The 55158-nt window shown below is 73.8% G+C and carries 54 protein-coding genes and 1 riboswitch (2 of these 55 cut by a window edge); of the genes, 30 read left to right on the top strand and 24 right to left on the bottom strand.

The window, feature by feature from the left end; all coding sequences use genetic code 11:
- The 3 genes from ACZ7EC_RS29860 to fabG all read right to left on the bottom strand — a co-directional run.
- Positions 1-187 carry the 5' portion of a hypothetical protein gene (locus tag ACZ7EC_RS29860; RefSeq protein ID WP_471067417.1) on the bottom strand. Its footprint begins 161 nt before the window's first position, so only the first 187 of its 348 coding nucleotides appear in the window; the start codon lies at positions 185-187; the stop codon falls past the left edge of the window.
- Positions 188-431: 244 nt separating this feature from the next.
- Positions 432-1199, bottom strand: coding sequence for an enoyl-ACP reductase FabI (gene fabI / locus ACZ7EC_RS29855; RefSeq protein WP_471067416.1), 768 nt, complete (start codon positions 1197-1199; stop codon positions 432-434).
- A 5-nt stretch (positions 1200-1204) separates the two neighbouring features.
- Positions 1205-1909, bottom strand: a complete 705-nt coding sequence (gene fabG / locus ACZ7EC_RS29850) for a 3-oxoacyl-[acyl-carrier-protein] reductase (RefSeq protein WP_471067414.1) — start codon at positions 1907-1909, stop codon at positions 1205-1207.
- A 251-nt stretch (positions 1910-2160) separates the two neighbouring features.
- Between fabG and ACZ7EC_RS29845 the strand changes: the two genes are divergently transcribed.
- Genes ACZ7EC_RS29845 through tyrS form a run of 3 tightly spaced genes read left to right on the top strand, consistent with a single transcriptional unit; the run spans position 2161 to position 6396 of the window.
- Positions 2161-3684, top strand: coding sequence for a TldD/PmbA family protein (locus ACZ7EC_RS29845; RefSeq protein ID WP_471067412.1), 1524 nt, complete (start codon positions 2161-2163; stop codon positions 3682-3684).
- Complete coding sequence (locus ACZ7EC_RS29840) at positions 3681-5072, top strand: metallopeptidase TldD-related protein (RefSeq protein ID WP_471067410.1); 1392 nt, start codon at positions 3681-3683, stop codon at positions 5070-5072. The genes ACZ7EC_RS29845 and ACZ7EC_RS29840 overlap by 4 nt, the downstream gene beginning before the upstream one ends.
- 55 nt (positions 5073-5127) lie before the next feature.
- Entirely contained in the window at positions 5128-6396 is a 1269-nt protein-coding gene (gene tyrS, locus ACZ7EC_RS29835) for a tyrosine--tRNA ligase (protein ID WP_471067409.1), read from the top strand.
- Positions 6397-6437: 41 nt separating this feature from the next.
- Here tyrS and ACZ7EC_RS29830 read toward each other — a convergent pair whose 3' ends face one another.
- The gene (locus ACZ7EC_RS29830; protein WP_471067407.1) at positions 6438-6719 is read right to left on the bottom strand and encodes a GlsB/YeaQ/YmgE family stress response membrane protein; all 282 of its coding nucleotides are present in this window, start codon (positions 6717-6719) and stop codon (positions 6438-6440) included.
- A gap of 167 nt (positions 6720-6886) precedes the next feature.
- On the opposite strand from ACZ7EC_RS29830, the gene ACZ7EC_RS29825 reads away from it, so the two are divergent.
- Positions 6887-7228, top strand: coding sequence for a DUF3099 domain-containing protein (locus ACZ7EC_RS29825; RefSeq protein WP_471067456.1), 342 nt, complete (start codon positions 6887-6889; stop codon positions 7226-7228).
- A gap of 207 nt (positions 7229-7435) precedes the next feature.
- On the top strand, positions 7436-7654 hold the full coding sequence (locus tag ACZ7EC_RS29820) for a hypothetical protein (RefSeq protein WP_471067406.1): 219 nt from the start codon (positions 7436-7438) through the stop codon (positions 7652-7654).
- Between the two features lie 41 nt (positions 7655-7695).
- Here the strand turns inward: ACZ7EC_RS29820 and moaA are convergent, their stop codons facing one another.
- The 3 genes from moaA to ACZ7EC_RS29805 all read right to left on the bottom strand — a co-directional run bounded on the left by moaA (position 7696) and on the right by ACZ7EC_RS29805 (position 10849).
- The gene (gene moaA, locus ACZ7EC_RS29815; RefSeq protein ID WP_471067405.1) at positions 7696-8685 is read right to left on the bottom strand and encodes a GTP 3',8-cyclase MoaA; all 990 of its coding nucleotides are present in this window, start codon (positions 8683-8685) and stop codon (positions 7696-7698) included.
- A gap of 161 nt (positions 8686-8846) precedes the next feature.
- The gene (locus ACZ7EC_RS29810) at positions 8847-10475 is read right to left on the bottom strand and encodes a solute symporter family protein (RefSeq protein ID WP_471067403.1); all 1629 of its coding nucleotides are present in this window, start codon (positions 10473-10475) and stop codon (positions 8847-8849) included.
- The gene (locus ACZ7EC_RS29805; RefSeq protein WP_471067401.1) at positions 10472-10849 is read right to left on the bottom strand and encodes a DUF485 domain-containing protein; all 378 of its coding nucleotides are present in this window, start codon (positions 10847-10849) and stop codon (positions 10472-10474) included. The genes ACZ7EC_RS29810 and ACZ7EC_RS29805 overlap by 4 nt, the downstream gene beginning before the upstream one ends.
- A gap of 272 nt (positions 10850-11121) precedes the next feature.
- Here ACZ7EC_RS29805 and ACZ7EC_RS29800 point away from each other — a divergent pair, with 272 nt between their 5' ends.
- Positions 11122-12681 (top strand): S8 family peptidase, encoded by a 1560-nt coding sequence (locus ACZ7EC_RS29800; protein WP_471067399.1) that lies wholly within the window; start codon positions 11122-11124, stop codon positions 12679-12681.
- A gap of 132 nt (positions 12682-12813) precedes the next feature.
- On the top strand, positions 12814-14205 hold the full coding sequence (locus ACZ7EC_RS29795) for a CoA transferase (RefSeq protein WP_471067398.1): 1392 nt from the start codon (positions 12814-12816) through the stop codon (positions 14203-14205).
- Between the two features lie 135 nt (positions 14206-14340).
- Here ACZ7EC_RS29795 and ACZ7EC_RS29790 read toward each other — a convergent pair whose 3' ends face one another.
- A complete protein-coding gene (locus tag ACZ7EC_RS29790; protein ID WP_471067396.1) occupies positions 14341-15051 on the bottom strand; it encodes a VIT1/CCC1 transporter family protein in 711 nt (236 codons plus the stop codon).
- 179 nt (positions 15052-15230) lie between these two features.
- On the opposite strand from ACZ7EC_RS29790, the gene ACZ7EC_RS29785 reads away from it, so the two are divergent.
- The 5 genes from ACZ7EC_RS29785 (at position 15231) to ACZ7EC_RS29765 (ending at position 20141) form a co-directional block, all read left to right on the top strand.
- Positions 15231-16214: a DEDDh family exonuclease gene (locus ACZ7EC_RS29785; RefSeq protein WP_471067395.1), complete on the top strand. Its 984-nt coding sequence runs from the start codon at positions 15231-15233 to the stop codon at positions 16212-16214.
- 160 nt (positions 16215-16374) lie between these two features.
- Positions 16375-16608, top strand: coding sequence for a hypothetical protein (locus ACZ7EC_RS29780; protein ID WP_020939201.1), 234 nt, complete (start codon positions 16375-16377; stop codon positions 16606-16608).
- A gap of 77 nt (positions 16609-16685) precedes the next feature.
- Positions 16686-17483 carry an SURF1 family cytochrome oxidase biogenesis protein gene (locus tag ACZ7EC_RS29775; protein ID WP_471067393.1) on the top strand — a complete coding sequence of 266 codons (798 nt, stop codon included), beginning with the start codon at positions 16686-16688 and terminating at the stop codon, positions 17481-17483.
- Positions 17484-17565: 82 nt separating this feature from the next.
- Positions 17566-19380 carry a glycoside hydrolase family 15 protein gene (locus ACZ7EC_RS29770; protein WP_471067391.1) on the top strand — a complete coding sequence of 605 codons (1815 nt, stop codon included), beginning with the start codon at positions 17566-17568 and terminating at the stop codon, positions 19378-19380.
- 5 nt (positions 19381-19385) lie between these two features.
- Positions 19386-20141: an SDR family oxidoreductase gene (locus tag ACZ7EC_RS29765; RefSeq protein WP_471067389.1), complete on the top strand. Its 756-nt coding sequence runs from the start codon at positions 19386-19388 to the stop codon at positions 20139-20141.
- Positions 20142-20181: 40 nt separating this feature from the next.
- Here ACZ7EC_RS29765 and amaP read toward each other — a convergent pair whose 3' ends face one another.
- The 5 genes from amaP to ACZ7EC_RS29740 form a co-directional block, all read right to left on the bottom strand.
- A complete protein-coding gene (gene amaP, locus ACZ7EC_RS29760; protein WP_471067387.1) occupies positions 20182-20772 on the bottom strand; it encodes an alkaline shock response membrane anchor protein AmaP in 591 nt (196 codons plus the stop codon).
- Positions 20769-21374, bottom strand: coding sequence for a DUF6286 domain-containing protein (locus ACZ7EC_RS29755; protein WP_471067385.1), 606 nt, complete (start codon positions 21372-21374; stop codon positions 20769-20771). The genes amaP and ACZ7EC_RS29755 overlap by 4 nt, the downstream gene beginning before the upstream one ends.
- On the bottom strand, positions 21371-21745 hold the full coding sequence (locus ACZ7EC_RS29750; protein WP_471067383.1) for an Asp23/Gls24 family envelope stress response protein: 375 nt from the start codon (positions 21743-21745) through the stop codon (positions 21371-21373). The genes ACZ7EC_RS29755 and ACZ7EC_RS29750 overlap by 4 nt, the downstream gene beginning before the upstream one ends.
- Complete coding sequence (locus ACZ7EC_RS29745; RefSeq protein WP_471067381.1) at positions 21742-21921, bottom strand: hypothetical protein; 180 nt, start codon at positions 21919-21921, stop codon at positions 21742-21744. Before ACZ7EC_RS29745 ends, ACZ7EC_RS29750 begins: the two co-directional genes overlap by 4 nt.
- A gap of 68 nt (positions 21922-21989) precedes the next feature.
- Positions 21990-22463 carry an Asp23/Gls24 family envelope stress response protein gene (locus tag ACZ7EC_RS29740; RefSeq protein WP_471067380.1) on the bottom strand — a complete coding sequence of 158 codons (474 nt, stop codon included), beginning with the start codon at positions 22461-22463 and terminating at the stop codon, positions 21990-21992.
- An 87-nt stretch (positions 22464-22550) separates the two neighbouring features.
- Here ACZ7EC_RS29740 and ACZ7EC_RS29735 point away from each other — a divergent pair, with 87 nt between their 5' ends.
- Positions 22551-23261 carry a nucleopolyhedrovirus P10 family protein gene (locus ACZ7EC_RS29735; protein ID WP_471067379.1) on the top strand — a complete coding sequence of 237 codons (711 nt, stop codon included), beginning with the start codon at positions 22551-22553 and terminating at the stop codon, positions 23259-23261.
- Positions 23262-23339: 78 nt separating this feature from the next.
- Here ACZ7EC_RS29735 and ACZ7EC_RS29730 read toward each other — a convergent pair whose 3' ends face one another.
- From ACZ7EC_RS29730 to ACZ7EC_RS29720, 3 genes are all read right to left on the bottom strand, one after another.
- A complete protein-coding gene (locus ACZ7EC_RS29730; RefSeq protein WP_471067377.1) occupies positions 23340-24143 on the bottom strand; it encodes an enoyl-CoA hydratase/isomerase family protein in 804 nt (267 codons plus the stop codon).
- A 117-nt stretch (positions 24144-24260) separates the two neighbouring features.
- Positions 24261-24482 carry a helix-turn-helix domain-containing protein gene (locus tag ACZ7EC_RS29725; protein WP_010355597.1) on the bottom strand — a complete coding sequence of 74 codons (222 nt, stop codon included), beginning with the start codon at positions 24480-24482 and terminating at the stop codon, positions 24261-24263.
- 335 nt (positions 24483-24817) lie between these two features.
- Positions 24818-26416 (bottom strand): ABC-F family ATP-binding cassette domain-containing protein, encoded by a 1599-nt coding sequence (locus ACZ7EC_RS29720; RefSeq protein ID WP_471067376.1) that lies wholly within the window; start codon positions 26414-26416, stop codon positions 24818-24820.
- 223 nt (positions 26417-26639) lie between these two features.
- On the opposite strand from ACZ7EC_RS29720, the gene ACZ7EC_RS29715 reads away from it, so the two are divergent.
- The gene (locus ACZ7EC_RS29715; RefSeq protein WP_471067374.1) at positions 26640-27053 is read left to right on the top strand and encodes a VOC family protein; all 414 of its coding nucleotides are present in this window, start codon (positions 26640-26642) and stop codon (positions 27051-27053) included.
- A gap of 22 nt (positions 27054-27075) precedes the next feature.
- Here the strand turns inward: ACZ7EC_RS29715 and ACZ7EC_RS29710 are convergent, their stop codons facing one another.
- The 3 genes from ACZ7EC_RS29710 to ACZ7EC_RS29700 all read right to left on the bottom strand — a co-directional run bounded on the left by ACZ7EC_RS29710 (position 27076) and on the right by ACZ7EC_RS29700 (position 30812).
- Complete coding sequence (locus ACZ7EC_RS29710; protein WP_471067372.1) at positions 27076-28521, bottom strand: hypothetical protein; 1446 nt, start codon at positions 28519-28521, stop codon at positions 27076-27078.
- A 329-nt stretch (positions 28522-28850) separates the two neighbouring features.
- Positions 28851-29978, bottom strand: coding sequence for an alpha/beta hydrolase (locus ACZ7EC_RS29705; protein ID WP_471067371.1), 1128 nt, complete (start codon positions 29976-29978; stop codon positions 28851-28853).
- A 153-nt stretch (positions 29979-30131) separates the two neighbouring features.
- Positions 30132-30812, bottom strand: a complete 681-nt coding sequence (locus ACZ7EC_RS29700; protein ID WP_471067369.1) for a class II aldolase/adducin family protein — start codon at positions 30810-30812, stop codon at positions 30132-30134.
- A 197-nt stretch (positions 30813-31009) separates the two neighbouring features.
- Here ACZ7EC_RS29700 and ACZ7EC_RS29695 point away from each other — a divergent pair, with 197 nt between their 5' ends.
- From ACZ7EC_RS29695 to cobI, 10 genes are all read left to right on the top strand, one after another.
- Positions 31010-31765: a lysozyme gene (locus tag ACZ7EC_RS29695; protein ID WP_471067368.1), complete on the top strand. Its 756-nt coding sequence runs from the start codon at positions 31010-31012 to the stop codon at positions 31763-31765.
- Positions 31766-31919: 154 nt separating this feature from the next.
- Complete coding sequence (locus ACZ7EC_RS29690; RefSeq protein WP_471067366.1) at positions 31920-33182, top strand: inorganic phosphate transporter; 1263 nt, start codon at positions 31920-31922, stop codon at positions 33180-33182.
- A 31-nt stretch (positions 33183-33213) separates the two neighbouring features.
- Positions 33214-33441, top strand: a complete 228-nt coding sequence (locus tag ACZ7EC_RS29685; protein ID WP_397986595.1) for a hypothetical protein — start codon at positions 33214-33216, stop codon at positions 33439-33441.
- 219 nt (positions 33442-33660) lie between these two features.
- Positions 33661-33734, top strand: a riboswitch (cobalamin riboswitch).
- Between the two features lie 121 nt (positions 33735-33855).
- Entirely contained in the window at positions 33856-34809 is a 954-nt protein-coding gene (locus ACZ7EC_RS29680) for a cobalamin biosynthesis protein (protein WP_471067364.1), read from the top strand.
- A complete protein-coding gene (locus ACZ7EC_RS29675) occupies positions 34806-36314 on the top strand; it encodes a cobyric acid synthase (RefSeq protein WP_471067363.1) in 1509 nt (502 codons plus the stop codon). The genes ACZ7EC_RS29680 and ACZ7EC_RS29675 overlap by 4 nt, the downstream gene beginning before the upstream one ends.
- Positions 36311-39967 (top strand): cobaltochelatase subunit CobN, encoded by a 3657-nt coding sequence (gene cobN, locus ACZ7EC_RS29670; RefSeq protein WP_471067361.1) that lies wholly within the window; start codon positions 36311-36313, stop codon positions 39965-39967. The genes ACZ7EC_RS29675 and cobN overlap by 4 nt, the downstream gene beginning before the upstream one ends.
- Positions 39964-41964: a putative cobaltochelatase gene (locus tag ACZ7EC_RS29665; RefSeq protein ID WP_471067359.1), complete on the top strand. Its 2001-nt coding sequence runs from the start codon at positions 39964-39966 to the stop codon at positions 41962-41964. The genes cobN and ACZ7EC_RS29665 overlap by 4 nt, the downstream gene beginning before the upstream one ends.
- Entirely contained in the window at positions 41964-42563 is a 600-nt protein-coding gene (cobO, locus tag ACZ7EC_RS29660; protein WP_471067357.1) for a cob(I)yrinic acid a,c-diamide adenosyltransferase, read from the top strand. The genes ACZ7EC_RS29665 and cobO overlap by 1 nt, the downstream gene beginning before the upstream one ends.
- Positions 42557-43939 carry a cobyrinate a,c-diamide synthase gene (locus ACZ7EC_RS29655; RefSeq protein WP_471067355.1) on the top strand — a complete coding sequence of 461 codons (1383 nt, stop codon included), beginning with the start codon at positions 42557-42559 and terminating at the stop codon, positions 43937-43939. The genes cobO and ACZ7EC_RS29655 overlap by 7 nt, the downstream gene beginning before the upstream one ends.
- Positions 43936-44667: a precorrin-2 C(20)-methyltransferase gene (cobI, locus tag ACZ7EC_RS29650; RefSeq protein WP_471067353.1), complete on the top strand. Its 732-nt coding sequence runs from the start codon at positions 43936-43938 to the stop codon at positions 44665-44667. Before ACZ7EC_RS29655 ends, cobI begins: the two co-directional genes overlap by 4 nt.
- 23 nt (positions 44668-44690) lie before the next feature.
- Here cobI and ACZ7EC_RS29645 read toward each other — a convergent pair whose 3' ends face one another.
- A complete protein-coding gene (locus tag ACZ7EC_RS29645; RefSeq protein ID WP_397986588.1) occupies positions 44691-45422 on the bottom strand; it encodes a ZIP family metal transporter in 732 nt (243 codons plus the stop codon).
- A gap of 167 nt (positions 45423-45589) precedes the next feature.
- Here ACZ7EC_RS29645 and cobM point away from each other — a divergent pair, with 167 nt between their 5' ends.
- From cobM to cobC, 6 genes are read left to right on the top strand one after another with little or no spacing between them, the layout of a single operon-like run.
- Positions 45590-46420: a precorrin-4 C(11)-methyltransferase gene (gene cobM / locus ACZ7EC_RS29640; RefSeq protein WP_471067455.1), complete on the top strand. Its 831-nt coding sequence runs from the start codon at positions 45590-45592 to the stop codon at positions 46418-46420.
- Positions 46417-47655: a precorrin-6y C5,15-methyltransferase (decarboxylating) subunit CbiE gene (cbiE, locus tag ACZ7EC_RS29635; protein WP_471067351.1), complete on the top strand. Its 1239-nt coding sequence runs from the start codon at positions 46417-46419 to the stop codon at positions 47653-47655. The genes cobM and cbiE overlap by 4 nt, the downstream gene beginning before the upstream one ends.
- Positions 47652-49355, top strand: coding sequence for a precorrin-3B C(17)-methyltransferase (gene cobJ, locus ACZ7EC_RS29630; protein WP_471067350.1), 1704 nt, complete (start codon positions 47652-47654; stop codon positions 49353-49355). Before cbiE ends, cobJ begins: the two co-directional genes overlap by 4 nt.
- A complete protein-coding gene (locus ACZ7EC_RS29625; protein WP_471067348.1) occupies positions 49352-49939 on the top strand; it encodes a precorrin-8X methylmutase in 588 nt (195 codons plus the stop codon). The genes cobJ and ACZ7EC_RS29625 overlap by 4 nt, the downstream gene beginning before the upstream one ends.
- Complete coding sequence (locus ACZ7EC_RS29620; RefSeq protein WP_471067346.1) at positions 49936-50844, top strand: sirohydrochlorin chelatase; 909 nt, start codon at positions 49936-49938, stop codon at positions 50842-50844. Before ACZ7EC_RS29625 ends, ACZ7EC_RS29620 begins: the two co-directional genes overlap by 4 nt.
- Positions 50834-51892 carry an Rv2231c family pyridoxal phosphate-dependent protein CobC gene (gene cobC, locus ACZ7EC_RS29615; RefSeq protein WP_471067345.1) on the top strand — a complete coding sequence of 353 codons (1059 nt, stop codon included), beginning with the start codon at positions 50834-50836 and terminating at the stop codon, positions 51890-51892. Before ACZ7EC_RS29620 ends, cobC begins: the two co-directional genes overlap by 11 nt.
- 151 nt (positions 51893-52043) lie before the next feature.
- Here the strand turns inward: cobC and ACZ7EC_RS29610 are convergent, their stop codons facing one another.
- From ACZ7EC_RS29610 to ACZ7EC_RS29595, 4 genes are all read right to left on the bottom strand, one after another.
- Entirely contained in the window at positions 52044-52982 is a 939-nt protein-coding gene (locus ACZ7EC_RS29610) for an SCO1860 family LAETG-anchored protein (protein WP_471067343.1), read from the bottom strand.
- A gap of 159 nt (positions 52983-53141) precedes the next feature.
- The gene (locus ACZ7EC_RS29605; protein ID WP_471067341.1) at positions 53142-54233 is read right to left on the bottom strand and encodes an amidohydrolase family protein; all 1092 of its coding nucleotides are present in this window, start codon (positions 54231-54233) and stop codon (positions 53142-53144) included.
- Positions 54234-54256: 23 nt separating this feature from the next.
- Complete coding sequence (locus ACZ7EC_RS29600; RefSeq protein ID WP_471067339.1) at positions 54257-55045, bottom strand: amino acid ABC transporter ATP-binding protein; 789 nt, start codon at positions 55043-55045, stop codon at positions 54257-54259.
- Positions 55042-55158, bottom strand: the final stretch of a protein-coding gene (locus ACZ7EC_RS29595; RefSeq protein ID WP_471067337.1) for an amino acid ABC transporter permease. It continues 717 nt past the right edge of the window; 117 of the gene's 834 nt are visible here — the last part of the coding sequence; its start codon lies off the right edge, out of view — the gene reads right to left on this strand; the stop codon is at positions 55042-55044. Before ACZ7EC_RS29595 ends, ACZ7EC_RS29600 begins: the two co-directional genes overlap by 4 nt.

Here is a 55158-nt window from a genome sequence, read left to right as displayed (position 1 = left end):
CGACATAGGGGTTGTGGCAGTACGCCACCACATGGGAGCCGTTCACCGCGGTCCGGCAGGCGGCCCCGAACAGGCTCGGCGCGGGCGTCCCCGCGCTCGCGCGCGCGTGAGGCGTGGCGTCGTAGGGCAGGGCGAGTACGAGGGCGGCGGCCAGGGTCAGCGGGGCCAGGCAGCGGGACAAGCGCACAAGGGGGACCTCCTCGGCCGGGCTGCGGAGGGATGCGCCGGATGAACGCGCGCGTCTTCAGGGTGCGCCGCGCGCGGGGTGGGCCGCCCGGCCGGTGAGCCGAACGGGTGAGGGCGCCGGGCGGCGCCGGAGCGCACGGAGGCCGGCACGGCAGACGGCCCGGTACGGCGAAGGCCCGCGCCCCCGTGCGGGGTGCGGGCCTTGCCGTGTGGCCGTGTGGCGGGTTTCAGCCGGGGGTGAGCGCTCAGGCGCCGATGGCGTGCAGACCGCCGTCCACGTGGATGATCTCGCCGGTGGTCTTCGGGAACCAGTCGCTGAGCAGGGCGACGATGCCCTTGCCGGCCGGCTCCGGGTCCTTCAGGTCCCACTCCAGCGGGGAGCGGCTGTCCCAGACGGCGGCCAGGTCGCTGAAGCCCGGAATGGACTTGGCGGCCATGGAGCCGATCGGGCCCGCGGAGATGAGGTTGCAGCGGATGTTCTGCTTGCCCAGGTCGCGCGCCATGTAGCGGTTGGTCGCCTCCAGGGCGGCCTTGGCCGGGCCCATCCAGTCGTACTGCGGCCAGGCGAACTGGGCGTCGAAGGTGAGGCCGACGACCGAGCCGCCGTTCTGCATCAGCGGCAGGCAGGCCATGGTGAGCGACTTCAGGGAGAACGCCGAGACGTGCATGGCGGTGGCCACGGACTCGAACGGCGTGTTCAGGAAGTTGCCGCCGAGCGCGTCCTGCGGGGCGAAGCCGATGGAGTGCACGACGCCGTCGAGGCCGCCCAGCTCCTCGCCGACCAGGTCGGCCAGGCGGGCGAGGTGCTCCTCGTTGGTCACGTCCAGCTCGATGACCTTCGCCGGCTTCGGCAGCTTCTTGGCGATGCGCTCGGTCAGCGTGGGCCGCGGGAAGGCGGTCAGGATGATCTCGGCACCCTGCTCCTGGGCCTGCTTCGCGGCGTGGAAGGCGATGGAGGACTCCATCAGCACACCGGTGATCAGGATGCGCTTGCCCTCGAGGATTCCACTCATGGTGATCAGTGACCCATTCCCAGTCCGCCGTCAACGGGGATGACGGCTCCAGTGATGTACGAGGCGTCGTCCGACGCGACGAACCGGACCGCCGCGGCGATCTCCTCCGGCTGCGCGTAACGGCCGAGCGGCACCTGCGACATGATGCCCTGGCGCTGCTCGTCGCTGAGCACCTTGGTCATGTCGGTGTCGACGAAACCCGGTGCGACGACGTTGAAGGTGATGTTGCGCGAGCCCAGCTCACGGGCGAGCGAGCGCGCGAAGCCCACCAGGGCGGCCTTGGAGGCGGCGTAGTTCGCCTGCCCCGCCGAGCCGAGCAGGCCGACCACGGAGGAGATCAGGACGACGCGGCCCTTCTTGGCGCGCAGCATGCCGCGGTTGGCGCGCTTGACGACGCGGAAGGTGCCGGTGAGGTTGGTGTCGATGACCGAGGTGAAGTCCTCCTCGGACATGCGCATCAGAAGCTGGTCCTTGGTGATGCCGGCGTTGGCGACCAGCACCTCGACGGGACCGTGCCGGTCCTCGATCTCCTTGTAGGCCTGCTCCACCTGCTCGGGGTCGGTGATGTCGCACTTGACGGCCAGGAAGCCGGCCGGCGGCTCACCCGAGCGGTACGTGATCGCGACCTTGTCGCCGGCGTCGGCGAAAACGCGGGCGATGGCGAGGCCGATGCCCCGGTTTCCTCCGGTGACGAGAACCGAGCGGCTCAACGGATCACCCTTTCGATAGCGGTCTGCTACAGGTCCGACAACCCGCCCGAACACCTGGATGACAGGCGGCTGCATCGAAAACCTATCGGTACGGCCGCGTCCGTGGGCATTCGGGCACCGACAGTGGCGGGGGACCGTCACTGTCGGGTCCCTACAGAACCGCGGGCCCCGCGTCCGGAAGCGGTGTGGTCCGCGGGGCCGCCCGCAGGCCATGATCGGAGCCCACAGGCCACGACAGCAGGGAGACCTCCGTGCCTCATTCCATCGACGAAGCCTTCACGGCGCTTCCGCTCAGGTCCCTCGCCGACGCCGCGCTCGCCCGCGCGCGGTCGCTCGGGGCGGAGCACGCGGACTTCCGGTTCGAGCGGGTGCGCGGCGCGGCGCTGCGGCTGCGCGACGCCCGGCCCGCGGGGTCCTCGGACACCACCGACCTCGGGTACGCGGTCCGGGTCGTGCACGGCGGCACGTGGGGCTTCGCCTCCGGGGTCGACCTGACGCTGGACGCGGCGGCGCGGGTGGCCTCGCAGGCGGTGGCGATGGCGAAGCTGTCGGCGCAGGTGATCAGGGCCGCGGGGTCCGACGAGCGGGTGGAGCTGGCGGACGAGCCGGTGCACGCCGACAGGACGTGGGTGTCGTCGTACGAGATCGACCCGTTCACCGTGCCGGCCGAGGAGAAGGCGGCGCTGCTCGCGGACTGGAGCGCGCGGCTGCTGGCGGCGGACGGGGTGAGCCATGTGGACGCCTCGCTGCTCACCGTGCACGAGAACAAGTTCTACGCCGATACGGCGGGGACCGTCACGACCCAGCAGCGGGTGCGGCTGCATCCCGAGCTGACCGCGGTGTCGGTGGACGAGTCCAGCGGCGAGTTCGACTCCATGCGGACGCTGGCGCCCCCGGCCGGGCGCGGCTGGGAGTACCTGACCGGGACCGGCTGGGACTGGGACGGCGAGCTGGCGCGGATCCCGGAGCTGCTGGCCGAGAAGATGCGGGCGCCGAGCGTGGAGCCCGGCCTGTACGACCTGGTGGTCGACCCGTCCAACCTGTGGCTGACCATCCACGAGTCCATCGGGCACGCCACCGAGCTGGACCGGGCGCTCGGCTACGAGGCCGCGTACGCCGGCACCTCCTTCGCCACCTTCGACCAGCTGGGCAAGCTCAGGTACGGCTCCGAGCTGATGAACGTCACCGGCGACCGCACCGCCGAGCACGGCCTGGCCACCATCGGGTACGACGACGAGGGCGTCGAGGCCCAGTCCTGGGACCTGGTGAAGGACGGCACCCTGGTCGGCTACCAGCTGGACCGCAGGATCGCCCGGCTGACCGGGTTCGAGCGCTCCAACGGGTGCGCGTACGCCGACTCCCCCGCCCATGTGCCGGTGCAGCGCATGGCCAACGTGTCGCTGCTGCCGGACCCCGCGGGGATGTCCACCGAGGATCTGATCGGGGGCGTGGAGCGGGGCATCTACGTGGTCGGGGACCGCTCGTGGTCGATCGACATGCAGCGCTACAACTTCCAGTTCACCGGGCAGCGCTTCTTCCGGATCGAGAACGGGCGGCTGGCCGGGCAGCTCAAGGACGTCGCCTACCAGGCCACGACGACCGACTTCTGGGGTTCGATGGCGGCGGTCGGCGGGCCGGGGACGTACGTCCTGGGCGGCGCGTTCAACTGCGGCAAGGCCCAGCCGGGGCAGGTGGCCGCGGTCTCGCACGGGTGCCCCTCCGCCCTCTTCCGGGGCGTGAACATTCTCAACACCACGCAGGAGGCGGGTCGATGAACGCGCGTACGAACAAGCCGCACGAGATCGTCGAGCAGGCGCTCGCGCTGTCCCGGACGGACGGGTGCGTCGTCATCGCCGACGAGACCTCCACCGCCAACCTGCGCTGGGCGGGCAACGCGCTCACCACGAACGGGGTGACGCGGGGCCGTAGCCTCACGGTGATCGCGACCGTGGACGGGCGGCAGGGCACCGCGTCCGGGGTGGTGTCCCGGTCGGCGGTGACGGCGGCCGAGCTGGAGCCGCTGGTGCGGGCCGCCGAGGAGGCCGCGCGCGGGGCGGGTCCGGCGGAGGACGCGCAGCCGCTGGTCGCGGGCGTGCCCGCGGCGCCCGACTTCACGGACGCGCCCGCCGAGACCTCCTCCGCGGTGTTCGCCGACTTCGCCCCGGCGCTCGGCGAGGCCTTCGCCCGCGCGCGGACCGGCGGCCGGGAGCTGTACGGCTTCGCCAACCACGAGATGGTCTCGACCTACCTGGGCAGCTCCACCGGGCTGCGGCTGCGGCACGACCAGCCGACGGGCACGCTGGAGCTGAACGCCAAGTCGCCGGACCGCACCCGCTCCGCATGGGCCGGGCGCGCCACGCGGGACTTCAAGGACGTCGACCCGGCCGCCCTGGACGCCGAGCTGGCCGTGCGCCTGGGCTGGGCGAAGCGGCGCGTGGAGCTGCCCGCGGGCCGCTACGAGACGCTGCTGCCGCCGACCGCGGTGGCGGACCTGCTCATCTACCAGCTGTGGTCGGCCTCGGGCCGGGACGCGGCGGAGGGCCGTACGGTCTTCTCCCGGCCCGGCGGCGGCACCCGGATCGGCGAGCGGCTCTCCGAGCTGCCGCTGACCCTGCGCAGCGACCCGGACGAGCCGGGCCTGGAGTGCGCGCCCTTCGTGATCGCCCACTCCTCGAACGGCGACCGGTCGGTGTTCGACAACGGTCTCGCGGCGCCGGCCACCGACTGGATCGAGCAGGGGACGCTGCGGAATCTGACGACGACCCGGCACAGCGCCGCCCTGACCGGGCTGCCGGTCACCCCGGCCGCGGACAACCTGATCCTGGACGGCGGCAACCGCTCCCTGGAGGAGATGGTCGCGGCCACCGGGCGCGGGCTGCTGCTGACCTGCCTGTGGTACATCCGCGAGGTCGATCCGGCGACGCTGCTGCTCACCGGTCTGACCCGCGACGGCGTCTACCTGGTGGAGGGCGGCGAGGTGACCGGGCAGGTGAACAACTTCCGGTTCAACGAGTCGCCGGTGGAGCTGCTGCGGCGCACCACCGAGGCGGGCCGCACGGAGAAGACGCTGCCGCGCGAATGGGGCGACTGGTTCACCAGGGCCGCGATGCCGCCGCTGCGGGTCCCCGATTTCAACATGAGTTCTGTCAGCCAGGGCGTATAACCTCGTAGTCGGCTGTCACCCGACCGCCGAGGATTTCCAAGGAGACACGAGAACCGTGACGGACATCGTCGACGAACTGAAGTGGCGCGGGCTCATCGCCCTCTCCACGGACGAGGACGCATTGCGCAAGGCGTTCGCGGACGGTCCCGTCACGTTCTATTGCGGCTTCGACCCGACCGCGCCCAGTCTGCACCTCGGCAACCTCGTGCAGATCCTGACGATGCGCCGCATCCAGCAGGCCGGCCACCGCCCGCTGGGCCTGGTCGGGGGCGCGACGGGTCTGATCGGCGACCCCAAGCCGACGGCCGAGCGCACGCTGAACGCGCCGGAGATCGTCGCCGAGTGGGTCGAGCGGCTGCGCGGCCAGATCGCACCGCTGCTGGACTTCGAGGGTCCGAACGCCGCGGTGATGGTAAACAACCTGGACTGGACCCAGGGCCTGTCGGCCATCGAGTTCCTACGGGACATCGGCAAGCACTTCCGGGTCAACAAGATGATCGCCAAGGAGGCCGTCTCCCGGCGGCTCAACTCCGACGCGGGCATCAGCTACACCGAGTTCAGCTACCAGATCCTCCAGGGCATGGACTTCCTGGAGCTGTACCGGCGGTACGGCTGCACGCTCCAGACCGGCGGCAGCGACCAGTGGGGCAACCTCACCTCGGGCACCGACCTGATCCACCGGGTCGAGCCGGACGCCGTGGTGCACGCGCTGGGCACCCCGCTGATCACCAAGGCGGACGGCACGAAGTTCGGCAAGACCGAGTCCGGCACGGTCTGGCTCGACCCCGAGATGACCACGCCGTACGCGTTCTACCAGTTCTGGATCAACGCGGACGACCGCGATGTCGCCAAGTTCCTGCGCATCTTCAGCTTCAAGTCCCGCGAGGAGATCGAGGAGCTGGAGCGGCTGACCGCGGAGCGTCCGCAGGCGCGGGCGGCGCAGCGGGCGCTGGCCGAGGAGCTGACCACGCTGGTGCACGGAGCCGAGCAGACGGCCGCCGTGATCGCCGCGTCGAAGGCGCTGTTCGGGCAGGGCGAGCTGGCGGAGCTGGACGGCCGGACGCTGGCGTCGGCGCTGTCCGAGGTGCCGCACATCCGGGTCGCCGAGCTGGGGTCCGTGGTGGATCTGTTCGCCGAGGTGGGGCTGGTCGCGAGCAAGTCCGCGGCGCGCAGGACCGTGAAGGAGGGGGGCGCCTACGTGAACAACGTCAAGGTGACCTCCGAGGACGCGGTGGCGTCGGCCGGTGATCTGCTGGACGGACGGTGGCTGGTGCTGCGCCGGGGCAAGCGGAATCTGGCGGCGGTGGAGGTTGTCGCCGGGTAGCGGCGTGGGGGCGCCCCTCGGGGCGCCCCCCGCAGCATTGCTCAGATCCGCTGGCGTTTTCTCTTGCCCAGTGTGGCCATGTAGAAGGAGTCGACCACGGCGACGATGAGGATCGCGGCCACCAGCTGGAAGATGTGGCGGCTCCAGTCGATGCCGCGGGTCTCGTGGACGTTCAGCGCGCGGGCGATGGCGTTGCCCGCGATGGCGCCCAGCATGCCGCAGATGGTGGTCAGCCAGAGGGGGCTGTGCTGCCTGCCGGGGATGACCGCCTTGGCGATCACGCCCAGCACGAACCCCACGATGATGGCCCACAACCAGCCCATGGCTGCCTCCTCGTCCGGATCGACGTGAGCTTTACGCCAGTGTCGGCCGGGGCCTCCCCTGGCGCATGTCGGGTTCCGCCGCGGGACCGGGGGCGTTGCCGCAGGCAGCGGGCGACCCGGTCTCGTCGGCCGCGCGGACGCGGCGTACCGTAAGACCCGTGAAGGCGATGCGGAAGCAGCACGGCGACGGCGGCCAGGTGTTCCGGATCACCGGCGCCCGGACCGGTCTCGCCGAGGACGTGCGCGGCCGGCAGCGGCGGTACGTCATCTCGATGGGGATCCGTACGGTGGCGGTGATCCTCGCGGCCACGTTGTGGAATGTCGAACGGCCCTTTGCCATCGTGGCGTTGGTGGCCGGGGCGATCCTGCCCTATATCGCGGTGGTGATCGCGAACGCGGGCCGTGAGCGGCCGCCCTCTCTGCCCTCGACGTTCGTCACCGCGCCCATGCGCCCGGTGATCGGGGCGCCGCGCGGCGAGGACGAGCAGCCCCCGCGTGATCAGGGCTGACGCGGAAGAAGGAACGCCGGTCACCCCGGAAGCTCAAGAAAAGCTCAGAATCAATGACGCAGTTCCGGTGCCGGGCGACGGGTCTGCCGTGACATACTGCGTAAGCGCTCCGCATCCCCCGTCGGAGCGACGGACCGACGCCGGGCAGCTCCCCCCGTGGCTGCTCGGCGTCGCCTCGTTCTGCACCCGATCTGGTGAGACGAATCAGTGAGTGACGAGACCCCCATCTGCTCCGCCAAGGGCTGCCGCACCGCCGCCGTGTGGGTGCTGGCCTGGAACAATCCGAAGCTCCACACGCCGGAGCGGCGCAAGACATGGCTCGCCTGCGAGGAGCACCGCGAGCATCTGTCGACGTTCCTGGGTGTACGGGGGTTCCTGAAGGACGTCGTGCGGCTCGACGAGTGGGAGCGGCAGAGCGGGAGTTGACGCCCGCGGACAGCCGGTGACCGCCCCGGCACCCGTCCCGCTCAGCCGCCGATCGCCGACATCGGGCGGTCCGGCTGGACGAAGGACGGGTCGTCCAGGCCCGCGCCCGCCTTCTTGCCCCACATCGCCACGCGCCACAGCCGGGCGATCTCCTCGTCGGGCGCGCCGGAGCGCAGGGCGCCGCGCAGGTCGGTCTCCTCGGTGGCGAACAGACAGGTGCGTATCTGACCGTCGGCGGTCAGCCGGGTGCGGTCGCAGGCCGCGCAGAACGGGCGGGTGACCGAGGCGATCACCCCGACCCGGTGCGGGCCGCCGTCCACCAGCCAGCGCTCCGCCGGTGCCGAGCCGCGCTCGCCGCTGTCCTCGGGAGCGAGGTCGAAGCGGGTGCGCAGGGAGGCGAGGATGTCGCCCGCGGTGACCATGCCCTCGCGCTTCCAGCCGTGCTGGGCGTCCAGGGGCATCTGCTCGATGAACCGCAGCTCGTAGTCGTGGGCGATGGCCCAGGCGAGCAGGTCGGGGGCCTCGTCCTCATTGAGCCCCGGCATCAGCACGGTGTTGACCTTGACGGGGGTGAGGCCGGCCGCGCGGGCGGCGCGGAGTCCTTCGAGGACGTCCTTGTGGCGGTCGCGGCGGGTGAGGGTCTTGAAGACATCGGGGCGCAGGGTGTCCAGGGAGACGTTGACCCGGTCAAGACCCGCCGCCTTCAGGGCGGCGGCGGTGCGGCCGAGGCCGATGCCGTTGGTGGTGAGGGACATCCGGGGGCGCGGGGCGAGGGCCGCGACACGCTCGACGATGCCGACCAGACCGGGGCGCAGCAGCGGTTCGCCGCCGGTGAAGCGGACCTCCTCGACACCGAGCAGGCGCACCGCGATGTCGACGAGGCGGACGATCTCGTCGTCACTGAGCAGGTCGGGCTTGGCCAGCCACTGCAGGCCCTCCTCGGGCATGCAGTACGTGCAGCGCAGATTGCACCGGTCGGTCAGCGAGACCCTCAGGTCGGTGGCCACGCGGCCGTACGTGTCGATGAGCACGTGGGCCCCCTCCCTCGATCATCGGTGATGTCTTCCCTGTCATCTGCGAGCCTACGTGACGCCACTGACAACGGCACCGGCCCCGATCGAACGAGGTGCCCGGCGGCCGCGTCGTAGGACCGTACAGGCCGCGGCCGCCGTACGACGGGTCGTACCGCGCGTCAGTGCGCGCCGGTCCCGGTCAGGGAGCGCACCTCCAGTTCCGCGTACTTGCCGGCGTCCGGCACCTCCTTCGACAGCAGGGTGCCCAGGGCGCCGAGCAGGAATCCCACGGGGATGGAGACGATGCCGGGGTTCTCCAGCGGGAACCAGTGGAAGTCGGTGCCGGGGAACATCGAGGCCGGGCTGCCGGAGACCACCGGGGAGAACAGCACGAGGCCGACGGCGGTGACCAGGCCGCCGTAGATCGACCACAGGGCGCCGGCGGTGGTGAAGCGCTTCCAGAAGAGGCTGTAGAGGATGGTCGGCAGGTTCGCGGAGGCGGCGACGGCGAAGGCGAGCGCCACCAGCCCCGCCACGTTGAGGTCGCGGGCCAGGGCGCCGAGGACGATGGAGACCGCGCCGATGCCGACGCTCGCCCAGCGGGCCGCGCCCAGTTCCTGCCGCTCGGTGGCGCGTCCCTTCTTGATGACGTTCGCGTAGATGTCGTGCGCGAAGGAGGAGGACGAGGCGAGGGTGAGGCCGGCGACGACGGCGAGGATGGTGGCGAAGGCGACGGCGGAGATGGTGGCGAGCAGGACGGCGCCCCAGGTGGAGTCGGTCCCGCCGAGGTGCAGGGCGAGGAGCGGGGCGGCGGTGTTGCCCGCCTTGTTGGAGGCTGTGATCTCGGCGGGTTTGATCAGCGCGGCGGCGCCGAAGCCGAGGGCGAGGGTCATCAGGTAGAAGACGCCGATCAGGCCGATGGCCCAGATCACCGACTGACGGGCGGCCTTCGCGGTGGGCACGGTGTAGAAGCGGATCAGGATGTGCGGCAGGCCCGCGGTGCCGAGGACCAGGGCGAGGCCGAGGGAGAGGAAGTCCAGCTTGGTGGTGCCGGTGGCGCCGTACTTCAGGCCGGGCCGCAGGAACGACGCCCCCTTGCCGCTGTTGTCGGCGGCCCGGCCGAGCAGGTCCGAGACGTCGAAGTGGAACTTCACGAGGACCAGGAAGGTCAGCAGGACGGCACCGGTCATCAGCAGCACCGCCTTGACCATCTGGACCCACGTGGTGCCCTTCATGCCGCCGATGGTGACGTACACGATCATCAGGACGCCGACCAGGGCGACGATGCCGATCTTGCCCAGGTCACTGGTGATGCCGAGAAGCAGGGAGACCAGGACGCCCGCGCCGGCCATCTGGGCGAGCAGGTAGAAGATCGACACCACGATGGTGGAGACGCCGGCGGCCGTGCGCACGGGGCGCTGGCGCATCCGGTAGGCGAGCACGTCGCCCATCGTGTAGCGGCCGGAGTTGCGCAGTGGTTCGGCGACCAGGAGCAGCGCGACGAGCCAGGCGACCAGGAAGCCGACGGAGTAGAGGAAGCCGTCGTAGCCGAACAGGGCGATGGCGCCGGCGATGCCGAGGAAGGACGCGGCGGACATGTAGTCGCCGGAGACGGCGAGGCCGTTCTGGAAGCCGGTGAACTGGCGCCCGCCCGCATAGAAGTCGGCGGCGTCCTTGGTCTGGCGGCCCGCCCATACGGTGATGCCGAGGGTGGCGGCGACGAAGACGGCGAACAGGGTGACGATCAGCGTCCGGTGCTCGCTCGCCTCGCCGGCGGCCAGCAGGGCGCGGTGGGTCGCGGGGCTCATTCGGCGGCCTCCGTACGGGCGTCGGCGCCCTCCATGCGGGACTTGATGGCCCGCGCCTTCGGGTCGAGCACGGCCGCGGCGTGCCGGGCGTACCACCAGGCGATGAGGAAGGTGGTGAGGAACTGGGCGAGGCCGAGGACCAGGGCGACGTCGAGGTTGCCCAGCACCCTGGTGCCCATGAAGCCCTCGGCGTAGTTGGAGAGCAGGACGTACAGCAGGTACCAGGCGATGAAGGCGGCGGTCAGCGGGAAGGCGAACGAGCGGTGGGCGCGGCGCAGTTCGGCGAAGTCCGCGCTTCGCTGCACCTCGATGAACTCCTCGGTGGCGGGCAGGCCGGTCGTCGGGGTGGCGGGGGGCGGTGTCTCGGTGGCCACGGATTCTCCTCGCGGGTGCGGTCGGGCAGGGCGGCCGGGGCTCGATGGTGCTAGCGCTCCCGGCCCAGGTCCACGACGCCACGCGCAGGCCGATTCAAGTCCTACGAGTTCTGTCGCAAGCGATCCGCAAGCGGTCTGATTGAGTCATTGCCAAGTCATTGCCGGTCATAGAGAGGACGGGTTAGGTTCCGCCTGCACCACTCGTCATGTACCTGCCCGAGCACCGATCCGCGGTCCGGGCAGCCCCTGTATCCGGATGAAGTGGAGAACCCATGGCTCGTCTGCGCCCCGGACGCCGGCCCGCGCTCGCCGTGCCGGCCGTGCTCTCGCTGACCGCCTCGCTCGGCTTCCTGCCCGCCACGGCCTCGGCCGCGCCCGCCTGGGCCACCAGCGCGGCGACGGCGACGTCCCGAGCGGCGGCGGGGACCCCGGCGGCGGCCGGCCCCGCCCTGTCGTACCTGGTCAACACCCGCACGGACCGCCGTACGCTCGCCTCGGTGCGCCGGGAGATCGGTCGCAACGGCGGGACGCTGGTGGCCGGTTACGACCAGATCGGCGTGTTCGTCGCGCACTCCGCGAACCCGGACTTCGCCCGGCTGATGCGCGCGGTGCCCGGCGTGGCCTCGGCCGGTGCCACCCGGCACACCCCGCTGGCCTCCGCGTCCACCGCCGACATGGGCACGCCGCAGGTGCTCGGCGGCGCGCAGGCGGCCGCGGCCGGCGCGGCGGCGACCGGGGACCAGGACCCGCTGGAGCCGCTCCAGTGGGACCTGCCCGCCATCAAGGCGGACAAGGCGCACGAGAAGACGCTGGGCAGCCCGAAGGTCACGGTCGGGGTCATCGACACCGGCGTGGACGACACCCACCCGGACATCGCGCCCAACTTCGACCGCGCCGCCTCCGTCAACTGCGTGTCGGGCAAGCCGGACACGACCGACGGCGCCTGGCGGCCCAGCGCCTCGGAGAGCCCGCACGGCACGCATGTGGCGGGCGAGATCGCGGCGGCGCGCAACGGTGTCGGCATGACGGGGGTGGCGCCGGGCGTGAAGGTGGCCGGCATCAAGGTGGGGAACCCGGACAGCTACTTCTACGCCGAGTCCGTGGTCTGCGGCTTCGTCTGGGCGGCCGAGCACCACGTGGACGTGACCAACAACAGCTATTTCACCGACCCCTGGTACTTCAACTGCACCACCGACCCGGACCAGAAGGCGCTGGTGGACGCCGTCGACCGGGCCTCGCGGTACGCGGAGCGGCGGGGCACCGTCAACATCGCGGCGGCGGGCAACGAGAATTACGACCTGGCCGCCCGCTCGATCACCGACCCGCAGTCGCCGAACGACGGCACCGCGTCGGACCGGGTGATCGACCCGCACCGCTGCTTCGACATCCCGGCCCAGCTGCCGGGTGTCGTGACGGTCGCGGCGACCGGCGCGAAGGGCCTGAAGGCGTCGTACTCCAACTACGGCCGGGGCGTCGTCGACATCGCCGCGCCGGGCGGCGACTCGACGTCCTACCAGCCCCCGGCGCCCCCGGCGACCAGCGGTCTCATCCTGGGCACGCTGCCGGGCGGCAAATGGGGCTACATGGCCGGGACGTCCATGGCGACCCCGCATGTGGCCGGTGTCGCGGCATTGATCAAGTCAACCCATCCGTACGCGTCCCCCGCTCTCGTCAAGGCGCTGCTGTACGCGGAGGCCGACGCCACTCCGTGCACGGACCCGTACGACATCGACGGCGACGGCAAGGTCGACGCGGTGTGCCAGGGCCCGGCCAATCGCAACGGCTTCTATGGCCGGGGGATGGCCGACGCGCTGGCCGCAGTGACCGATTAGCGCCCCCGTACGGGCGGGTGGTCCGCGTGGATCCGGCCATCCGCCCGTACGGCGAGACCCGGCCGACGCACGCACGTCGCGGCACCGGGTCCACTACGAGGGTTGATCGAATCAATAATGCATAGTGCAGTCATGACGGATATCGCGTTCGCATGGACCGCACTGGGCGGCGACCCCGCCCTGCTTCCTCGGGTGACGACGGTGGAGCGCCCCGGCCTCCTCGCGGCCCGCCTTCCCGTACGACGGCTCGCCCGCGCCTGCGTCGGCGCGTGCGCCCTGGCCGCCGCCGAACTGGCGGCCCGCCGGACCGGCCGCGGCGAGGTACCCGGCGTCCGGGTCGACGACGGCGCCGTGGCGGCGGCGTTCCACAGTGAGCGGCTGCTGCGGGTGGACGGGCGGGCGCCGGTCTCCTTCGCGCCGCTGTCGCGGTTCTGGCGCACGTCCGACGGCTGGGTGCGCACCCACGCCAACTACCCGCATCACCGGGCCCGGTTGCTCGACGCGCTGGGCCTGCCCGCGGACGCCGCGCCCGAGGCCGTGGCCGCCCTGCTCGCCGAGCGCACCGCGCGCGGGACCGAGGAGGCGGTGACCGCCGCCGGAGGGCTCGCGGTGGCCCTGCGCACCCCGGCCCAGTGGCGGGCGACCGAACAGGCCGGGCAGGTGGCCGCCCGCCCGCTGGTGGAGCGCGCCTTGCTCGGCGCGGCCGCCGGGCGCGCGCTCCCGCCGCTCGACCCGGCCGCCGGGACGCTGCTGCCCGCCGCCGGGGTACGCGTCCTGGACCTGACGCGGGTGCTCGCGGGCCCGGTCGCCACCCGCACCCTGGCCCTGCTGGGCGCGGACGTGCTGCGGGTGGACGCGCCCTGGCTGCCCGAACTCGCCGACCAGCACGCCGACACGGACTTCGGCAAGCGCTCCGCGACGCTGGACCTGGGCGCGCGGCGCGACACCCTGGAGGAGCTGCTGGCCGGGGCGGACGTCGTGGTCACCGGCTACCGGCCGGGCGCGCTCGACCGCTTCGGCCTCGCCCCCGAGGCGCTGGCCGAGCGGCATCCCGGTCTGGTGGTGGCGCAGGTGTCGGCGTGGGGCGCGTACGGGCCCTGGCGGGAGCGGCGCGGCTTCGACAGCCTGGTGCAGGTCGCCACCGGCATCGCGGCGACCGAGGGTTCGGCGGAGGAGCCCGGCGCGCTGCCGGCGCAGGCCCTGGACCACGGCACCGGCTATCTGCTGGCGGCGGCCGTCCTGCGGGCGCTGACCGAGCGGTCGTACGACGGCGCGGGCCGCACGGCCCGGCTGGCGCTGGCCCGCACGGCGCACTGGCTGCTGGACGGGGTGCCGGACGACGCCCCGCGGGACAGCGGGGCTCCGGGTGCCGCGCATGGCTTCCCGGACGCCTGGCTCGCCGAGACCGGCAGCACCCTGGGCCGGTTGCGGCACGCCCTGCCCCCGGTGAACTTCGCGGCCGGGCCTACCGATTGGGCCCGGCCGCCGGTGCCCTGGGGCTCGGACCGCGCCGTCTGGGCGTGAGGCAGGGGCGGCCGGCGAGCCAGGTCGCCTCGGCATGCGGCCGGGGCGCCTGGTCGTGCGGCCGGGGCAACCGAGGCCTGAGGCGGAGTCATCCCGGCGTGCGGCCGGGCCCCTTGGGGCCAGGCCGCGGGACGGTCAGACTCCGGCCGCTCCCAGCAGGCTGCCCGCCGCGTACGTGACCGCCATCGCCAGTGCCCCGCCCCCCACATTGCGCAGCACCGCCCGCCGGGGGGCGGCGGCGCCGAGGCGGGCGCTGGTCCAGCCGGTGAGGACGAGCGCGGCCAGCACGGAGACCACGGTCACCGGCAGCCGCCAGCCGGCCGGGGGCAGCACGATGGCCAGCAGCGGCAGCAGGGCGCCCACGGTGAAGGCGAGGAAACTCGCCCAGGCCGCGTGCCACGGGTTGGTCAGCTCGTCGGGGTCGATGCCCAGCTCCACACTGGCGTGGGCGCGCAGCGCGTCCCGCTCGGTGAGCTGCTCGGCGGCCTCGCGGGCCACCTCCTCGGACAGCCCGCGCTCCTGGAGCATTCCGGTCAGCTCGCGCAGTTCGGCCTCGGGCTGCTCGCGCAGTTCCCGTTTCTCCACGGCCAGCGCGGCCAGCTCGGAGTCGCGCTGGGTGGAGACGGAGACGTACTCGCCCGCCGCCATCGACATCGATCCGGCGAGCAGTCCGGCCAGGCCCGCGGTGAGCAGGGCGGCGCGGCTCCCGGTCGCCCCGGCCACACCGACGACGAGGCCGGCCGTGGAGACGATGCCGTCGTTCGCGCCCAGCACGGCGGCGCGCAGCCAGTTCAGCCGCGAGCCGAGCGCGCCGCCGTGGTTCTCCTCGTGCTTGGGTTCCGTCACAGCAGGGAGGATCGCACCCGCGGGCGTGCCCGCGCAGCCGCGACGCTCCAGCCGGTGGCAACAGGCCCCGGCGCAAAGGGCCGTTCGGCGCGGGCGTGGCTGTGGACCGGCAGCCGGCCGGGGCGGACCGGGGCCCTGCGGGGCGGAGATGTCGGTGGCGGCCCGTATCCTCAATGACCATGCTCGAAGACCGTGCGACCGCAGTGTCCTCCCCCACCCAGTGGCCGGCCGCGTATCCGCGGGGATACGCGGTCGTTGACGTGGAGACCACCGGCCTGGCCCGGCACGACCGGATCATCTCCGCCGCCGTCTACCGGCTGGACGCGCGCGGCGAGGTCGAGGACCACTGGTACACCCTGGTCAACCCGGAGCGCGATCCGGGACCCGTGTGGATACACGGTCTGACGAGCGAGGTGCTGGAGGGCGCGCCGCTGTTCGCGGACGTCGCCGAGGAGTTCGCGGCCCGCCTGGACGGCCGGGTGCTGGTCGCGCACAACGCGGTCTTCGACTGGCAGATGATCGCGCGGGAGTACGCGCGCGCCGAGCGGCTCGCGCCGGTGCGGCAGCGGCTGTGCACCATCGCGCTGTCGAAGGAGCTGGGGCTGCCGCTGCCCAACCACAAGCTGGAGTCGCTCGCCGCGCACTTCGGTGTGGTGCAGCAGCGGGCGCACCACGCGCTGGACGACGCGCGGGTGCTCGCGGAGGCGTTCCGGCCCAGCCTGCGGGCCGCGGCGGCGGGCGGCGTACGACTGCCGCTGCTGGAGTGCCGCCCGCTGACGGAGTGGTCGGACACCCCGGTGCCCCGGCAGTCCTCCGGCGGCTACGGCGGTTACCGTCCCGGCAGTTGGCGCGCCGCCCGCAAAAGGCCCGCATGCCCTTATCCCAACCCAGGCCGCTACGAAGACGGCAAACCACTCAAACAGGGCATGCGGGTGGCGTTCTCCGGTGACACCTCGACCGAGCGGGAGCTGCTGGAGGACCGGGCGACCGAATGCGGGCTCCATGTGGCGTCCGGCATCTCCCGGCTGACCAGCCTGCTGGTGACCAACGACCCCGACTCGGGCACCTCCAAGACGGTCAAGGCGCGGCAGTTCGGCACACCCGTCGTGGACGAGGCGGCGTTCGGGCAGCTGCTGCGGGACGTCGAGCCCGCGGACGAGTAGCGCCGCGGGCGGGCGGGACCGGTGCCACGGACGGTGAGAGCGGCGCCGCGGAGGCGTGACGCGGACCTCACGGACGGGTGATCGTACGAAAGGGTGATTGACGCACGACTCACCCGGCGGCCGCTCGCCCGGACCCGCCCGACGGCCCACCCTGTGGCGCATGGCGAGATGCGAAGTGTGCGGCAATGACTACGGGATGACCTTCGAGGTCCACGCGCAGGGCGCGGTCCATGTCTTCGACTGCTTCTCCTGTGCGATCCACCGCATGGCCCCGATCTGCGAACACTGCCGGGTGCAGATCATCGGGCAGGGCGTGGAGGTGGAGGGCCACTGGTACTGCGGCGCGCACTGCGCCCGCGCGGAGGGCCGTACGGGCGTCGTCGACCGGGTGTGAGCCGGCGGACGTACGGCACCGGGTGTGACCCGGTACCCGCCTGAATGCACCCCGCGGCCCGGATGTACCGTCGTGGGGTGCATCGCTACCGCTTCCTGTTGTCCCTCCAGTGGGTCATCCTCACCATCGTCGCGATCGCGCTGATCCCGACGATGATCAAGCTGGGTTTCTGGCAGAAGCACCGCTACGAGGAGCGCACCGCGCGCAACGACCTCGTCTCCTCCGCGCTGCACGCCAAGCCGGTCCCCGTCGAGCAGCTGTCCTCGCCCGGACACTCCGTGACCCGGACCGAGCGGTACCGCACGGTCACCGCGACCGGCACCTTCGACACCGCGAAGACGGAGGTGGTCCGGCGCCGGACCAACGCCGACGGCGATGTCGGCTACCACGTCCTCACCCCGTTCGTCCTCACCGACGGCAAGGTGCTGATGGTCAACCGCGGCTGGGTCGCCGCGGACGGGGCCCAGACCGCCTTCCCGAAGATTCCCGCGCCGCCCGCGGGGCGGACCACCATCAGCGGGCGCCTGATGGCCGACGAGACCACGGCGGCCAGTGGCATCAAGAACCTCAAGGGCCTGCCCGACCGGCAGATCATGCTGATCAACAGCACCGAGGAGGCGCACCGGCTCGGCGTGCCGGTGCTCGGCGGCTACATGGAGCAGACGGCGCCCTCGCCCAAGGGCGGCTCCCCGGAGCAGATCTCCGACCCCGGCACCGAGGACGCCCCGCTGAACTACGCGTACATGATCCAGTGGTGGCTGTTCGCGGCGGCCGTCCCGGTCGGCTGGTGGTTCCTGCTCCGCCGGGAGGTCCGGGACCAGGAGGAGGCCGCGGCGGCGCCGCAGCCGCAGGAGGGCGAACCGGCCGCGGTCTGACGGCACCAGCGACGCGGGGGCGTTTTCACTCCCCCGGCGCACCACCTGATTGGCCCCCGGGTCCACCGGGAAACCGCATCCCGTGAACGCCCGCAGCAGTGCCCGTATCGAGGACTACGCCCTCATCGGCGACGAGCAGACCGCGGCGCTGGTCGGCAGGGACGGCTCGATCGACTGGCTGTGCCTGCCCCGCTTCGACTCCGGTGCCTGCTTCGCCCGGCTGCTGGGTGAGGACGAACACGGCCACTGGCGGATCGCGCCCGCGTCGCCGGGCGGCGGCGGCACCTGCACCCGCCGCGCCTACCGCCCCGACACCCTCGTCCTGGACACCGAGTGGGACACGCCCGACGGCACGGTCCGCGTCACCGACCTGATGCCGCAGCGCGAGCGCGCCCCCGACGTCGTCCGGATCGTGGAGGGCGTCAGCGGCCGGGTCACCGTGCGCAGCACACTGCGGCTGCGCTTCGACTACGGCTCGGTCATGCCGTGGATGCGCCGCAGCGACGGCCACCGGGTGGCCGTCGCCGGCCCCGACTCGGTGTGGCTGCGCTCGGAGCCCGCGGTGCGCACCTGGGGCGAGGACTACGGCACCCACTGCGAGTTCACCCTCGGCGAGGGCGAGCGGGTCGCGTTCGTCCTCACCTGGCACCCCTCCCACGAGCGGCGCCCCCCGCTCATCGACCCGTACGAGGCCCTGGAGAGCAGCGTCACCGACTGGCGGCGCTGGGCCCGGCGCTGCCGCTACGACGGCCCGCACCGGGACGCCGTCGTCCGCTCCCTGATCACCCTCAAGGCGCTGACCTACGCCCCGACCGGCGGGATCGTCGCCGCGCCCACCACCTCGCTGCCCGAGCGGCTGGGCGGGGTGCGCAACTGGGACTACCGGTACTGCTGGCTGCGCGACTCCACCCTCGCCCTCGGCGCGCTGCTCACCGCCGGCTACCAGGAGGAGGCCGAGGCCTGGCGCAACTGGCTGCTGCGCGCCGTCGCCGGCAATCCCGCCGCCCTCCAGATCATGTACGGCGTCGCGGGCGAACGGCGTCTCGGGGAGGCCGAGCTGCCCTGGCTGCCCGGCTTCGCCGGCTCCTCCCCGGTGCGCACCGGCAACGGCGCCGTGGAGCAGTTCCAGCTCGACGTGTACGGCGAGGTGATGGACTCGCTGTCGCTGGCGCGCACCGCGGGCCTGCCCACCCGGCCGCACATGTGGTCCATCCAGCGGGCGCTGATGGACTTCCTCGTCTCGGCATGGCGGCGGCCGGACCAGGGCCTGTGGGAGGTGCGCGGCGGGCAGCGGCACTTCGTGCACTCCAAGGTGATGGTGTGGGTGGCCGCCGACCGGGCGGTCCGCACCCTCGAACAGCACCAGGAGACCAGCGGCGACCTGGAGGGCTGGCGGCGGCTGCGGGAGGAGGTGCACCGGGAGGTCTGCGCGAAGGGCTACGACCCGGAGCGCAACACCTTCACCCAGTCCTACGGCTCCCGCGAGCTGGACGCCGCCCTGCTGCTCATCCCGCGCGTCGGCTTCCTGCCGCCGGACGATCCGCGGGTGATCGGCACGGTCGACGCCATCCGCGCCGACCTCGCCCACGACGGCTTTCTGCGCCGCTACGACTCGGAGGAGGGCGACGACGGCGTGGTCGACGGGCTGCCGGGCGGCGAGGGCGCCTTCCTGGCCTGCTCGTTCTGGCTGGTGGACGCGCTGCACCTGACCGGCCGCCCGAAGGAGGCACGGGAGCTGTTCGAGCGGCTGGTGCGGGTGGCCAACGACGTCGGGCTGCTGGCCGAGGAGTACGACCCCGGCGCGGACCGCCAGCTCGGCAACTTCCCGCAGGCGTTCAGCCATCTCGGACTGGTCAACTCCGCCCTCACACTGTTCGGGACGCAGGAGGCAGGATAGGGGCCATGGATCTTGGACTGAAGGACCGGGTGTACATCGTCACCGGAGCCACCCGCGGCCTGGGCAACGCGGCCGCGCGGCAGCTCCTCGCGGACGGCGCCAAGGTGGTGATCACCGGCCGGGACGAACAGCGGGCGGCGGCGGCCGCCGCCGAACTGGGCCCGGACGCGCTGGGCATGGCCATGGACAACGCCGACGAGCAGGCGCCCGAGCGGCTGATCGCGGCCGCCCGTGAGCACTTCGGCGGCTTCCACGGGGTGCTGGTGAGCGTGGGCGGCCCGCCGCCCGGCTTCGTCGCCGACAACACCGACGAACAGTGGCGCGCCGCGTTCGAGTCCGTCTTCCTCGGCGCGGTGCGGCTCGCCCGCGCGGCGGCGGCCGAGCTGGACGAGGGCGGGGTCATCGGCTTCGTGCTGTCCGGCTCGGTGCACGAGCCGATCCCGGCCCTGACGATCTCCAACGGCCTGCGCCCCGGACTCGCCGGCTTCGCCAAGTCCCTCGCGGACGAGCTGGGCCCGCGCGGCATCCGGGTGCTGGGCCTGCTCCCGGCCCGTATCGACACGGACCGGGTGCGCGAGCTGGACTCCCTGTCCGCCGACCCGGAGGCCACCCGCGCCGCCAACGAGTCCCGGATCCCGCTGCGCCGCTACGGCACGCCGGAGGAGTTCGGGAAGGTCGCGGCCTTCCTGCTGTCCCCGGCGGCGTCGTATCTGACGGGGATCATGGTGCCGGTGGACGGCGGGATGCGGCACGGGTTCTGACCCCGAGGGGCCCCGAGGGGCCCGCGCGGCCGCCGCCCCGTCAGGTGACCCGTTCCGCCCGGTGCCTGACCGCGCCGAGGCGGACGTCCGTCGGGAGGGCGGGCAGGCCCGCCGACTCGCGGGCGTGGGCCAGGGGCCCGGTGGTGAAGTCGGCCAGCGCCCTCGACGGGTCCGCCTCGGGGGCCAGCCGCAGCCGGGCCCGCGCCCGGGGCTTCCTGCGCCGGCCGCGCAGCCGTACCCGTGCGTGGGCGACGCCGGGGCTTACGGCGGCCTCCTCGGCCAGGGCGCTCTCCAGTGCCCTGGCCCGCAGGACGGCGAAGGCGCCGTCGCCGGTGTCCACGCGGATCTCGGCGAGGCGGGGCCGGCGCAGGATCGCGGTCAGCCACCACAGGGCCAGCAGGACGAGGACGGCCAGGGCGGCGATGAGCGCCGGCCACCACCAGCCGGCCCCCCGGTAGCGGGTGCGCTCGGCGCGGCTGAGCAGGACGTCGTGCGGGCCGCCGTGGATCCACCAGGAGGGCGGCCGGACGCCGAGGCCGACGGCGAGGACCGCGCCGCCGAGGGCGAGCAGGATCAGTCCGGCCAGGGCGAGCAGGGCGCGGTTGAGTCCCCCGGAGCGCATCGCCGTCATCCCTTCCGCGGGGCCCGGACCACCCGCAGGGCGAGCCGGGGCGCATGGGTCAGGCCGAGGCCGTGGATCGCCTCGGTGAGGGTGGTGTGCAGGTCGGCGCGTACGTCGTCCGGTTCGCGGAAGTGCGAGGCGGCGCGGACGGCGGCCTTGCGGCGGCGCATCCGCACCCGCACGGACCGTACGCCGGACACGTCCATGGCGCGGTCGCGCAGCACCTGGGCCGCCGCGTCCCGCTGGAGGGCGGCGCGGACGTCCGGGTGCGGGCGGCGCATCGGCAGCAGGGAGCGCAGTCCCGGCGTGAGCGCGAGGGCGAGCAGCCACAGGCCGAGGGCCGCCGCGAGCGCCGCGCCGGCCAGCACCCAGGTGTCGTCCAGGGGCCGTTCGGCCAGCTGGCGGGCGAGGGCGCGGCGCCAGCGCATCGCGGGCCGGTGCGCGCGGACCGCGGCGATGTCGTAGAGCAGCAGGCCCGTGCCGGCCAGCAGCAGGACGGCGACGATGCCCGCGGGGACCCGGCGCGGCGCCCAGAAGCGGCCGCTGCCGCCCGCGTCCGCGGGGGCGCCGGTGGTCTTGCCGAGGGTCGTGGGGGCGTCTGCCCGGCTCATCGGATCCTCCCGGCCGCGGGCTCGCGCGGGTGCAGCCGCTCGACGCCGACGACGACCTCGGAGACCGTCAAGCCGACCAACGCGCCCACCCGCTCGGTCACTTGGCGGCGCACGGCGGCGCAGCGGGCACCGATGTCGCCGGGGTAGCCGAGTTCGAGGTCGACGCGGACGCGGGCGGTGTCGTGGTGGACGGCCACCGTGGCGTGCGGCGGCCCGGCGTCGGCGGGTGGCGGGCCCACCGCCTCGCGGGCGGCCTGCGCGGCGACCTTCGCCACCACCCGGTCGGCGATCCGGGTGGCGCCCCGTTCCGCGGGCGGCACTCGGGCCGGTGGCTGCCGTACCGCGTCGGTCCCGGTGGTCACGGCGCTCACCGCCGGGCGCGGCCGCGGAAGAAGGCGCCGAGGTCCAGATCGCCCTCCGCGAACCGGCCGACCACGAAGCCGACGGCGCCCAACGCCGCCACCAGCAAAAACGCGCCGAACCCGCCGAAGTACCCGGCGAACCCCAGCGCCATTCCGGCGATCAAGCCGACCATGGCCATGCTCATGCAGCGCTCCTCAGTTCGTCAGGTGCACGAGGTCGTCCGTCCGGTGCACGAGGTCCGGGCGTGCCCGGTCACTGGATGCGGGGCTCCGGCTCGTCCTCGTCCTCCTCGTCGGGCAGCTTGACGTCGCTGACCGCGATGTTGACCTCGACGACCTCCAGTCCGGTCATCCGCTCGACCGCGGCGACCACGTTCTCGCGCACCGCGCCGGCGACCTCGCGGATGGAGACGCCGTAGTCCACCACGATCTCCAGATCGAGGGCGGCCTGCACCTCGCCGACCTCGGCCTTGACGCCGCGGGTCACCGACTTGGAGCCGCCGGGCACCCGGTCGCGCACGGCGCCGAGGGTGCGGGCGAAGCCGCCGCCCATCGCGTACACGCCGATCACGTCCCGTGCGGCCAGCCCGGCGATCTTCTCCACCACGCCGTCCGCGATGGTGGTCCGGCCACGGGTGGCCGCGTCGCCGCCGCCGCGCCGCACGGCCTTCCGGGTCGACGTGTGCGGCTCGCCGCCGCCTTCGGGGGTCGTCGTCATGTCGGTCATCGCCGTACGTCCCTTTCGATCGTCGTCCTTCGACCACCGTAAGCAAGGTTGCGCGACCGCGCGCCGGGGATGCGGCAGGCTGGAGGAATGACGGACGGGTGGACCAAGGTCGTACGGGACCATGTGGGGCTCGGCAGGCTGCTGCCGCTGGGCGGGCCGGAGGACGGCGCCTGGATCGCGGAGGACGCGGCGCGCGCGGCGCTGCGCGGGGCGGCGGCCGACGGCATGCCCGGTGTGCGCCTGGGCGCGCTGCGGATCGGGCTCGCCGATCCGCAGCGGGCCGCCGAGGCCGTCGTACCGGCTCCGCCGAGCGCGCTGCCGCCGGGCTCCCTCCGGGTGACGGCCGACTGCACGGCGGGCTCCGCCGACCCGCTGCCGGAGGCCGCCGCGCGGCTGCGGAAGCTGCTCGCGACGGCGGCGGCCGAGCGCCTCGGCCTGATGGTGACGGAGGTGGATCTGCGGATCACGGATCTGCTGGAGCCGGACGGGCGGCTCGTGGAGGTGCGACCGCCACGGCCGCCGGCGGCGCAGGACCCGGCGACGCTGTCCGAGGTGCGCGCGGCCGAGGCGGCCCTCGGGGTGCCGGGGGTGGTGCGGCTGACCGGGCCGGGGCGGGCGGTACGCGTCGAGGAGCGGACGGAGGGCACGGCTGCGCCGGCCCGCCGCCATGTGCGGGTGGACCTGGCCGCCGACGCGACCCACCGGACCGTGGAGGTGGCCCGGCGGGTGCGCGCGGCCGTGGGGAACGCGCTGGAGGACAGGCCGACGGTGGCCGTCCTGGTCACCTCGGTGGGCTAGGGCCTTTCGTTTGGATCAGGCCGGATCAGGGAGTCCGGCGTGATCCACGTGAAAGGCCCCCAGGTGCGCTGAGGGTGTCTATTCGCCGATGCCGGCCAGGTCCCGCAGCCGGCGTGCCTGGGCCGCGCGCTCGGCGGCTCGCTGTTCGTCGTACGAACGCCCGGCCGCGCCGCTGAGCAGGGCCTTGGTCTCGACCACGGCGTCCCGCGGCGCGGCCAGCAGCGCGCCGGCCAGGTCGCGTACGGCGCCGTCGAGTTGGTCCGCCGGGACGGCCAGGTTGGCCAGTCCCGAGGCCACCGACTCCTGCGCGCCGACGAACCGCCCGGTCACGCAGATCTCCAGCGCGCGGGCATACCCGACCAGGCCGACCAGCGGGTGTGTGCCGGCCAGGTCGGGGACGATGCCGAGGCTGGTCTCGCGCATCGCGAACTGCACATCGTCGGCGACGACTCGCAGGTCGCAGGCGAGCGCCAGCTGGAAGCCGGCACCGATGGCATGTCCTTGGACGGCGGCGACGGACACGATGTCATTGCGTCGCCACCAGGTGAACGCCTCCTGGAATTCGGCGATGGTCGCGTCGAGACCGGCGTCGTCCCGGCGCGCGATATCGGTGAAGGTCGGCTCGCCCGGAATCCCCTCCGGGGTGAACATCTGCCGGTCCAGCCCGGCGGAGAAGGACTTGCCCTCGCCGCGCAGCACCACGACACGGACGGAGCCCGGCAGCAGCCGCCCCGCCTCGGCGAGCGCCCGCCACAGGGCGGGGCTCTGGGCGTTGCGCTTGGCCGGATTCGTCAGCGTCACCGTGGCGAGCGCGTCGTCGACGGTGAGCCGTACGCCGTCCTTGTCGAGTACAGGAGCGAGGTCCTGGTCGGGCGTGGCCATGGGGCGCCTCCGATGGGTGCGGTCAGCGAAGCAGAGCTAAGTGACTGCACAGTAACCACCCGGCCGGTCGGATCGCCGACCGGGTGGCCACCATCGAAGCCGATGGGCCGCCCGGAGTCAGGACGTCGCGGCCTTCTTGCCCCGCGTCGCTCCGCCACGCCCTCGCAGCGTGACGCCCGACTCGCTGAGCATCCGGTGCACGAAGCCATACGAGCGGCCGGTCTCTTCGGCCAGTGCCCGGATGCTCGCACCGGAGTCGTACTTCTTCTTCAGGTCTGCCGCGAGCTTGTCGCGCGCGGCGCCGGTCACCCGGCTGCCCTTCTTCAGAGTCTCGGCCACCCGTGCCTCCTCATGGGAAGTGCGCTCTGGTCTCCTCATGATCACCCCTCCGGGGCCCGATGGCCACCCATTCGGCAAGGTCGATGGGACATCGTTGTGACGACAGGAGCCGATCCGCACAAGCGGAACGCCTTATTCCAGCGGTCTCCGCCGGCAGGGCCGAACGGGTGGGTTCACGAAGTACCAGGTCAGAGACGCGCCACGGCCGACCCCTTGCTGGACAAAGGATCGGCCGGGAAATCGGTGTACGACACACCCTGGTATGAGGAGATCTCACACAGATGGCGGATCACGGCTCGGCCGAATGATCCATACTCAGCGGATCGGCCTTCCGGTCACGCCAGGGCGACGAGATCCGCGTAGTCGGAGCCCCACAGGTCCTCCACGCCGTCGGGCAGCAGGATGATCCGCTCGGGCTGGAGCGCCTCCACCGCGCCCTCGTCGTGGGTGACGAGGACGACCGCGCCCTTGTAAGTGCGCAGCGCGCCGAGGATCTCCTCGCGGCTGGCCGGGTCGAGGTTGTTGGTCGGCTCGTCCAGCAGCAGCACGTTGGCGGAGGAGACCACCAGGGTCGCGAGCGCGAGCCGGGTCTTCTCGCCGCCGGACAGGACGCCCGCGGGCTTGTCCACGTCGTCGCCGGAGAACAGGAAGGAGCCGAGCACCTTGCGGACCTCGACCAGGTCCATGTCCGGGGCGGCGGAGCGCATGTTCTCCAGGACGGTGCGCTCGGGGTCGAGGGTCTCGTGCTCCTGGGCGTAGTAGCCGAGCTTGAGTCCGTGACCGGGGACGACCTTGCCGGTGTCGGGCTGCTCGACGCCGCCGAGCAGGCGCAGCAGGGTGGTCTTGCCCGCGCCGTTCAGACCGAGGATGACGACCCGCGAGCCCTTGTCGATGGCCAGGTCGACATCGGTGAAGATCTCCAGCGAGCCGTACGACTTCGACAGGCCCTCGGCCATCAGCGGGGTCTTGCCGCAGGGCGCGGGCTCGGGGAAGCGGAGCTTGGCGACCTTGTCGGACTGGCGGACCGCCTCCAGACCGGAGAGCAGCTTGTCGGCGCGGCGGGCCATGTTCTGCGCGGCGACGGTCTTGGTGGCCTTGGCGCGCATCTTGTCGGCCTGCGCGTTCAGGGCGGCGGCCTTCTTCTCGGCGTTGGCGCGCTCGCGCTTGCGGCGCTTCTCGTCGGCCTCGCGCTGCTGCTGGTAGAGCTTCCAGCCCATGTTGTAGACGTCGATGTTCGAGCGGTTGGCGTCCAGGTAGAACACCTTGTTGACGACCGTCTCGACCAGGTCGACGTCGTGGGAGATCACGATGAAGCCGCCGCGGTAGGTCTTCAGGTAGTCCCGCAGCCAGGCGATCGAGTCGGCGTCGAGGTGGTTGGTGGGCTCGTCCAGGAGCAGGGTGTCCGCGTCCGAGAACAGGATCCGGGCCAGCTCGATACGGCGGCGCTGACCGCCGGAGAGGGTGTGCAGCGGCTGTCCGAGCACCCGGTCGGGCAGGTTCAGCGCGGCGGCGATGGTGGCGGCCTCGGCCTCGGCGGCGTACCCGCCCTTGGTGAGGAACTCCGTCTCCTGGCGCTCGTACTGCTTCATCGCCTTGTCGCGGGTGGAGCCCTTGCCGTTGGCGATCCGCTCCTCGTTCTCGCGCATCTTGCGCAGCAGCACGTCCAGGCCGCGGGCGGACAGGATGCGGTCGCGGGCGAGGACGTCCAGGTCGCCGGTGCGGGGGTCCTGCGGCAGGTAGCCGACCTCGCCGGAGCGGGTGATGGTGCCGGCCGCGGGCATGCCCTCGCCGGCCAGGCACTTGGTGAGGGTGGTCTTGCCTGCGCCGTTGCGGCCGACGAGGCCGATGCGGTCGCCCTTGGCCACCCGGAAGGTGGCGTTCTCGATGAGGATGCGGGCGCCGGCGCGCAGCTCGATTCCGGTGGCGGAGATCACGGACAGACTCCTGGGCGTACAGAGGTTGGCGGGTGGGCGGCTGAGGACGTTCCCGCCGTCTAATGCGCGAGGAGAATGGCCATGGGAGAAGTCTAACGGGGCCGTGCAAGCCGTTTTCCCGTGCGCGGGCCTCCGGGGGCCCCGGGCCGCATCCCCGGACGGCCCAGGGGGGAGAACTTCCCGGTGGCTCCGGGAGTCCGGGGTTCCGGGAGGAGTGATCCCTATGGCGTCGATGGGTGGGGGGCGGCCGGGCATCTGCCCCACGCTGCTGTACGCGGACGCGAAGGCGGCGATCCGGCAGCTCACGGGGGGCCTCGGCTTCACCGAGCTGACCGTGTACGAGGCGGCCGACGGCACGGTGCTGCACGCCGAGCTGATCCAGGGCAACGGCGCGGTGATGATCGCCTCCAGGGGCCGCGGCGGCCCGTTCGACGCGGCGATGCGGGACGCGGGGCCCACCGGGGTCTACGTCGTGGTGGACGACGTGGACGCCCATCACCGGCGGGCCGCGGCGTACGGCGTGGAGATCCTGATGCCCCCGGCGGACCAGGAGTACGGCTCGCGGGAGTACCTGGCGCGGGACGTCGAGGGCAACATCTGGAACTTCGGGACGTACGCGCCGGAGCTGGGCGTCTGAGCCGCCCTCCGGCGCGGGCCCCTCACCCGCCGGTGTGCACCTGGAACGCGGCCCGGCGCACGGCCCTGGCGAGGGCCGGGTCGGGGTGGGCGGCGGCGAGGGCGACCAGGACCTGCACGGTGCGCGGGTGACCGACGGCGCGGACCTCGTCGAGCAGCCGGGGCACGGTGGTCTGCACCGCGGACTCCAGGTGCCGGACCAGCATCGGCGCCTCACCGTGGTCGGCGACGGCCGCGGCGGTGTCCACCCAGAGCCAGGTGGCCTCCTCGCGGGTGAGCACCTCGTGGGCGTCCTCCGGGTCGAGGCCGTCGTGCTCCGCCAGCCACAGCAGGGCGTACGGCCGCAGCGTCGGCTCGTCGACGACCGCGCGCACCTCGGGCTCGGCGGGGGCGCCGACCACGCGCAGCGCCTCGAAGGCCAGCCCGCGCAGCAGGGCGTCCTCGCCGCGGGCGGCGTCGATCAGTTCGGCGACGGCGCTGCCGACGGTGCGGGCGGCGAGCCAGGCGCGGTACTCGGCGCGGGCCGCGTTGGGGCGCAGCTGGGCGCAGCCGCGCAGCATGTCCTCGGCGGACTGCTCGATGTTGCCGGCCGGGCTCTGGGCGGCCACGCAGATCTGCTCCAGCTTGACCCACACCGCCCAGCTGCCCAGCGGGGTGAGGGTGGCCTGTCCGGCGCCGCAGGTGAGGGCGCCGACGCTGGCGAGGGCCGTGAGCGCCCAGTCGAGGAGCGGCGCCAGGGAGGCGGGCGGGGCGTCCGGGGCCTTGGCGGGCGCCGCGGCGGGCGGGACGTCCCCGGCTCCGGCGAACTCGGCGGGGGGCTCGGTGCCGGGCTCGTAGGACACCTCGCAGCGTTCGGTGCGCAGTTCGACGACCCGCTGCCGGAGCAGGTCGAGGAGCTGCTCCACCGGGACGGGCCCGGCGGACAGCTGGAGGAAGGAGAGCACCTGCGGCATGGCGGAGACGGCCTCCGCGACGGCGGCCGATTCGTGCCCCGCGGGTTCGGGCAGGGCGAGCGACCAGGCGTCGAAGAGGGCGACCCAGCCGCGCAGCACGGCGCTGTCGTCCCGGTCCCAGGCGCGCAGCCGCCAGCCGGGGCGCGCGCTGTCGCCGTGCACCTCGACCAGTCCGGCCAGGCGTGCGGTGTCCCAGTCGGCGCGGACCTGCTCGGGGGTGAGCCCGAGGTCGGCGGCGGCACGGTCGGCGGTGGCGGCGGAGAGGGTGGCCTTGCCGTCGGCGGTGGCGGCGTCACGGCCGGGGCCCAGGGCGTTGTCCGCCCAGCGGGCGACGCGGACCGCGCCGGCCAGCTGGGTGCGGGCCATTTTCGCCAGCTCGGCGGCGGCCGGGGTGCCCTCCGGCGGCCGGGGTGCGGGGCGGCGCGGGCGCCGCTGGTTCACAGCTCTGGGGGCGGCGGCCAGGGGTCGAGGTCGGACGAGTCGGAGCCTGGAGTCGCGCGGGATACGGGACGTCACAGGGGCAGTCTTCCGGTTGACGGTCCGAAAACCCAAACGGAATGTCACGGCGGGCGACGGAGCGGGTCGGCGCACCGGCTTCCGCAGGGGGTGGACCGGCAGCTTTCGGCCAACCGCATGGTCGCAACCGGAAGGACCCCGGCCGTCCGCCGCACGCCCGGTGCGCCCCGGCGTACGCCATCGCACCGGCGGGGCGCATCAGGCCGCGTCAGGTGGTACCGGGTCACGCCGGGTCACCGTGTGCCGGGTCTCGTCAGGTCACGCCGGCGAGGCCACCGCACCGGAGCGCACCGGAGCGCATCGGATCGCCTCGGGTCGCGTCGACGGGGTCACATCAGCGGCGTCAGGAAGCGCCGCAGCCGCTCCTCGTACGTCTTGGGGTCCGGGTTCCACATCGCCGCGTGCGGGGCGTCCGGCACGGTGTGCAGGGCGACCCGGTCGGGGCGGCGCGCGGCGAGCAGCCGGGAGAACTCCCAGGGGGCGACCCGGTCGCCGGGGCCGTGGACGATCAGGGTCGGCACGGCGAGCCGCTCGGGGTCGGTGATCTCGGCGACCCGGTCGGCGTGCAGCCCCGCCCGGCCCTGGGCGGCCCGGACCGCGAGCGGCAGCAGCGGGGCGGGGGTGTGCCGGGCGCGGGCGAGGGCGCGCAGCGTGGCCTCCCAGCTGAGCACCGGCGAGTCGAGGATCAGCCCGGCGACGCGGTCGCGCACGGCGGAGTGCTCGGCGGCGCGCAGCGCCATGGTGGCGCCGGTGGACCAGCCGAGGAGGACGACGCGGCGGGCGCCGTAGCGCACGGCGTAGCGGATCGCCGCGTCCACGTCGCGCCACTCGGTCTCGCCGAGGTGGTTCAGGCCGTCGGCGGGGCGGGGGGCGCCGAGGTCGCCGCGGTAGGCGAGGGCCAGAACCGGCAGGCGGCGGCCGTGCAGGAAGCCCATCACGTTCATGGTGTGCTCGCGGGTGGTGCCCAGGCCGTGCACGGCGATCACCCAGGTGTCCCGGTCGCCGGGCAGGAACCATGCGGGCAGCGCGCCGAGTTCGCCGGGCACGTCCACGTCGGCGTGGTCGAGGCCGAGCGCGGTGCGCGGGTTGCCGACGTACAGGTTGGGGGTGAGCCACACCTGGTCGCCGGGGGCGAGAGTGCCGTGCGTCACGCCGTCCAGGCGGCGTACGACGGTGTCGGCGGTGTGCGCCGCGGCCCGCAGGACGGGTCCGACGACCGCGTGCGAGCCGTCGCCCGCGAGGCCGTAGGTGCCGGGGCGCAGCGAGGCCAGGTCGCGGGTGAGCGTGATCTGGCCGGCCGCGGTGCCGTGCACGGTGAGCCGCGGTTCGGTGGGCAGCGGCCGGCTGCCGGACGCCTTCAGCGCGACATCGCTGGCGAGCCGCCCGGCGGCCACGGATGCCAGGCCGGCGGCCACGACGGCGGTGACCGCGGCGGCGGTCGCTTTGAGGGGGCGCACGGCTCCAGTGTCACGGGGGGTGCGGTGCCCGGCCAGTGGAGAGGCGGGGTGGGGTGACGGGGGGAGATAACGGGATGAAAGGTGCAGGGTCGAGGCCAGGTCGCGGAGCGGGGAGCCGAGCGGGGCTCCGCTCGGGGAGCTGTGGGACACGGGTCACCTCCGTTGGCCGTATCCCTTCAGGCGTTCCCCGACTTCGGCGAGTTGTGCCTCCGTCAGCAGAGAAGGGGTCAGACCCGGCACCGAGGAGGCGGTCAGCCAGAGGCGGCACATCCACTCCAGCTGGGCGGTGCGGTCGTACGCCTGGTCGAGGGTGGCGCCGTAGGTGACGGTGCCGTGGTTCTGCAGGAGGCAGCCGGAGCGGCCGTCGAGGGCCTGGAGCATGTGCGCGGCCAGTGCCTCGGTGCCGTAGGCGGCGTACGGCGCCACGCGCACGGGTCCGCCGAGGGCGGCGGCCATGTAGTGGACCAGTGGCAGCTCGGGCACCAGCGTGGAGACCGCGGTGGCGTGTACCGCGTGGGTGTGGACGACCGCCTGAGCACCGGTGGTGCGGTAGACGGCGAGGTGCATGGGCAGCTCGCTGGTCGGCACCAGCGTGCCGAGCACCTGACGGCCGGTGAGGTCCACGCCGGTGATGTCGTCCGGGGCGAGCCGGTCGTACGGAACACCCGAGGGGGTGACCAGCACCACGTCCCCGACGCGCGCGGAGACGTTGCCGGAGGTGCCGACGACCAGCCCGTCGGCGACGCTCCGCCGCGCCGTCGCCACCAGCTCCACCCATCGCCGGGCCGCTTCCTCGCGCACGTCTCCGCCCGTCTCCCGCAGCTTGGAGGTCATGTCCGCGATCCTGCCAGCCGCTTGTACACCAGGTGGCCGGTCGCCGCATTTCCGCCCGCGATTTCGCACCCCCAAAAGGGTGTATATCCGGCCAAACGCTAAAAATCTCCCCCGATTCAATGATCACCGGCCCTTGAATGAGCCCTCCTGCCCGCCGGGCGATCCGGTCGTCCGTCATCCCCAGGGGGAGTTGGCACATGGCCCGTGACCGCATCCACCTCCGCCGCCGCGCCGGTGCTCTTGCGGCGACCGCGGCGGCACTCGCCCTGACCTGCGCCACCGCCGCCGCGGCCGGTCCCTCGGGCCGGATCGCCAGCCTGCCGAAGGGGCACGACGTGTCGTCCCACCAGCGGAACGTGGACTGGCCGGCCGCCCGGTCCGGCGGGGCGCGCTTCGTCTACGTCAAGGCGACCGAGTCCACGGGCTACCAGAACCCCTATTTCCACCAGCAGTACGACGGTGCGCGCGACGCCGGGCTGATCCGCGGCGCCTACCACTTCGCGCTGCCGGACAGGTCCTCCGGCGCCCGGCAGGCCAGGTACTTCGTGGCGCACGGCGGCGACTGGCAGCCCGACGGCTGGACGCTGCCGCCCGCGCTGGACATCGAATACAACCCGTACAGCGCGAAGCACCCCTGCTACCGGCTGGGCTGGAAGCGCATGAAGTCCTGGATCTGGTCGTTCAGCGACGAGGTGGCCCGCGAGACCGGCCGCCGTCCCGTGATCTACACCACGGCTCAGTGGTGGAAGGAGTGCACCGGCGACAGCCACGCCTTCGCCTCCCGCCACCCTCTGTGGGTCGCCCGCCACGGCACCTCGGGGCCGGGCAGGCTGCCGGGCGGCTGGCAGTCCTGGACCTTCTGGCAGTACGCCACCGCGGGTCGGCTGCCGGGTGACCAGAATCTCTTCAACGGCAGCTCCGACGGGCTGCGGACCTTCGCCGCGGACTGGTAGGCCAAGGGGCGCATGGGCACGCCCGGTTCGGGGAGGGGAAGCGGAGCCCCACCCGCCCGATGCGGACACTCCCGTGCCCGCCCCAGTTCATCTTCCGTTCACCCAGGTTGCCTACGTTCATCCGGACAACGACCTCGAACGATTGCCTGGGTAAATGGAAAGCTTCTCGCTGATCCTCGCGATTGTGGTGGTTACCGCACTCGCGTTTGATTTCACGAACGGTTTCCACGACACCGCGAACGCGATGGCCACCACCATCTCCACAGGCGCGATGAAGCCGAAGCTCGCGGTAGCCATGTCCGCCACCCTCAACCTGGTGGGCGCCTTCCTCTCCGTGGAGGTCGCCAACACGATCTCCAAGGGTCTCGTCGACGAGAGCGGCATCCGTCCCGAGGTCATCTTCGCCGCCCTGGTCGGCGCGATCCTCTGGAATCTGCTGACCTGGCTGGTGGGCCTGCCCTCCAGCTCCTCGCACGCGCTGATGGGCGGTCTGATCGGCGCGGCCGTCGCCTCCGCCGGATTCGGCGCCGTGCACGGCGGCGTGCTGGTCACCAAGGTGCTGCTGCCCGCGGTCGCCGCGCCGGTCGTGGCCGGTGTCGCCGCGCTGGTGGCGACCCGGTTCTCCTACGCCGCCGGCGGCAAGACCGGGGGCGAGGCCACCCGCAAGGGCTTCCGCGCCGGCCAGGTCGCCTCGGCCGCGCTGGTCTCCCTCGCGCACGGCACCAACGACGCGCAGAAGACGATGGGCGTCATCACCCTGGCACTGATCGCGGGCGGCGCCATCGCCCCCGGCTCCAACCCTCCCACCTGGGTGATCCTCTCCGCGGGCCTGGCCATCGCGCTCGGCACCTACATCGGCGGCTGGCGCATCATCCGCACCATGGGCACGGGCCTGACCGATCTGGAGCCCCGCCAGGGCTTCGCCGCGCAGACCAGCGCCGCGACCGCCATCCTGGCCTCCTCCCACCTCGGTTTCTCCCTCTCCACCACCCACGTCGTCTCCGGCGCGGTGATGGGTGCGGGTCTCGGCCGCAAGGGCGGTGTCGTCCGCTGGTCCACCGCGACCCGGATGACCGTCGCCTGGGTGCTCACCCTGCCGGCCGCCGCGCTGGTCGGCGCGGGCGCCGAGGCCGTCACCGAACTCGGTGACGGGGGCACCGCCGCGGTCGCCGTCTTCCTGGTCGCCGCGAGTGCCTGGATCTACAAGCTGTCCCGGCGCGAGGTCATCGACCACACCAACGTGGTCGCCGAGCCGGCCGCGGAGCCGTCCGGCGTGGTGACCACCGCCATCGCCGCGGTGAGCCCGCCGCCCGCGGGCGCGATCACCGAGGACCTGACGGCCACCATCCCCGCCCCCGCGCCGGTCCCGGCCGCCGAGCAGACGGCCTCCGCCGTCCCGCCGGCCGCCACCGTCTGACCCCGAGCCCGCTCACCAAGGAAGCAACCCCATGAAGATCGACTGGGCGGCCATCGGCTCCGTCTTCGGCGTCAGTCTCGCGTTCACGGTGGGCCTGGTGGTCCTGTTCACCCTCGGCATCAACGGCCTGGCCCGGCGCGAGAAGGCCGCGGCCGAGGGCGGCTCCGCCACGCTCGCCGTCACCGGCGCCTACGTCTGCTTCGCCGCCTGCGCGGCGGCGGTGGCGTACGGCATCCTCCTGATCGTCTCCAAGTCCTGAGCCACCGGCGCCCCCAGGGGTCCTGACCTCGAAGGCGTCACGCCCCGCACCACCCCGGCAGTCCCCGAGGCTCCCCTGCGCCGCCCGCGGCAGGGGAGCCTTCGGCATGACCGGCCACCCCGCGCGGTGTGGGGATCTGCACACTCCCGCAGGTCAACGGCAAGTTGACGGCCGTTCCGGGCGCGTGGTGGACTGCCCACGCCATCTACGGCAGCAGGAGAGGAAGCCGGTGCGAATCCGGCGCGGTCCCGCCACTGTCACCGGGGGAGAACCCCCCGGAGAGCCAGGAACTCTCGCCGCCGGAACACGTCGAACCAGGGCGCGGACACCCTGAGTGAGGACACATCGCCATGCTCGGCTGCCGAACGACCAGTACCAGGACCACTGTCGCGGTGCCCACGGCCGACTGAGCCGATGGCCGCCGATCGCAGTTACGCGTACGGCGCCGCCGCCGGACTCCTCGGCGACCTCCTCCTCGGCGATCCCCGCCGCGGGCATCCGGTCGCCGCGTTCGGGCGGGCGGCCGCCGCCGTGGAAGGCGCGTTGTGGCACGACCACCGCGGCTGGGGCGCCCTGCACACCACCGTGTGCGCCGGTGGCGCCGTCGCGCTCGGAGCGCTGGCCGCACGCGTCGTACGCCCCTCCCCCACCGCCGCCGTCTCCCTGACCGCCGCGGCCGCGTGGTCCGTCGTCGGCGGCACCTCCCTCGCCCGCGAGGCGCGGGCGATCGGCCGCGCCCTCGCGGCCGGGGACGTCGAGGCGGCCCGCGCCCGGCTGCCGCACCTGTGCGGCCGGGACCCGCAGGCGCTGGACGCCGACGGGATCGCGCGGGCCGTGGTCGAGTCGGTCGCCGAGAACACCTCCGACGCGGTCGTGGGCGCCCTCGTGTGGGGCGCGGCCGCCGGGGTGCCGGGGCTGCTCGGCTTCCGGGCCGTCAACACCCTGGACGCGATGGTGGGTCACAAGTCCTCCCGGTACCGCCGCTTCGGCTGGGCGTCCGCGCGCCTGGACGACGTGGCCGGGTGGCCGGGGGCCCGGCTGACCGCCGTACTCGCCGCCGCGGCCGGACCCGATCCGCGCGGCGCCGTACGGGCCTGGCGCGCGGACGCCCGCCGGCATCCGAGCCCCAACGCCGGTCCCGTGGAGGCATCCTTCGCGGGCGCCCTCGGCGTGCGCCTGGGCGGCACCCTCTCCTACGGCGGCCGGACCGAGCACCGTCCCGTGCTCAACGGCGCCACCGGACGGGCCGTCCGGGTCCCCGACATCGAGCGGGCGGTACGGCTCTCCCGCCGGGTCGGCCTGCTCGCGCTCGGCACCACACTCGCCGCGCGCCACCTCGTCAACGGACTGAAGGGACGCGGGAAGTGAACGGTGGTCTCCTCGTCGCCGGCACCACCTCCGACGCCGGCAAGAGCGTCGTGACGGCCGGGATCTGCCGGTGGCTGGTGCGCCAGGGCGTGAACGTCGCGCCGTTCAAGGCGCAGAACATGTCCCTGAACTCCTTCGTCACCCGCGAGGGAGCCGAGATCGGGCGCGCCCAGGCCATGCAGGCCCAGGCCTGCCGGATCGAACCGACCGCGCTGATGAACCCCGTACTGCTCAAGCCGGGCGGCGAGCAGAGCAGCCAGGTGGTGCTGCTGGGCAAGGCGGTGGGCGAGCTGAGCGCGCGCGGCTACCACGGCGGCCGCCAGCAGCGGCTGCTGGGCACGGTGCTGGACTGCCTGGCCGAGCTGCGCGGGCAGTACGACGCGGTGATCTGCGAGGGAGCGGGCAGCCCGGCCGAGATCAACCTGCGCCGCACCGACATCGTCAACATGGGGATCGCGCGCGGCGCCCGGCTGCCCGTGCTCGTCGTCGGCGACATCGACCGCGGCGGCGTCTTCGCCTCCTTCTTCGGCACCCTCGCCCTGCTCTCGCCCGAGGACCAGGAGCTGGTCGCCGGGTTCCTGGTGAACAAGTTCCGCGGCGACGTCTCGCTGCTGGAACCGGGCCTCGACATGCTCAGGGGCCTCACCGGGCGCCCGGCGTACGGCGTGCTGCCGTTCCGGCACGGTCTCGGCATCGACGAGGAGGACGGCCTGCGCGTCTCCCTGCGGGGCGCGGTGCGCGAGTCGGCCGTCGCTCCCCCACTCGGCGCGGACGTGCTGCGCGTCGCCGTCTGCGCGATCCCGCTGATGTCCAACTTCACGGACGTGGACGCGCTGGCCGCCGAACCCGGCGTCGTGGTGCGGTTCGTGGACCGCCCGGAGGAGCTGGCCGACGCCGACCTGGCCGTCGTCCCCGGCACCCGCGGCACGGTCCGGGCGCTGCGGTGGCTGCGCGAGCGCGGCCTCGCCGACGCGCTCGCCCGCAGGGCCGCCGAACACCGGCCCGTGCTCGGCATCTGCGGCGGCTTCCAGATCCTCGGCGAGCACATCGAGGACGAGGTCGAGTCGCGGGCCGGCGCGGTCACCGGACTCGGACTGCTGCCCGTGCGGGTGCGCTTCGCCCGCGAGAAGACCCTCGCCCGCCCCCGCGGGCAGGCCCTCGGCGAACCGGTCGAGGGCTACGAGATCCACCACGGCGTCGCCCGAGTCGACGGCGGCGAAGCCTTCCTGGACGGCTGCCGGGTGGGCGCCACCTGGGGCACCCACTGGCACGGCTCACTGGAGTCGGACGGCTTCCGCCGGGCCTTCCTGCGCGAGGTGGCCGCCGCCGCGGGCCGCCGCTTCGTGCCCGCTCCGGACACCTCCTTCGCCGCGCTGCGCGAGGAGCAGCTCGACCGGCTCGGCGACCTGATCGAACAGCACGCGGACACGGACGCGCTGTGGCGGCTCATCGAGTCCGGCGCGCCGCAAGGACTGCCCTTCATCCCACCGGGAGCGCCCGCATGAGCACAGTGTTGTTGTTGTCCACCGCCGACACCGATCTGCTGGCGGCACGGGCGAGTGGCGCCGGCTATCTGATCGGCAACCCCACCCGCGTCGGCGTCGCCGAGGAGCTGCCGCGGCTGCTGGCCGGTGCCGACCTCGCCGTCGTACGCCTCCTCGGCGGCAAGCGCGCCTGGGAGGACGGGCTGGCCGCGCTGAAGGCGTCCGGTGTCCCGGCGGTGCTGCTGGGCGGCGAGACGGTGCCGGACGCGGAGCTGATGGCCGAGTCGACCGTGCCCGCCGGGGTGGTGGCGGAAGCGCTGCGCTACCTGGTCGAGGGCGGCCCGGACAATCTGCGGGAGCTGTCCCGGTTCCTGTCCGACACCGTGCTGCTGACCGGCGAGGGCTTCGAGGAGCCGCGCCGGATGCCGGAGTACGGCGTCCACGGCGCCTACGAGGTCCGGGACGGCCGCCCGACGGTGGGCGTGCTGTTCTACCGGGCCCATGAACTCAGCGGCAACACCGCCTTCGTGGACACCCTGTGCACCGCGATCGAGGCGCAGGGCGCCAACGCCCTCCCGGTGTACTGCGGTTCGCTGCGCGGCGCGGACGCCGGGCTGTACGAGCTGCTGGGCCGGGCCGACGCGCTGGTGGCCACCGTGCTCGCCGCCGGCGGCACGCACGCCTCCGAGGCGTCGGCGGGCGGCGACGAGGAGGCCTGGGACGTCGGCGCCCTGGCCGAGCTGGACATCCCGGTGCTTCAGGGCCTCTGCCTCACCTCCTCGCACACCGCGTGGGACGCGTCGGACGCCGCCCTCTCCCCCATGGACGCGGCGATGCAGGTCGCCATCCCGGAGTTCGACGGCCGGCTGATCACCGTGCCGTTCTCCTTCAAGGAGCAGGGCCCCGACGAGGTCCCGGTGTACGTCGCCGACCCCGAGCGGGCCGCGCGGGTCGCCGGGATCGCCGCGCGCCACGCCCGCCTCGGGTACACGCCGAACGCCGAGAAGCGCGTCGCCCTCGTCTTCACCGCGTACCCGACCAAGCACTCCCGCGTCGGCAACGCGGTCGGCCTGGACACGCCCGCCTCGGCGGTCCGGGTGCTGGACGCGCTGCGGGACGCCGGGTACTCGCTCACCGCATACCCGTCCGGTGGCGACGAGTTGATCCACCGGCTGATCGAGGCCGGCGGGCACGACGTGGAGTGGCTGACCGAGGAGCAGCTGGCCGCCGCGCCCGCGCGGGTGCCGCTGGCCGACTACCGGGCCTGGTTCGAGAAGCTCGACCCCGAGCTGCGGGCGGCGATGACCGAGGCGTGGGGCGAGCCGCCGGGCAACCTGTACGTGGACGGCGACGACATCGTGCTGGCCTCCCTGCGGTTCGGCAACGTGGTCGTGATGATCCAGCCGCCGCGCGGCTTCGGCGAGAACCCGATCGCGATCTACCACGACCCCGACATGCCGCCCTCCCACCACTACCTGGCGGCCTACCGCTGGCTGGAGAACAGCTTCGGTGCGGACGCGATCGTGCACATGGGCAAGCACGGCACCATGGAGTGGCTGCCCGGCAAGGGCCTCGGCCTGTCCCGCGGCTGCGCCCCGGACGCGGTGCTCGGCGAACTCCCGCTGATCTACCCGTTCATCGTCAACGACCCCGGCGAGGGCACCCAGGCCAAGCGGCGCGGGCACGCCACCGTGGTGGACCATCTGGTGCCGCCGATGGCCCGCGCCGACACCTACGGCGACCTCGCCAAGCTGGAACAGCTGCTGGACGAGTACGCGCTCGTCTCCGACCTCGACCCGGCGAAGGCGCCGGCCGTCCGCGCCCAGATCTGGACCCTGGTCAAGGCCGCCGAGCTCCACCACGACCTGCACGTGGACGAGCAGCCGGACGACGAGGCGTTCGACGAGTTCGTGATGCACATCGACGGCTATCTGTGCGAGATCAAGGACGTGCAGATCCGCGACGGACTGCACATCCTGGGCGGCGGCCCGGTCGGCGAACCCCGCGTCAACCTCGTCCTCGCCGTGCTGCGCGCCTCCCAGGTCTGGGGCGGCCGGGCGAACGCGCTGCCCGGCCTGCGGGCCTGCCTCGCCGAGCATTTCGGGCTGGTGGAGAAGGAGTTGCTGGCCGAGCCGGGCGCGCCCGTGAAGGTGCCGGTGGAGCTGACGGACCTGGTGGCGGGGCCGGCGCGGACGGCCGCCGACGCGATCGACCTGCTGGAGCAGCTGTGCCGGCGGATCGCGGAGGGCATGGAGGCGCGGAACTGGGCGCGCGAGGCCGTGCGCGGTGTCGTGGGGGACGTACTCGGGGGTGCCGAACTCCCGGCCGCGCTGGCCGTGCTGGAGTTCGCCTGCGACGAGGTCGTGCCCCGGCTCGCGCGCACCACGGACGAGATCGGGCACATCCTGCGGGCGCTGGACGGCGGCTACGTCCCGGCGGGCCCGTCCGGCTCGCCGACCCGCGGCCTGGTGAACGTCCTGCCGACCGGCCGCAACTTCTACTCCGTCGACCCCAAGGCGATCCCGTCCCGGCTGAGCTGGGAGGTCGGGCAGTCGCTCGCGGACTCGCTGGTGCAGCGGTACCTGGCCGACACCGGCGCGTACCCGAAGTCCGTCGGCCTGACGGTCTGGGGCACCTCCGCGATGCGCACCCAGGGCGACGACATCGCCGAGATCCTGGCGCTGCTGGGCTGCCGTCCGGTCTGGGACGACGCCTCGCGCCGGGTCACCGGCTTCGAGGTGATCCCGCCGGCCGAGCTGGGGCGCCCGCGCATCGATGTCACGGTCCGCATCTCCGGCTTCTTCCGGGACGCGTTCCCGCACGTGGTCGGGCTGATCGACGACGCGGTGCGCGCGGTGGCCGAGCTGGACGAGCCGGCCGAGGCCAACTACGTACGGGCGCACGTGGACGAGGACAGCGCCGGGCACGGCGACCGGCGCCGGGCCACGGCCCGCATCTTCGGCTCCAAGCCGGGCGCGTACGGCGCGGGCCTGCTGCCGCTGATCGACGCGCGGAACTGGCGCTCGGACGCGGACCTCGCCGAGGTGTACGCGGTGTGGGGCGGTTACGCGTACGGCCGGGGCCTGGACGGGCGGGCGGCGCGCGGGGACATGGAGACGGCGTTCAGGCGGATCGCGGTGGCGGCGAAGAACGTCGACACCAGGGAGCACGACCTGGTCGACGCCGACGACTACTTCCAGTACCACGGCGGCATGGTGGCCATGGTCCGGCATCTGACGGGCGCCAACCCCGAGGCGTATGTGGGCGATTCGGCCGTGCCGGACCAGGTGCGGACGCGGACGCTGGGCGAGGAGACGCACCGCGTCTTCCGGGCGCGGGTGGTCAACCCGCGCTGGATGGCGGCGATGCGCAGACACGGGTACAAGGGCGCCTTCGAGATGGCGGCGACCGTGGACTACCTGTTCGGGTACGACGCCACGGCGGGCGTGGTGGACGACTGGATGTACGAGAAGCTGTCCGCCGAGTACGTCTTCGCCCCGCAGAACCGGGATTTCATGAAGAAGTCCAACCCGTGGGCGCTGCGCGGCGTCACGGAACGGCTTCTGGAGGCGGCGGACCGGGGCCTGTGGGCCGAGCCGGACGCGGACACGCTGGAGCGGCTGCGCGCCACCTATCTGGAGCTGGAAGGCGACTTGGAGGGCGACGACCAGTGACGATTCCCTTTCCTTTCACGGCCGTTGTCGGCCAGGACGATCTGCGGCTCGCACTGCTGCTGAACGCCGTGTCCCCGGCCGTCGGCGGTGTGCTGGTGCGGGGCGAGAAGGGCACCGCGAAGTCGACGGCGGTACGGGCCCTGTCCGCGCTGCTGCCCGAGGTGGCCGTGGTGCCCGGATGCCGGTTCTCCTGTGATCCGGGGGCGCCGGATCCGGGGTGCCCGGACGGCCCGCACGAAGCGGGGCCCGGTGTCGAACGGGCGGCCCGGATGGTCGAGTTGCCCGTCGGCGCGTCGGAGGACCGGCTGGTCGGCGCGCTGGACATCGAGCGGGCGCTCGCGGAGGGCGTGAAGGCGTTCGAGCCGGGCCTGCTGGCCGACGCGCACCGCGGGATCCTGTACGTGGACGAGGTCAACCTCCTCCACGACCACCTGGTCGACCTGCTGCTGGACGCGGCGGCGATGGGCGCCTCGTACGTGGAGCGCGAGGGCGTGTCCGTGCGGCACGCCTCGAAGTTCCTGCTCGTCGGGACCATGAACCCGGAGGAGGGCGAGCTGCGGCCGCAGCTGCTCGACCGGTTCGGGCTCACCGTCGAGGTCGCGGCCTCGCGGGAGCCGGACCAGCGGGTGGAGGTCGTACGGCGGCGGCTCGCGTACGACGACGACCCCGCCGCGTTCGCCGCGCGCTGGGCCGGGGAGGAGGCCGCCGTACGGCAACGGATCTCCGCGGCGCGGGAGTTGCTGCCGCAGGTGCGCCTCGGCGACGCGGCGCTGCGGCAGATCGCGGCGACCTGCGCGGCCTTCGAGGTGGACGGCATGCGCGCCGACATCGTGATGGCGCGCACGGCGACCGCGCTGGCGGCGTGGGCGGGGCGCACGGACGTACTCGCCGAGGACGTGCGGCAGGCGGCGCTGCTGGCGCTGCCGCACCGCAGGCGCCGCAACCCCTTCGACGCTCCGGGCCTGGACGAGGACAAGCTGGACGAGACGCTGGAGCAGTCCGCCGGGCAGGACGGGGACGGCGACGACGATCCGGGCGGTCCCGGTGGCGGCGGCCGGCCCGCGCCCGACTCCGGTCCCGAGGGCGGCGGGGACACCGCCGCGCGGCCGGAGAGCGGTGCGGGCGACGAGCCGCGGCCTGCCGGGGCCGGGGCGGGTGAGCAGGCTCCGGTGCGGGCGGCCGAGCCGTTCCGGACCAAGGTGCTCAGCGTGCCCGGCATCGGGGAGGGTGCCGCCGGGCGGCGTTCGCGGGCGCGGACGGAGCACGGGCGGACCACGGGAGCGCGGCGGCCGCAGGGCGCCCTGACGAAGCTGCACCTGGCGGCGACCGTGCACGCGGCGGCGCCGCACCAGCGGGCGCGGGGGCGCAGCGGGCCGGGGCTGGTGATCCGCCGGGACGACCTGAGGCAAGCCGTGCGAGAGGGGAACGAATCCAATCTCGTGCTGTTCGTCGTGGACGCCTCGGGGTCGATGGCGGCCCGGCAGCGGATGGGCGCGGTGAAGGGCGCCGTGCTGTCGCTGCTGCTCGACGCCTATCAGCGGCGGGACAAGGTGGGCCTGGTGACCTTCCGGGGTTCCGGCGCAGAGGTGGCGCTGCCGCCGACGTCCTCGGTGGACGCGGCGGCCGTACGGCTCGCATCGCTGCCCACAGGGGGGCGTACCCCGCTCGCGGCCGGGCTGCTCAAGGCGCACGAGGTGCTGCGGGTGGAGCGGCTGCGGGATCCGGCGCGGCGCGCGCTGATGGTCGTCGTGACCGACGGCCGGGCCACGGGGGGTCCGGAGCCGGTCGCGCTCGCCGGGCGGGCGGCGCGGCTGTTCGCCGCCGAGCAGGTCGCCTCGGTGGTCGTGGACTGCGAGTCGGGGCCGGTGCGGCTCGGGCTCGCCGGGCAGCTCGCGGGTGAACTCGCGGGCACTGCGGTCACGTTGGACGAGTTGCGGGCGGACGCGATCGCCGGGCTGGTGCGGGATGTGCAGGGGACGTCGAGGAGGGCCGCGTAATGCCGCAGGGACAGCCGAGTGTCGTACCGGACGACGGGCTGACGACTCGTCAGCGCCGCAATCGGCCGCTGGTCGTGGTGCACACGGGCGTCGGCAAGGGGAAGTCGACCGCCGCGTTCGGGCTGGCGCTGCGGGCCTGGAACCAGGGGTGGCCCATCGGGGTGTTCCAGTTCGTCAAGTCGGCGAAGTGGAAGGTCGGCGAGGAGAACGCGCTGCGGGTGCTCGGCGCCTCCGGCGAGGGCGGGCGCGTGGACTGGCACAAGATGGGCGAGGGCTGGTCCTGGGTGCAGCGGGACGCGCAGCTGGACAACGAGGAGAAGGCGCGGGAGGGCTGGGAGCAGGTCAAGCGGGACCTGGCGGCCGAGACGTACCGGTTCTACGTGCTGGACGAGTTCGCCTACCCGATGCACTGGGGGTGGGTGGACACCGAGGAGGTCGTCCAGGTGCTGCGCGAGCGGCCCGGCACCCAGCATGTGGTGATCACCGGGCGGAACGCGCCGGCCGCGCTGGTGGACTTCGCGGACCTGGTGACCGACATGTCGAAGGTCAAGCACCCCATGGACGTGGGGCAGAAGGGTCAGAGGGGCATCGAGTGGTGACACCGTCGGTGCCCCGGCTGGTCATCGCCGCGCCCTCGTCGGGCAGCGGCAAGACCACCGTGGCCACGGGGCTGATGGCCGCGTTCGCCGCGCGGGGCCTCGCCGTGTCCCCGCACAAGGTCGGGCCGGACTACATCGACCCCGGATACCACGCGCTGGCGACCGGGCGGACGGGGCGGAACCTGGACGCGTACCTGTGCGGGCCGGAGCTGATGGCGCCGCTGTTCCTGCACGGGGCGCGGGGGTGTGACATCGCCGTGGTCGAGGGCGTGATGGGGCTGTACGACGGTGCGGCCGGGGAGGGTGAGCTGGCGTCCACCGCGCACGTGGCGAAGCTGCTGGGGGCGCCGGTGGTGCTGGTGGTGGACGCGTCCGCGCAGTCGCGGTCGGTGGCGGCGCTGGTGCACGGGTTCGTGTCCTGGGATCCGGGGGTGCGGGTCGGGGGCGTGATCCTGAACAAGGTGGGGTCCGTGCGGCACGAGGAGCTGCTGCGGGAGGCGCTGGACTCCGTGGGGGTGCCGGTGCTGGGCGCGCTGCGGCGGACGCGGCCGGTGGAGACACCGTCGCGGCACCTGGGGCTGGTGCCGGTGGCCGAGCGGCGGGACCTTGCGGTGGCCGCCGTTTCGGAGATGGCGGCGCTGGTCTCCGCCGGGTGCGACATGCCCGCGCTGGAGCGGCTGGCCCGTTCCGCGGGGGCCGTGCCGGGGGGCTTCGCCCCCTGGACCCCCGATGTGGCCGTCCACGGCCGGCCGTCTCGGCCGGCCGGAGGGCCCGGGCCCACGATCGCCGTGGCCGCGGGTCCCGCCTTCACCTTCTCCTACGCCGAGCACACCGAGCTGCTCACCGCCGCCGGAGCCGAGGTCGTCACCTTCGATCCGCTGCGTGACGAGGAACTGCCGGACGGGACCGCCGGGTTGGTCGTCGGTGGCGGTTTTCCCGAGGTGTACGCGGCCGAGTTGTCCGGCAACGAGCCGTTGCGCAAGGCCGTCGCCGAACTCGCCGCGACCGGGGCGCCGATCGCGGCCGAGTGTGCCGGACTGCTCTATCTGTGCCGGGAATTGGACGGCCGTCCGCTGTGCGGCGTGCTGGACGCCGGCGCGCGGATGACCGAGCGGCTCACGCTCGGGTACCGGGACGCGGTGGCCGTCGGGGACAGCGTGCTGGCCGCCGCCGGGACGCGGATGCGGGGGCACGAGTTCCACCGCACCGTGGTGGAGCCGGGGGCCGGTGCCGTGGCCGCCTGGGGGATCCGGGGCCGGGAGCGGCGGGTCGAGGGTTTTGTACAGCGGGGCGTGCACGCGAGTTATCTGCACACGCACTGGGCGTCCGAGCCCGGTGTGGCCCGTCGGTTCGTGGAGAGGTGCCGGACGTCATGAGCAGCAGGCTGATCGGTGTCGGGGTCGGTCCCGGAGACCCGGAGCTGGTGACCGTGAAGGGGGTCAACGCGCTGCGGGCGGCCGAGGTGGTCGTCGTACCCGTGATGGACAGCGGTGAGCGCGGGCGGGCCGAGGCGACGGTGGCGCACTACGTGTCCGGGGAGAAGATCGTCCGCGTGGTGTTCGCGCTGAACGAGCGGAGCGACCGGGCGCGCCGGGAGGCCGCCTGGGACGAGGCGGGTGCACGGGTCGCGGAGCTGCTGGGGCGGCACGGCTCGGTCGCGTTCGCCACCATCGGGGACCCGAACGTGTACTCCACGTTCACGTATCTCGCGCAGACCATCGCGGAGCTGGTGCCGGGCGTCGCCGTGGAGACCGTGCCGGGGATCACCGCCATGCAGGACCTCGCGGCGCGCTCGGGTGCCGTGCTGACCGAGGGCACCGAGCCGCTGACGCTGGTGCCGGTGACGGCGGGCGCGGCGGTGCTGGAGGAGGCGCTGGCCGGTCCGGGGACGGTCGTGGCGTACAAGTTCGGCCGGCAGGCCGCCGAGGTCGCGGGGGCGCTGGCGCGGGCCGGGCGGCTCGACGACGCGGTGTGGGGCTCGGCGCTGGGGCTGCCGGAGGAGTCGGTGCGGCCCGCTGCGGAGCTGGACGGTTCGCCGCTGCCGTATCTGTCGACGCTGATCGCGCCGCCGCGGCGGGACGGCGGGCGGGGCGGGAAGCTGTGAGCGGTGTCCGGCGGCCGGCCCGGTCAGCCGGAGATGCCGACCACCAGCCAGATGAACGCGGCTCCGGCGACCGTGCACAGCAGGGTGGAGCGGGCGGGGTGCTCGTGGTGGGCCTCGGGCAGGATCTCGGCGGCGGCGAGGTAGAGCAGGACACCGCCGAAGAGGCCGAGATAGCCGCCGAGCACCGGTTCGGGGATGTGGAAGAACACGGTCGACAGCGCGCCGACCAGGGGTGCGCAGGCATCCGCGACGAGCATGCCGATGGCGCGGCGGCGGGCGTTGCCGTACAGGCTGGTGATGGTGAAGGTGTTGAAGCCGTCGGCGAAGTCGTGGGCGATCACGGCGAGCGCGACGGCCGTGCCCATGCCGCCGCCGACCTGGAAGGCGGCGCCGATCGCGACGCCGTCCATGACGCTGTGGCCGACCATGGCGCCGGCCGCCGTGAGGCCCACCTCGGGCACCCGGTGGTGGTCGTGCTCGTCCCCGCCGTGGGCGGCCTGGCGCGCGGCGAGGGTGCGTTCCACGAGGTGGGCCAGGAGGAAGCCGGTCACGAACAGCAGCAGGGCCGCGGGGACGCCGAAGATCTCGCGGTCGGCGGCGCGCAGCGCCTCCGGCAGCAGGTCGAGGCCGACCACGCCCAACATCAGACCGCCGGCGAGTCCCAGGACGAGATGCCGACGGTCGGTCACTCGCTGAGCCGTCCAGCCGCCGGCCAGCGTCATCAGGAACGCGCCGAGCGCGACGAAGACCGCCATAGGCACTTGCTATCCGATGAAGGCGCCTTCGCGCACATCGGGCACCTCACATATCGCCTCGCATTCTGACATTTCACCCCGCTACTGCCGTGTGCTTTCCGTACGAGAGGACTTTCCCGATGGCCGACGCTTCCGCAGATCCGATGGCCGGCGACCCCACGGATCCGATGGCCGGCGACCCCGCCGGGGCGCCCCTCGGCAAGGTGACCTTCGTCGGAGCGGGCCCCGGCGCCGCCGATCTGCTGACCTTCCGGGCCGCGCGGGCGATCGCCGAGGCGGACGTGGTGATCTGGGCGGCGAGCCTGGTGCAGGCGGAGGTGCTGGAGCACGCGCGCGCGGACGCCGAGGTGCTGGACTCGGCGGCCATGTCCCTGGAGCAGGTCGTCGCGGTCTACGCGCGGGCGCGCGCCGAGGGGCTGAAGGTGGCGCGGATCCACTCCGGCGATCCGGCGCTGTGGGGCGGCACCCAGGAGCAGCTGGACCGGTGCGCGGAGCTGGGCATCGCCACCGAGGTGGTGCCCGGCGTGTCGGCGTTCTCCGCGGTGGCCGCCCTCGCGGGGCGCGAGCTGACGATCCCCGAGGTCGCGCAGTCCGTCGTGCTGACCCGGCTCGGCGGCGGCAAGACGCCGATGCCGCCCGGCGAGGAGGTGCGCGAGTTCGCCCGGCACGGCACCACGATGGCGGTGTTCCTGTCGGCGGCGCGCAGTGGTCAGCTGGTGCGGGAGCTGCTGGAGGGCGGCTATCCGACGTCCACGCCGGTGATCGTCGCCTACCAGGCGACCTGGCCGGAGGAGCTGATCGTGCGGTGCACGGTCGGCACGCTGGAGGAGACGGTCAAGGAGCACAAGCTCTGGAAGCACACGCTGTTCCTGGTCGGCCCCGCACTGGCCGCGCAGGGCACCCGCTCGCACCTGTACCACCCCGGCCACTTCCACGGCTTCCGCAAGGCAGACCCGCAGGCGCGGCGGGAGCTGCGCGAGCGGGGGGCGGGCAGGTGATCACCGTCGTCGGTGCGGGGACCGGGGCACCGCTTCCCGAGGACGTGGCGGACGGCGCGGCGCTCGTCGTCGGCGGGCGGCGGCATCTGGACGCGGTACGGCTGCCCGCCGGGGCGGAGCGGGTCGTGCTCGGGCCGCTGGCGCCCGCCCTGGACACCATCGCCGGATATGTTGCCGAGGAGCTGCCGGTCCTTGTGCTGGCCTCAGGGGACCCCGGTTTCTTCGGGATCGTCCGGGCGCTCGGCGAGCGCTTCGGGACCGAGCTGCTGTCGGTGCGGGCCGGGGTCTCGTCGGTGGCCGCCGCGTTCGCCCGGCTCGGGCTGCCCTGGGACGACGCGGTGGTGGTCAGCGCGCACGGCAGGGACCTGCGCACGGCCGCGAACGTCTGCCGCTCGCACCCGAAGGTCGCCGTCCTCACGGGTCCGGGCGCGGGCCCGGCCGAACTGGGCGCCGCGCTGGCCGGCCGCGACCGGACCCTGGTGGTGGCCGGCGCGCTGGGCGACCCGGAGCGGGAACGCGTGGAGCGGGTGACGCCCGCGCAGGCGGCGGCGCGGGACTGGGGTACGGCGGTGAGCGTGGTGCTGTGCCTGGCGGAGCCCTCGGCTCCGGGCCCCCTGCGCACCATCGCCGGGGTGCCCGCGGGGCCCGCCGGGTGGGCGCTGCCGGAGGCCGGGTTCGCCCACCGCGATTCCATGATCACCAAGTTCGAGGTGCGCGCGCTCGCGCTGGCCCGGCTCGGGCCGCGGCTCGGCGATCTGGTGTGGGACGTCGGCGCCGGGTCCGGGTCGGTCGCGGTGGAGTGCGCGCGGCTCGGTGCGGCCGTGGTCGCGGTCGAGAAGGCCGCGGACGGGGTGGCCCGGATCCGGGAGAACGCGCGCGCCCACGGCGTGGAGGTGGACGTCGTGCACGGCACGGCGCCCGAGGTGCTGGCCACGCTGTCCGACGACCCGGACGCCGTGTTCGTCGGCGGCGGGGGCGCCGAGCTGCCCGCCGTGATCCGGGCGTGCGCGGGGCGGGCGCGCCGGTCCGTGGTGGTGGCCATGGCCGCCCTGGACCGGGTGCCCACGGCCCGCGAGGCGCTGACCGGCGCCGGCTTCGGCTGCGACGGCGTGCTGCTCCAGTCCTCGCGGCTCGCCCCGCTGCCGGGGGACGTGACCCGGCTCGCGGCGGCCAACCCGGTGTTTCTGCTCTGGGGCGTCAGAACCCCCGCAACCGTAGAAGGAGTTGACCAGTGATCGGCCTGATTTCCGCCACCGCGGCGGGGGCGGCGGCACGGGACCGGCTGGCCGCGGCCTGGCCGGACCGTACGCGGGTGTACGAGGGACCGGCCGGGGAGGCGGTGCGGACCGCGTTCGCCGAGTGCGAGCAGCTGGTGTGCTTCCTGGCGACGGGCGCGACGGTACGGCTGCTCGCGCCGCTGCTCGCCGGCAAGGCGGCCGACCCCGGTGTGGTCTGTGTGGACGAGGGCGGCCGGTTCGCGGTGTCGCTGCTCGGCGGGCACGGCGGCGGCGCCAATGAACTCGCTGTCGAAGTAGGCGAGTTGCTGGGCGCCGAACCGGTGGTGACCACCGCCACGGACGCCGTCGGACTGGTCGGCCTCGACACGCTCGGCCTGCCCTGCGAGGGCGCGGTGGCCGCCGTGTCCCGCGCCCTGCTGGACGGCGAACCGGTCTCGCTCGTACAGGAGTTGGCATGGCCGCTGCCGCCGCTGCCGGTCGCGCCGCAGGGGTCGTACACGATCCGGCTCACCGACCGGGACGTCGAACCCGGCGAGCGCGAGGTGCTGTTGCGGCCGCCGTCCCTCGTCGTCGGGGTCGGCGCGTCCAGGGGCGCGCCGGTGGACGAGGTGCTCGGGCTGATCGGGCAGACGCTGCGGGAGGCGGGGCTGTCCCCGCGGTCCGTCGCCCAACTCGCCACCGTGGACGCCAAGTCCGCGGAGCCGGGCATCCTGGGGGCCGCCGAGCGGCTGGGCGTGCCCGTGGTGACGTACTCCGCCGGGGAGCTGGCCGCCGTCGAGGTGCCCAACCCCTCGGCCGCGCCGCTCGCGGCCGTCGGCACCCCGTCGGTCGCCGAGGCGGCGGCGCTGCTCGGCGGCGGCGAACTGCTCGTCCCCAAGCGGAAGTCCGGCGCCTTCCCGGCGATGGCGACCTGCGCCGTGGTGCGCCGGCCGGGGCGCGGGCGGCTCGCGGTGGTCGGGCTCGGGCCCGGCGCCCGCGATCTGCTCACCCCGCGCGCGACCGCCGAGCTGCGCCGGGCCTCGGTGCTGGTCGGGCTCGACCAGTACGTGGACCAGATCCGCGATCTGCTGCGGCCCGGCACCCGCGTGCTGGAGTCCGGGCTCGGCGCCGAGGAGGAGCGGGCCCGCACCGCGGTGGAGCAGGCCCGGCGGGGGCACGCGGTGGCGCTGATCGGCAGCGGGGACGCGGGCGTGTACGCCATGGCCTCCCCGGCGCTCGCCGAGGCGTCCGGCGACATCGACGTGATCGGGGTGCCCGGCGTGACGGCCGCGCTGGCCGCCGCCGCGATCCTGGGCGCGCCGCTGGGCCACGACCATGTCTCCATCAGCCTGTCCGACCTGCACACACCGTGGGAGGTCATCGAGCGGCGGGTGCGGGCGGCGGCCGAGGCGGACCTCGTCGTCACCTTCTACAACCCGCGCTCGCGGGGCCGCGACTGGCAGCTGCCGAAGGCGCTGGGCATCCTCGCCGAGCACCGCGCGCCGACGACGCCCGTGGGTGTCGTACGCAACGCCTCGCGGCCGGACGGGTCGAGCCGGGTCACCACGCTCGCCGGGCTCGATCCGGCGAGCGTGGACATGATGACGGTCGTCACCGTGGGCAACACCGCGACCCGGACCGTCGCCGGGCGCATGGTGACCCCGCGCGGCTACCGCTGGCAGAGCGGGCAGCCGCAGGAGACGCAGGAGGCCCGGTGAACCGGATCGTGCACCCCATCGAGCAGGAGTCCTTCCGGCGGCTGCGCGCCCGCCTGGACACCTCCCACCTCCCGCCGCTGACCCGCGCGGTGGTGGAGCGGGTCATCCACTCCGCCGCCGACCTGGAGTACGCGAGCGACCTCGTGCTGGCCGAGGCCGACCTGGTGCCGGCGCACGCCGCGCTGCACGCCGGGGCGCCGGTCGTGGTGGACGTGGAGATGGTCGCCGCCGGCATCACCCGGCGCCGGACCGTGTGCCGGCTGAAGGACGCCGAGTCCGGTCCGGGCCTCACCCGTTCGGCGCATGCGATCCGGCTCGCCTACGAGGAGGTCGGTCCCGGCGCCCTGTGGGTGATCGGCTGTGCGCCGACCGCCCTGGAGGAGCTGCTGACCCTGGACGCCGACCCGGCGCTCGTCATCGGCCTGCCCGTCGGCTTCGTCGGCGCGGCCGAGTCCAAGGCCGCGCTGCGCGCGAGCGGGCTGCCCGCCGTGAGCAACGTGTCCGAGAAGGGCGGCTCGGCGGTCGCGGCCGCCGCGCTCAACGCCCTGCTGTACCAACCGATTCCGTCCGAGGAGACTCTGTGAACACCCCGCCCGCCCTGCTGATCGCCGGCCATGGCACCCGTGACGACGCCGGAGCCGAGGCGTTCCGCGCCTTCGTGCGGGAGCTGGGGCGCCGCCGTCCCGACCTGCCCGTCGCGGGCGGCTTCATCGAGCTGTCCCCGCCGCCGCTCGGCGACGCGGTGGCCGAGTTGGTGGAGCGGGGCGTACGCCGGTTCGCGGCCGTGCCGCTGATGCTGGTGTCCGCCGGGCACGCCAAGGGCGACATCCCGGCCGCGCTGGCCCGTGAGAAGGAGCGGCATCCGGGCATCTCGTACACCTACGGCCGCCCGCTCGGCCCGCACCCGGCGCTGCTGGACGTGCTGGAGCGGCGCCTGGACGAGGCGATCGGCGGCCAGGACCGCGCCGAGGTGACCGTGCTGCTGGTCGGCCGCGGCTCCACCGACCCGGACGCCAACGCGGAGGTCTTCAAGGCCGCCCGGCTGCTGTGGGAGGGCCGGGGGTACGCCGGGGTGGAGACGGCGTTCGTGTCCCTCGCCGCGCCGGACGTGCCGAGCGGCCTGGACCGCTGCGCGGCGCTGGGGGCGCGGCGGATCGTCGTGCTCCCCTACTTCCTGTTCACCGGGATCCTGCCGGACCGGGTGCGGCGGCAGACCGAGGAGTGGGCGGCCGCGCACCCGGAGACCGCCGTGTCCTCGGCCGATGTCATCGGCCCCGAGCCGGAGTTGCTCGACCTGGTGCTCGAGCGGTACGAGGAGGCCGTCCAGGGCGATCTGCGGATGAACTGCGACTCGTGCGTGTACCGGATCGCGCTGCCGGGCTTCGAGGACAAGGTGGGCCTGCCGCAGCAGCCGCACTTCCACCCGGACGACGACGACCACGGTCACGGGCACCACCACGGCGGGCACACGCACAGCCATGCCCACTGAGGGCTCCCCCGGACCCGACCTGCGCCACCACGGGGACGCCGAGGTACGGGACGGCGGCGCGGCGCTGGTCGACCTCGCCGTCAACGTACGGGCGGACACGCCCCCGCCGTGGCTGCGGGACCGGATCGCCGCCTCCCTGACCTCCCTCGCGGCCTACCCGGACGGGCGGGCCGCGCGGGCGGCGGTGGCGGCGCGGCACGGGCTGCCGGTGTCGCGGGTGCTGCTGACGGCGGGCGCGGCGGAGGCGTTCGTGCTGCTCGCCCGCGCCCTCAAGGTCCGCCAACCGGTCGTGGTGCACCCGCAGTTCACCGAGCCGGAGGCGGCGCTGCGGGACGCCGGGCACACCGTGGAGCGGGTGCTGCTGCGGCCCGAGGACGGCTTCCGGCTGGATGCCGCGCTGGTGCCGGAGCGGGCCGACCTGGTGGTGATCGGCAATCCGACCAACCCCACGTCGGTCCTGCACCCGGCCCCGGTGATCGCCCGGCTCGCCCGGCCCGGACGGGTGCTGGTGGTGGACGAGGCGTTCATGGACGCGGTGCCGGGCGAGCGGGAGGCGCTGGCCGGGCGGACCGACATACCCGGTCTCGTGGTGCTGCGCAGCCTCACCAAGACCTGGGGGCTCGCGGGTCTGCGCATCGGCTATGTGCTGGCCGAGCCCGAGATCGTCGCCGAGCTGGAGCGGGCCCAGCCGCTGTGGCCGGTGTCCACCCCGGCGCTGGCCGCCGCCGAGGCGTGCGTGTCGCCGCGCGCCCTGGCGGAGGCGGGGCACGTGGCGCACCGCCTCGCCGGCGACCGGGCGCACCTGGTCGCCGGACTGTCCGCGCTGGCGCCCCGCGGGGTGCGGGTCGCGGGACCGGCCGAGGGCTCCTTCGTACTGGTCCGCGTCCCGGCGGCGGCCGCCGTACGGCGCCGGCTGCGCGAGCTCGGCTACGCCGTGCGCCGCGGGGACACCTTCCCCGGTCTCGGGCCCGACTGGATACGGCTCGCCGTCCGCGACCGGGCCACGACGGACGCCTTCCTGACCGCCCTGTCGGCCGCCCTCGCCTGACCGGACCCCCCCGGTCACCGGGAGGCCAAGTGCGCCGCGCAGCACGGGCGTTGGCGGACGCGGGACGCCGGGGCGGGACCGGTGGGGCTCCCCCCCCGCCCCTCCGGTCCCGTCCCCGTCCCTCCCCTCCCCCCCTGGCCCCCCGCGTCGGTCAGCTCCTGCGGCGGCGCGCCAGCAGCACCGTGCCCCCGCCCACCGCCAGCAGCGCCACCGCGCCGCCCGCGATGTACGGCGTCGCCGGGTTGCCGCCCGTCTCCGCGAGGTGGGTGTCCGAGGCGCCGCCCTGCGGTTTCACGTCGGACACCGGGGCGGCGCCGGACGTGGTGCCGGAACCCGGATCGTGGCGCTGCGTCGGGGGCTTGGCGGGCGGTGCCATCGGGGACTCGCAGGTCGCCTTGGCCAGCGTGACCGTGCCCTCGACGTCCGCGACGTTCAGCTTCAGCGGGTTGACGGACACCTTCAGTTGCAGCGCGGTCGCCGCCGCCGTACGGGAGGTGGTGCCGTGCTGCGCGAGGTCGAGGCGCACCTCGCCGACGCCGGGCACCTTGACGTCGGTCGGGCCGCCGGCGGTGATCGTGACCCGGCGGCCGAGGACGGTGACCGTGCCGAGGATCTTCGCGTCGGCGCTCGGCACCTTGCCCACCTCGCAGGTGGCCTGCGCGGTGACGGTGTCCACCTCGATCAGGGACAGCAGGGGCAGGCCGGGGACGTGCAGCTTGGCGTGCACGAGGCGGACGGAGCCCTCGGCGCGCCGGGCGGTGACGGTGGCACGGGACTGGGCCACGTCCGCGCTGAGGACGGTGAACGGGTCGCCGCCCGCCACCCCGTCGAGCCGTGCGGACAGGGCGGTCCGGTCGGCACTGCGCGGCGCCCTGACCTCGTTGAGGGAGACGGCGAGCGGGATGTCGACGGACTTGTCGAGCAGGGACACGTCGAGCCCGGTGTGCAGGACGGAGGCGGTGGCGCGACCGGGGTTCTCGGTCGCGTGCGCCGCGCCCGCGCCGAGGACGGCCGGCGCGGTGGCCAGCGCGGTGACGGTCGCCGCGGCGGCCAGACGGCGCACGGGCATACGGAAGTTGGTGCTGTTCAAGGCGGTGGGACCCCCCACTTGAATTGCTTGGGACCCGTCAACCTTGTCGTCAGTGTGGGTGAACGGTCAGCGAACTTCGGTCACTTCACTCAAACGTGGAAAATTCGCATGCTTCTTCGAATCTCCATGCACACGCGTTCCCTCCGGTGCCCGCCGCCGCTACTCCACCACCGCTCCGTTCAGCACCACCCGGCGCGGCGCCGCCAGCACCCCCGCGTCGGCCCGCGGGTCCTCCGCGTAGACCACGAGGTCCGCGGGCGCGCCCTCCTCCAGGCCGGGCCGCCCGAGCCAGGCGCGCGCGGACCAGCTGGTCGCCGCGAGGGCCTCGACGGTCGGGATGCCCGCGGTGACCAGCTCGGCGACCTCCGCCGCGACCAGGCCGTGCGGCAGCGAGCCGCCGGCGTCGGTGCCGACGAACACCGGGATCCCGGCGTCGTACGCGGCGCGCACGGTGTCGTAGCGCCGCTCGTGCAGCCGGCGCATATGGGCCGACCAGGCGGGGAACTTGCTCTCGCCGCCGGCCGCGAGCCGCGGGAAGGTGGCGATGTTGACGAGGGTGGGGACGATGGCGACGCCCCGCTCTGCGAACAGCGGGATCAGGTCCTCGGTGAGGCCGGTGGCGTGCTCGATGCAGTCGATGCCCGCCTCGACCAGGTCGCGCAGCGAGTTCTCGGCGAAGCAGTGCGCGGTGACGCGGGCGCCGAGGCGGTGGGCCTCGGCGATCGCGGCCTCGACCGCCCCGCGGGGCCAGCAGGGGGAGAGATCGCCCACCTCGCGGTCGATCCAGTCGCCGACCAGCTTGACCCAGCCGTCGCCGCGCCGGGCCTCTCGGGCGACGTAGGCGACGAGGTCGTCCGGCTCGATCTCCCAGGCGTAGTTGCGGATGTAGCGGCGGGTGCGGGCGATGTGCCGGCCGGCCCGGATGATCTTCGGCAGATCGGCGCGGTCGTCGATCCAGCGGGTGTCGGAGGGCGAGCCCGCGTCCCGGATCAGCAGGGTGCCCGCCTCCCGGTCGGTGAGCGCCTGCTTCTCGGCGGTCTCCGCGTCGACCGGGCCGTGCGCGTCCAGGCCCACATGGCAGTGGGCGTCGACCAGGCCGGGGAGCGCCCAGCCCTCGACGGTCCGGATGTCGCGGGCCCCGGCGGGACGGTCGTACGACACCCGGCCGCCGACCACCCACAGCTCGTCGCGTACGTCCTCGGGCGTCACGAGGACCCTGCCCTTCACATGCAGCACCGGCTGATCGCTCATACCGGCACCTTAGAGGGCTGGGCTCAGCCGGTTCCCCCCGCATCGGGAAGGTCCTCCTCCACCTCGGCCAGCGCCGGGTCGAGGAGGCGGGAGAGGAAGTGGCGGGTGCGCTCGTGCCGCGGGGCGCCGATGACCTGCTCGGGGCGGCCGTCCTCCACGATCACCCCGCCGTCCATGAAGACGACCCGGTCGGCGACCTCGCGCGCGAAGCTCATCTCGTGGGTGACGACCATCATCGTCATGCCGTCCCGCGCGAGGGACCGCATCACCGCGAGGACGTCGCCGACCAGCTCGGGGTCGAGCGCCGAGGTCGGCTCGTCGAACAGCATCACCTCGGGGCCCATGGCGAGCGCGCGGGCGATGGCCACGCGCTGCTGCTGACCGCCGGAGAGCGCGGAAGGATGGGCGCCGGCCTTCTCCGCGAGGCCCACGCGGGCCAGGTTCTCGGCGGCCACGCGGGCGGCCGTCGCCTTGTCCCGGCCCAGCACCCGGCGCTGCGGCAGGGTGAGGTTCTCGGTGACGTTGAGGTGCGGGAAGAGGTTGAACTGCTGGAAGACCATGCCGATCCGGCGGCGGACGGCGTCGATGTCGACGTCCGGGTCGGTGACCTCGGTGCCGCCGACGAAGACCTGCCCCTCGGTGGGCTCCTCCAGCAGGTTCACGCAGCGCAGCAGCGTGGACTTGCCGGAGCCGGACGGGCCGATGACGCAGACGACCTCGCCCTGGCCGATCTCCAGGTCGATGCCGCGCAGCACGTGGTTGTCGCCGAAGGACTTGTGCAGCCCCTGGAGGCGGATCTCGGGGGTGGTCACCTGGTCTCCTTGAGGGCCTTGCGCTCCATGCGGCGCACGACGAGGCCGAGCGGGATCGTGATCAGCAGATAGCACAGGCCCGCGACCAGGATCGGCGTGGAGTTGGCGGTCTG

The sequence above is a fragment of the Streptomyces sp. NPDC037203 genome (assembly GCF_055605065.1).
Note: the sequence above shows the minus strand (reverse complement) of the source record. Positions and strands in the feature narration are given on the sequence as shown.

What these genes read in the sequence shown, in the direction of transcription:
- ACZ7EC_RS29715 (WP_471067374.1), top strand. Translation starts at nt 26,640, where the DNA reads ATGGCGTCGATGGGTGGGGGGCGGCCGGGCATCTGCCCCACGCTGCTG.
- ACZ7EC_RS29690 (WP_471067366.1), top strand. Translation starts at nt 31,920, where the DNA reads ATGGAAAGCTTCTCGCTGATCCTCGCGATTGTGGTGGTTACCGCACTC.
- ACZ7EC_RS29800 (WP_471067399.1), top strand. Translation starts at nt 11,122, where the DNA reads ATGGCTCGTCTGCGCCCCGGACGCCGGCCCGCGCTCGCCGTGCCGGCC.
- ACZ7EC_RS29755 (WP_471067385.1), bottom strand. Translation starts at nt 21,374, where the DNA reads ATGAGCCGGGCAGACGCCCCCACGACCCTCGGCAAGACCACCGGCGCC.
- ACZ7EC_RS29700 (WP_471067369.1), bottom strand. Translation starts at nt 30,812, where the DNA reads ATGACCTCCAAGCTGCGGGAGACGGGCGGAGACGTGCGCGAGGAAGCG.
- ACZ7EC_RS29740 (WP_471067380.1), bottom strand. Translation starts at nt 22,463, where the DNA reads ATGACCGACATGACGACGACCCCCGAAGGCGGCGGCGAGCCGCACACG.
- ACZ7EC_RS29735 (WP_471067379.1), top strand. Translation starts at nt 22,551, where the DNA reads ATGACGGACGGGTGGACCAAGGTCGTACGGGACCATGTGGGGCTCGGC.
- ACZ7EC_RS29680 (WP_471067364.1), top strand. Translation starts at nt 33,856, where the DNA reads ATGGCCGCCGATCGCAGTTACGCGTACGGCGCCGCCGCCGGACTCCTC.
- ACZ7EC_RS29785 (WP_471067395.1), top strand. Translation starts at nt 15,231, where the DNA reads ATGCTCGAAGACCGTGCGACCGCAGTGTCCTCCCCCACCCAGTGGCCG.
- cobI (WP_471067353.1), top strand. Translation starts at nt 43,936, where the DNA reads ATGAGCAGCAGGCTGATCGGTGTCGGGGTCGGTCCCGGAGACCCGGAG.
- cobC (WP_471067345.1), top strand. Translation starts at nt 50,834, where the DNA reads ATGCCCACTGAGGGCTCCCCCGGACCCGACCTGCGCCACCACGGGGAC.
- ACZ7EC_RS29605 (WP_471067341.1), bottom strand. Translation starts at nt 54,233, where the DNA reads ATGAGCGATCAGCCGGTGCTGCATGTGAAGGGCAGGGTCCTCGTGACG.
- ACZ7EC_RS29765 (WP_471067389.1), top strand. Translation starts at nt 19,386, where the DNA reads ATGGATCTTGGACTGAAGGACCGGGTGTACATCGTCACCGGAGCCACC.
- ACZ7EC_RS29810 (WP_471067403.1), bottom strand. Translation starts at nt 10,475, where the DNA reads ATGAGCCCCGCGACCCACCGCGCCCTGCTGGCCGCCGGCGAGGCGAGC.
- ACZ7EC_RS29745 (WP_471067381.1), bottom strand. Translation starts at nt 21,921, where the DNA reads ATGAGCATGGCCATGGTCGGCTTGATCGCCGGAATGGCGCTGGGGTTC.
- ACZ7EC_RS29730 (WP_471067377.1), bottom strand. Translation starts at nt 24,143, where the DNA reads ATGGCCACGCCCGACCAGGACCTCGCTCCTGTACTCGACAAGGACGGC.
- ACZ7EC_RS29695 (WP_471067368.1), top strand. Translation starts at nt 31,010, where the DNA reads ATGGCCCGTGACCGCATCCACCTCCGCCGCCGCGCCGGTGCTCTTGCG.
- ACZ7EC_RS29795 (WP_471067398.1), top strand. Translation starts at nt 12,814, where the DNA reads ATGACGGATATCGCGTTCGCATGGACCGCACTGGGCGGCGACCCCGCC.
- ACZ7EC_RS29825 (WP_471067456.1), top strand. Translation starts at nt 6,887, where the DNA reads ATGCGGAAGCAGCACGGCGACGGCGGCCAGGTGTTCCGGATCACCGGC.
- fabI (WP_471067416.1), bottom strand. Translation starts at nt 1,199, where the DNA reads ATGAGTGGAATCCTCGAGGGCAAGCGCATCCTGATCACCGGTGTGCTG.
- cobM (WP_471067455.1), top strand. Translation starts at nt 45,590, where the DNA reads ATGGCCGGCGACCCCGCCGGGGCGCCCCTCGGCAAGGTGACCTTCGTC.
- amaP (WP_471067387.1), bottom strand. Translation starts at nt 20,772, where the DNA reads ATGACGGCGATGCGCTCCGGGGGACTCAACCGCGCCCTGCTCGCCCTG.
- ACZ7EC_RS29780 (WP_020939201.1), top strand. Translation starts at nt 16,375, where the DNA reads ATGGCGAGATGCGAAGTGTGCGGCAATGACTACGGGATGACCTTCGAG.
- ACZ7EC_RS29645 (WP_397986588.1), bottom strand. Translation starts at nt 45,422, where the DNA reads ATGGCGGTCTTCGTCGCGCTCGGCGCGTTCCTGATGACGCTGGCCGGC.
- cobN (WP_471067361.1), top strand. Translation starts at nt 36,311, where the DNA reads ATGAGCACAGTGTTGTTGTTGTCCACCGCCGACACCGATCTGCTGGCG.
- cobO (WP_471067357.1), top strand. Translation starts at nt 41,964, where the DNA reads ATGCCGCAGGGACAGCCGAGTGTCGTACCGGACGACGGGCTGACGACT.
- ACZ7EC_RS29685 (WP_397986595.1), top strand. Translation starts at nt 33,214, where the DNA reads ATGAAGATCGACTGGGCGGCCATCGGCTCCGTCTTCGGCGTCAGTCTC.
- ACZ7EC_RS29840 (WP_471067410.1), top strand. Translation starts at nt 3,681, where the DNA reads ATGAACGCGCGTACGAACAAGCCGCACGAGATCGTCGAGCAGGCGCTC.
- ACZ7EC_RS29830 (WP_471067407.1), bottom strand. Translation starts at nt 6,719, where the DNA reads ATGGGCTGGTTGTGGGCCATCATCGTGGGGTTCGTGCTGGGCGTGATC.